The organism is Peptoniphilus sp. HCN-40583 (assembly GCF_037892835.1).
Lineage (GTDB): Bacteria > Bacillota > Clostridia > Tissierellales > Peptoniphilaceae > Aedoeadaptatus > Aedoeadaptatus rachelemmaiella.
Window position 1 is genome coordinate 1 of record NZ_JBBKBU010000009.1, and the last position, 57,527, is coordinate 57,527.

56 protein-coding genes (1 of these 56 running past the window's edge) are annotated in these 57,527 nt (G+C 49.2%); 4 read left to right on the forward strand and 52 right to left on the reverse strand.

Annotated features, from left to right (window positions below; genetic code table 11):
- Positions 1–26 precede the first annotated feature (26 nt).
- From rny to rpsB, 30 genes are all read right to left on the reverse strand, one after another.
- On the reverse strand, positions 27–1,571 hold the full coding sequence (gene rny, locus WKT05_RS04030) for a ribonuclease Y (protein ID WP_340412997.1): 1,545 nt from the start codon (positions 1,569–1,571) through the stop codon (positions 27–29).
- Between the two features lie 147 nt (positions 1,572–1,718).
- The gene (locus tag WKT05_RS04035; protein WP_340412998.1) at positions 1,719–2,384 is read right to left on the reverse strand and encodes an ATPase; all 666 of its coding nucleotides are present in this window, start codon (positions 2,382–2,384) and stop codon (positions 1,719–1,721) included.
- A complete protein-coding gene (locus WKT05_RS04040) occupies positions 2,381–2,620 on the reverse strand; it encodes a hypothetical protein (protein ID WP_215508508.1) in 240 nt (79 codons plus the stop codon). Before WKT05_RS04040 ends, WKT05_RS04035 begins: the two co-directional genes overlap by 4 nt.
- Position 2,621: 1 nt before the next feature.
- Positions 2,622–4,061, reverse strand: coding sequence for an AAA family ATPase (locus WKT05_RS04045; protein ID WP_340413000.1), 1,440 nt, complete (start codon positions 4,059–4,061; stop codon positions 2,622–2,624).
- Positions 4,058–5,038, reverse strand: coding sequence for a metallophosphoesterase family protein (locus tag WKT05_RS04050; RefSeq protein WP_340413002.1), 981 nt, complete (start codon positions 5,036–5,038; stop codon positions 4,058–4,060). The genes WKT05_RS04045 and WKT05_RS04050 overlap by 4 nt, the downstream gene beginning before the upstream one ends.
- Before the next feature lie 3 nt (positions 5,039–5,041).
- Complete coding sequence (gene recA, locus WKT05_RS04055) at positions 5,042–6,079, reverse strand: recombinase RecA (protein WP_215508511.1); 1,038 nt, start codon at positions 6,077–6,079, stop codon at positions 5,042–5,044.
- Entirely contained in the window at positions 6,066–7,322 is a 1,257-nt protein-coding gene (locus WKT05_RS04060; protein WP_340413003.1) for a competence/damage-inducible protein A, read from the reverse strand. Before WKT05_RS04060 ends, recA begins: the two co-directional genes overlap by 14 nt.
- An 8-nt stretch (positions 7,323–7,330) precedes the next feature.
- Positions 7,331–7,864, reverse strand: coding sequence for a CDP-diacylglycerol--glycerol-3-phosphate 3-phosphatidyltransferase (gene pgsA, locus WKT05_RS04065; protein WP_340413004.1), 534 nt, complete (start codon positions 7,862–7,864; stop codon positions 7,331–7,333).
- Positions 7,848–9,173 carry a 30S ribosomal protein S12 methylthiotransferase RimO gene (gene rimO, locus WKT05_RS04070; RefSeq protein ID WP_340413005.1) on the reverse strand — a complete coding sequence of 442 codons (1,326 nt, stop codon included), beginning with the start codon at positions 9,171–9,173 and terminating at the stop codon, positions 7,848–7,850. The genes pgsA and rimO overlap by 17 nt, the downstream gene beginning before the upstream one ends.
- Positions 9,170–11,419, reverse strand: coding sequence for a DNA translocase FtsK (locus WKT05_RS04075; protein WP_340413007.1), 2,250 nt, complete (start codon positions 11,417–11,419; stop codon positions 9,170–9,172). The genes rimO and WKT05_RS04075 overlap by 4 nt, the downstream gene beginning before the upstream one ends.
- Before the next feature lie 69 nt (positions 11,420–11,488).
- Positions 11,489–11,932, reverse strand: coding sequence for a dUTP diphosphatase (gene dut / locus WKT05_RS04080; RefSeq protein WP_340413008.1), 444 nt, complete (start codon positions 11,930–11,932; stop codon positions 11,489–11,491).
- Positions 11,933–11,976: 44 nt separating this feature from the next.
- Entirely contained in the window at positions 11,977–14,103 is a 2,127-nt protein-coding gene (locus tag WKT05_RS04085; protein ID WP_340413009.1) for a polyribonucleotide nucleotidyltransferase, read from the reverse strand.
- A 56-nt stretch (positions 14,104–14,159) separates the two neighbouring features.
- Positions 14,160–14,426: a 30S ribosomal protein S15 gene (rpsO, locus tag WKT05_RS04090; protein ID WP_108831746.1), complete on the reverse strand. Its 267-nt coding sequence runs from the start codon at positions 14,424–14,426 to the stop codon at positions 14,160–14,162.
- A gap of 98 nt (positions 14,427–14,524) precedes the next feature.
- Positions 14,525–15,463: a bifunctional riboflavin kinase/FAD synthetase gene (locus WKT05_RS04095; protein ID WP_340413010.1), complete on the reverse strand. Its 939-nt coding sequence runs from the start codon at positions 15,461–15,463 to the stop codon at positions 14,525–14,527.
- 7 nt (positions 15,464–15,470) lie between these two features.
- Positions 15,471–16,346, reverse strand: coding sequence for a tRNA pseudouridine(55) synthase TruB (gene truB / locus WKT05_RS04100; RefSeq protein WP_340413011.1), 876 nt, complete (start codon positions 16,344–16,346; stop codon positions 15,471–15,473).
- A gap of 2 nt (positions 16,347–16,348) precedes the next feature.
- Positions 16,349–17,329, reverse strand: a complete 981-nt coding sequence (locus WKT05_RS04105; RefSeq protein ID WP_340413012.1) for a DHH family phosphoesterase — start codon at positions 17,327–17,329, stop codon at positions 16,349–16,351.
- Positions 17,322–17,684: a 30S ribosome-binding factor RbfA gene (gene rbfA / locus WKT05_RS04110; protein ID WP_215508521.1), complete on the reverse strand. Its 363-nt coding sequence runs from the start codon at positions 17,682–17,684 to the stop codon at positions 17,322–17,324. The genes WKT05_RS04105 and rbfA overlap by 8 nt, the downstream gene beginning before the upstream one ends.
- A gap of 2 nt (positions 17,685–17,686) precedes the next feature.
- Positions 17,687–20,116, reverse strand: a complete 2,430-nt coding sequence (gene infB, locus WKT05_RS04115; protein WP_340413013.1) for a translation initiation factor IF-2 — start codon at positions 20,114–20,116, stop codon at positions 17,687–17,689.
- 26 nt (positions 20,117–20,142) lie between these two features.
- Entirely contained in the window at positions 20,143–20,412 is a 270-nt protein-coding gene (gene rnpM / locus WKT05_RS04120; protein WP_340413014.1) for an RNase P modulator RnpM, read from the reverse strand.
- Positions 20,413–20,433: 21 nt separating this feature from the next.
- Positions 20,434–21,720, reverse strand: coding sequence for a transcription termination factor NusA (gene nusA / locus WKT05_RS04125; protein ID WP_340413015.1), 1,287 nt, complete (start codon positions 21,718–21,720; stop codon positions 20,434–20,436).
- 17 nt (positions 21,721–21,737) lie between these two features.
- Positions 21,738–22,199: a ribosome maturation factor RimP gene (gene rimP / locus WKT05_RS04130; RefSeq protein WP_215508525.1), complete on the reverse strand. Its 462-nt coding sequence runs from the start codon at positions 22,197–22,199 to the stop codon at positions 21,738–21,740.
- Positions 22,200–22,272: 73 nt separating this feature from the next.
- The gene (locus tag WKT05_RS04135; protein ID WP_340413016.1) at positions 22,273–26,487 is read right to left on the reverse strand and encodes a PolC-type DNA polymerase III; all 4,215 of its coding nucleotides are present in this window, start codon (positions 26,485–26,487) and stop codon (positions 22,273–22,275) included.
- Entirely contained in the window at positions 26,484–27,542 is a 1,059-nt protein-coding gene (gene ispG, locus WKT05_RS04140; protein ID WP_340413017.1) for a flavodoxin-dependent (E)-4-hydroxy-3-methylbut-2-enyl-diphosphate synthase, read from the reverse strand. Before ispG ends, WKT05_RS04135 begins: the two co-directional genes overlap by 4 nt.
- Positions 27,543–27,550: 8 nt before the next feature.
- On the reverse strand, positions 27,551–28,549 hold the full coding sequence (gene rseP / locus WKT05_RS04145; RefSeq protein ID WP_340413018.1) for an RIP metalloprotease RseP: 999 nt from the start codon (positions 28,547–28,549) through the stop codon (positions 27,551–27,553).
- Positions 28,550–28,557: 8 nt separating this feature from the next.
- On the reverse strand, positions 28,558–29,328 hold the full coding sequence (locus WKT05_RS04150; RefSeq protein ID WP_340413019.1) for a phosphatidate cytidylyltransferase: 771 nt from the start codon (positions 29,326–29,328) through the stop codon (positions 28,558–28,560).
- A complete protein-coding gene (locus WKT05_RS04155; protein ID WP_340413020.1) occupies positions 29,329–30,042 on the reverse strand; it encodes an isoprenyl transferase in 714 nt (237 codons plus the stop codon).
- A 50-nt stretch (positions 30,043–30,092) separates the two neighbouring features.
- Complete coding sequence (gene frr, locus WKT05_RS04160; protein WP_215508531.1) at positions 30,093–30,653, reverse strand: ribosome recycling factor; 561 nt, start codon at positions 30,651–30,653, stop codon at positions 30,093–30,095.
- A gap of 12 nt (positions 30,654–30,665) precedes the next feature.
- Positions 30,666–31,373, reverse strand: coding sequence for a UMP kinase (pyrH, locus tag WKT05_RS04165; protein ID WP_340413021.1), 708 nt, complete (start codon positions 31,371–31,373; stop codon positions 30,666–30,668).
- A 13-nt stretch (positions 31,374–31,386) separates the two neighbouring features.
- Positions 31,387–32,031, reverse strand: a complete 645-nt coding sequence (gene tsf / locus WKT05_RS04170) for a translation elongation factor Ts (RefSeq protein ID WP_215508533.1) — start codon at positions 32,029–32,031, stop codon at positions 31,387–31,389.
- Between the two features lie 79 nt (positions 32,032–32,110).
- Positions 32,111–32,902, reverse strand: coding sequence for a 30S ribosomal protein S2 (gene rpsB / locus WKT05_RS04175; RefSeq protein ID WP_215508534.1), 792 nt, complete (start codon positions 32,900–32,902; stop codon positions 32,111–32,113).
- Positions 32,903–33,088: 186 nt separating this feature from the next.
- On the opposite strand from rpsB, the gene WKT05_RS04180 reads away from it, so the two are divergent.
- Positions 33,089–34,315 (forward strand): aminopeptidase, encoded by a 1,227-nt coding sequence (locus tag WKT05_RS04180; protein WP_340413022.1) that lies wholly within the window; start codon positions 33,089–33,091, stop codon positions 34,313–34,315.
- A 94-nt stretch (positions 34,316–34,409) separates the two neighbouring features.
- Here WKT05_RS04180 and rpmF read toward each other — a convergent pair whose 3' ends face one another.
- The 3 genes from rpmF to WKT05_RS04195 form a co-directional block, all read right to left on the reverse strand.
- Positions 34,410–34,598 (reverse strand): 50S ribosomal protein L32, encoded by a 189-nt coding sequence (gene rpmF, locus WKT05_RS04185; RefSeq protein ID WP_077075207.1) that lies wholly within the window; start codon positions 34,596–34,598, stop codon positions 34,410–34,412.
- Positions 34,599–34,615: 17 nt separating this feature from the next.
- Positions 34,616–35,125: a YceD family protein gene (locus WKT05_RS04190; RefSeq protein ID WP_340413024.1), complete on the reverse strand. Its 510-nt coding sequence runs from the start codon at positions 35,123–35,125 to the stop codon at positions 34,616–34,618.
- A 64-nt stretch (positions 35,126–35,189) separates the two neighbouring features.
- Positions 35,190–36,380: an acetate kinase gene (locus tag WKT05_RS04195; RefSeq protein WP_340413025.1), complete on the reverse strand. Its 1,191-nt coding sequence runs from the start codon at positions 36,378–36,380 to the stop codon at positions 35,190–35,192.
- A 92-nt stretch (positions 36,381–36,472) separates the two neighbouring features.
- Between WKT05_RS04195 and WKT05_RS04200 the strand changes: the two genes are divergently transcribed.
- Positions 36,473–37,591, forward strand: a complete 1,119-nt coding sequence (locus WKT05_RS04200; RefSeq protein ID WP_340413026.1) for a nucleotidyltransferase family protein — start codon at positions 36,473–36,475, stop codon at positions 37,589–37,591.
- Positions 37,592–37,621: 30 nt separating this feature from the next.
- Here the strand turns inward: WKT05_RS04200 and WKT05_RS04205 are convergent, their stop codons facing one another.
- The 6 genes from WKT05_RS04205 to WKT05_RS04230 are packed head-to-tail and all read right to left on the reverse strand — an operon-like array spanning position 37,622 to position 43,208.
- Positions 37,622–38,056, reverse strand: coding sequence for an ATPase (locus tag WKT05_RS04205; RefSeq protein WP_340413027.1), 435 nt, complete (start codon positions 38,054–38,056; stop codon positions 37,622–37,624).
- 3 nt (positions 38,057–38,059) lie between these two features.
- Positions 38,060–38,539, reverse strand: coding sequence for a pantetheine-phosphate adenylyltransferase (gene coaD / locus WKT05_RS04210; RefSeq protein ID WP_340413028.1), 480 nt, complete (start codon positions 38,537–38,539; stop codon positions 38,060–38,062).
- A 3-nt stretch (positions 38,540–38,542) separates the two neighbouring features.
- The gene (gene rsmD, locus WKT05_RS04215) at positions 38,543–39,097 is read right to left on the reverse strand and encodes a 16S rRNA (guanine(966)-N(2))-methyltransferase RsmD (protein ID WP_215508541.1); all 555 of its coding nucleotides are present in this window, start codon (positions 39,095–39,097) and stop codon (positions 38,543–38,545) included.
- Positions 39,098–39,142: 45 nt separating this feature from the next.
- Complete coding sequence (gene recG / locus WKT05_RS04220) at positions 39,143–41,173, reverse strand: ATP-dependent DNA helicase RecG (protein ID WP_340413029.1); 2,031 nt, start codon at positions 41,171–41,173, stop codon at positions 39,143–39,145.
- 37 nt (positions 41,174–41,210) lie between these two features.
- The gene (locus WKT05_RS04225) at positions 41,211–42,845 is read right to left on the reverse strand and encodes a DAK2 domain-containing protein (RefSeq protein WP_340413030.1); all 1,635 of its coding nucleotides are present in this window, start codon (positions 42,843–42,845) and stop codon (positions 41,211–41,213) included.
- Positions 42,846–42,854: 9 nt separating this feature from the next.
- Positions 42,855–43,208: an Asp23/Gls24 family envelope stress response protein gene (locus tag WKT05_RS04230; RefSeq protein ID WP_215508544.1), complete on the reverse strand. Its 354-nt coding sequence runs from the start codon at positions 43,206–43,208 to the stop codon at positions 42,855–42,857.
- A 140-nt stretch (positions 43,209–43,348) separates the two neighbouring features.
- Between WKT05_RS04230 and rpmB the strand changes: the two genes are divergently transcribed.
- On the forward strand, positions 43,349–43,540 hold the full coding sequence (gene rpmB / locus WKT05_RS04235; RefSeq protein WP_215508545.1) for a 50S ribosomal protein L28: 192 nt from the start codon (positions 43,349–43,351) through the stop codon (positions 43,538–43,540).
- Between the two features lie 56 nt (positions 43,541–43,596).
- The gene (locus tag WKT05_RS04240; protein ID WP_340413031.1) at positions 43,597–44,544 is read left to right on the forward strand and encodes an NAD(P)-dependent oxidoreductase; all 948 of its coding nucleotides are present in this window, start codon (positions 43,597–43,599) and stop codon (positions 44,542–44,544) included.
- Positions 44,545–44,595: 51 nt separating this feature from the next.
- Here WKT05_RS04240 and WKT05_RS04245 read toward each other — a convergent pair whose 3' ends face one another.
- The 13 genes in view from WKT05_RS04245 to rpoZ are tightly spaced (at most 36 nt apart) and all read right to left on the reverse strand, a layout consistent with a single transcriptional unit that may run on beyond the window.
- Entirely contained in the window at positions 44,596–45,231 is a 636-nt protein-coding gene (locus WKT05_RS04245) for a thiamine diphosphokinase (RefSeq protein WP_340413032.1), read from the reverse strand.
- Complete coding sequence (gene rpe, locus WKT05_RS04250; RefSeq protein WP_340413033.1) at positions 45,228–45,869, reverse strand: ribulose-phosphate 3-epimerase; 642 nt, start codon at positions 45,867–45,869, stop codon at positions 45,228–45,230. The genes WKT05_RS04245 and rpe overlap by 4 nt, the downstream gene beginning before the upstream one ends.
- Positions 45,860–46,744, reverse strand: coding sequence for a ribosome small subunit-dependent GTPase A (gene rsgA, locus WKT05_RS04255; protein ID WP_340413055.1), 885 nt, complete (start codon positions 46,742–46,744; stop codon positions 45,860–45,862). Before rsgA ends, rpe begins: the two co-directional genes overlap by 10 nt.
- On the reverse strand, positions 46,744–48,699 hold the full coding sequence (pknB, locus tag WKT05_RS04260) for a Stk1 family PASTA domain-containing Ser/Thr kinase (RefSeq protein WP_340413034.1): 1,956 nt from the start codon (positions 48,697–48,699) through the stop codon (positions 46,744–46,746). The genes rsgA and pknB overlap by 1 nt, the downstream gene beginning before the upstream one ends.
- A 4-nt stretch (positions 48,700–48,703) precedes the next feature.
- Positions 48,704–49,408, reverse strand: coding sequence for a PP2C family protein-serine/threonine phosphatase (locus WKT05_RS04265; protein ID WP_340413035.1), 705 nt, complete (start codon positions 49,406–49,408; stop codon positions 48,704–48,706).
- Positions 49,409–49,412: 4 nt separating this feature from the next.
- Positions 49,413–50,438, reverse strand: coding sequence for a 23S rRNA (adenine(2503)-C(2))-methyltransferase RlmN (gene rlmN, locus WKT05_RS04270; protein ID WP_340413036.1), 1,026 nt, complete (start codon positions 50,436–50,438; stop codon positions 49,413–49,415).
- Positions 50,438–51,691, reverse strand: a complete 1,254-nt coding sequence (gene rsmB, locus WKT05_RS04275) for a 16S rRNA (cytosine(967)-C(5))-methyltransferase RsmB (RefSeq protein WP_340413037.1) — start codon at positions 51,689–51,691, stop codon at positions 50,438–50,440. The genes rlmN and rsmB overlap by 1 nt, the downstream gene beginning before the upstream one ends.
- Positions 51,691–52,374 (reverse strand): zinc metallopeptidase, encoded by a 684-nt coding sequence (locus WKT05_RS04280; protein ID WP_340413038.1) that lies wholly within the window; start codon positions 52,372–52,374, stop codon positions 51,691–51,693. Before WKT05_RS04280 ends, rsmB begins: the two co-directional genes overlap by 1 nt.
- Positions 52,374–53,291: a methionyl-tRNA formyltransferase gene (fmt, locus tag WKT05_RS04285; RefSeq protein WP_340413039.1), complete on the reverse strand. Its 918-nt coding sequence runs from the start codon at positions 53,289–53,291 to the stop codon at positions 52,374–52,376. The genes WKT05_RS04280 and fmt overlap by 1 nt, the downstream gene beginning before the upstream one ends.
- On the reverse strand, positions 53,288–53,773 hold the full coding sequence (def, locus tag WKT05_RS04290; protein ID WP_340413040.1) for a peptide deformylase: 486 nt from the start codon (positions 53,771–53,773) through the stop codon (positions 53,288–53,290). The genes fmt and def overlap by 4 nt, the downstream gene beginning before the upstream one ends.
- A gap of 23 nt (positions 53,774–53,796) precedes the next feature.
- On the reverse strand, positions 53,797–56,091 hold the full coding sequence (gene priA, locus WKT05_RS04295) for a replication restart helicase PriA (RefSeq protein ID WP_340413041.1): 2,295 nt from the start codon (positions 56,089–56,091) through the stop codon (positions 53,797–53,799).
- 36 nt (positions 56,092–56,127) lie between these two features.
- Entirely contained in the window at positions 56,128–57,324 is a 1,197-nt protein-coding gene (gene coaBC / locus WKT05_RS04300) for a bifunctional phosphopantothenoylcysteine decarboxylase/phosphopantothenate--cysteine ligase CoaBC (protein ID WP_340413042.1), read from the reverse strand.
- A protein-coding gene (rpoZ, locus tag WKT05_RS04305; protein WP_340413043.1) for a DNA-directed RNA polymerase subunit omega crosses the window boundary here: on the reverse strand, positions 57,314–57,527 show its 3' portion. Its footprint extends 77 nt past the window's final position; the window shows 214 of its 291 coding nt (coding positions 78–291); its start codon lies off the right edge, out of view — the gene reads right to left on this strand; it ends in the stop codon at positions 57,314–57,316. The genes coaBC and rpoZ overlap by 11 nt, the downstream gene beginning before the upstream one ends.

Consider the following 57,527-nt stretch of genomic DNA (forward strand, 5'->3'; position numbering starts at 1 on the left):
AAAAACCCGCCCGTAGGCAGGTTTTTTTATTTGGCGTATTCGATGGCGCGGGTTTCGCGGATCACATTGACTTTGATCTGACCGGGGAAATCAAGCTGTGCTTCGATTTCGTTGGCGATGTTTCGAGCCGTGGTCACCATGTGGGCCTCGTCGATTTCCTTGGGTTTTACGATAATGCGCAATTCCCGACCGGCTTGTACGGCGTAGGATTTTTCGATGCCGTCGAAACCGGTGGCGATTTCTTCCAATTGTTCCAATCGTTTAATGTAGTTTTCGATGGTTTCACGTCGTGCACCGGGTCGAGCCGCACTAATGGCGTCGGCCGCCTGGACTAAGACGGATTCCAGAGAATCGAATTCCACGTCGCCGTGATGGGCTTCGATGCCGTTGATAACGGCTTCAGGCTCCTTGTAGCGCCGCGCAAGTTCCACACCTAATTCCACGTGGGGTCCTTCCACTTCGTGGTCGATGGATTTTCCTAAATCGTGGAGCAATCCGGCACGTCTCGCCAGTTTCGAATCGATACCGATTTCTTCGGCTAAGTAGCCGGCAATTTTCGATACTTCAACGGAGTGGCGCAGACAGTTTTGTCCAAAGCTGGTACGGAATTTCAAACGGCCCAAGTACTTCACCAGTTCAGGGTGAAGGCCGTGAACACCGGCTTCAAATGCCGCTTCCTCGCCGCTTTCCTTGATAATATCATCCACTTCCTGTCTCGCCTTTTCCACCGTGTCTTCGATGCGCGTCGGGTGGATTCTCCCGTCAAGAACGAGTTTTTCCAGCGTCAGGCGTGCAATTTCTCGGCGAATAGGATTAAAGGAAGAGACGACGACCGCTTCCGGCGTATCGTCGATGATTAAATCGACGCCGGTTAACGCTTCGATGGCGCGAATGTTTCGGCCTTCTCGACCGATAATGCGGCCTTTCATCTCGTCGTTGGGCAAGTTGACCACGGAGACCGTGGACTCGGCAACCTCGTCGGCGGCGATCCGTTGAATGGCGTGTACGATAACGTCTTGGGCGATCTTTTTGCTTTCGTCTTTGACGTAGCGTTCGTATTCACGAATCTTCACTGCCGATTCCTGTGTCAACTCATTTTCCAATTCGTTGAGAAGGATTTGCTTGGCTTCTTCTTTCGATAAGCCGGAGATCCGTTGAATTTCTTCGGACTTCTTGTCCACCAATTCGTCGATCAAATCTTCCTTCTCTTGAATACGTGCTTGTTGATCGAAAATTTGGCTTTCCTTTTTTTCCAAGGTAGCACTTTTCGATTGAAGCAGGTCTTCTTTAGAATTCAAACGATCTTCATAGCGCTGCAGTTCGATTTTTCGAGCATCACTTTCCTGTTGGACCGTATCCCGAAGCTTGTGAATTTCCTCTTTCGCTTGGAATAAAATATCGCGTTTATTGTTTTCGGCTTCACGTTCCGCATCAATAATGATATTCTTCGCTAGTTCTTCCGCATGGTTGAGCTTTCCTTCAGCCAATGATTTGCGTAAAAAATAACCAATAGCTACTCCGAGGATTCCAATTACCAATGCCACTATAAAGGGTACTAAATAGGCGGGCATATGGAACACCTCCTTATTTAATTTTCATGATTCAAATGGTATAAACCACTTGTTTATTATATCATAATTTGAATCTTTTGTTTTGCTGATTTATGTTTGCTACATTCTTTGCAGTAAAAAAGGACCGCAATAGGCAGTCCCTTTGTGTCATGACGACGCTTCGGCCTCGGCAATGAGCTCGACGACGTCGCTTATGCCGTTTCGTATGTCGACGCGAAAGGCCTTGTCGCAGATATTCGTCAGGTAATCGTTGTGGGTAACCATGATAATTTGTCTGGAAAATAGGCGGGAACATTCCTTCACGAATTCCCCCATGTTGAAAATGTAATCGTCGCTAATGTGCTTGCCCGGCTCGTCGAGAAAAAGGGGCCCGTCCATTTTCGGCCGGTGATTCTCCAAAAAGGCGATGCGAAGGGCCAGGCTTACAATATCCACCACGCCGCCGCCTCGGCTCATTTCCGGCTTTGTCTTTACCTTATAGTCGCCGTAATCAGATTCCACGAAAAACTCGGCGATGGGAAGCCCGCGCTTTTCTGACAGATCCACAATAAATCGGGAGCTGTTTTGCATAATGTAGGCGATGGATTGGGTGACGATGTCTTCGATTTGGTGTGTGGCCTGATTTCTCGAAAAGTCGGCAGCTTTTTGAAGGAGAAAGACTACACCGTTGAGCTTTTTTTCCTCCGCTTCCACTTCTTTGATTGCCAGTCGTTTTTTTTCAACCTGTTCGAGAATGGAATCGCGAATGCCCTCCCGTCGGCTGACTTCCTTTGAGAAGCGCTCAAAGCGTTGGCAGGCCTCTTCGTAGGTCATGCTTGTTCCTCGGGCAGAAGCTTTTCCGCCTCATCCAACAGGCGAAGGATTTCGGATTCCATGCGCTTAATTTCGTCTTCCAAAGTGTCTGGATCGAATCCAAGGGCCTTGATCTTTTCGTTTAATTCCTTTTCTTCACGCTCCAGCTCTTCCATTCGCCACTCGGCGCGCTTGCGCGTATCCTTGGCCTGTTCGTAGCGCTGATTTAATTCGCTGATCCGTTGTTCTAAATTCATCCTAATCCTCCAAACTATGTCTAATGGCGTGTAGGGCATCCCCGTCGATGGGTTGCTTACATAAGGGACAGGTGCCGGCTCCGGAAAGGCCGTTTAAATACGCGTCCATGGCCCGTTTATCTTTATCGATGAAACCTTCGATGTCGCCGGAAAGTTTTTCTTTTTCCGTATTGAGCCTTTTTTGTTCCGCTAAAAGGACTCGAAGGGATCGATCCTTTTCCAAGGATTCGGTCATTTCCGTACTCAATTTGTCCAGGGCGTCTAATTGCCTGAAGCGTGCCAGAAAAGCTTCGCCCATGTTTATCCGCCGGTTCAATTCAGAATAGGCAAGGGACAGCGCTCGGTAGTCGATAAGTTGATCGAATTTTTTTTGCAGATCCATGGCGCGAACGGCATCAACGCCCTTGGTCGAATCCAAAAGCTTTTCATTGATCTTGGCTGAGTTTCGAGCCGATGCAAGGGAATGGCACAGTGGGAGCATGGTGTCGTAAGTGCTTTTATAGGAAGCCATGTCGCGAATCTTCTCCTCGAGCAATCCCATATTTTCATAAGTACGCAAGACCGATGCCGCCTGTTGCCGGTTGGCAGCGTTATGCTTAAATAAATCCGAGAGCAGCCGCTCCCGGCCGTATTGATTTACCTTATTGTGCAGGGAATGAATGCTTTTCTCCAAAGCATCCAATACAGCGTAGCGATTTAAAATTTCTTCCGCCTCACGGCGTGCCTTTTGTATAGCGCAAAGGGTTTCGCTATACGCCTTTGCTAATTCCACTTTTTCGCGACGGTCAGACACAGCAAAAAGAATCTCGCTTACCTTGTCCCTCACGGCAATCTTATCGTCTAAGTCAGAAAAGGCATTGAGTGACTCTTCCGTCTCCTCTAAATCGCCTTGAAGCATCTCTCGTCGTATGGAAATCTGCTTCTTGTCCCGAAGGGTATCGCGCATGGTTTCGTCCAATAAATCGACACCCACCATACGCCCGATGGCCTGGGCCTTGTAGGCGTCGGTTTCCTGCAAGAGAAAGGGCCCGTCCAGTTGATCGGAAAAGTTCAAAGGCAAAGACTTTTTATCATCCAACATGACTTTTTTTATGCCGATGGCCTCTTCGATTTCCGCCGGCACATTTTTGCCGAAGCCCTCAAAGATCAATTCTTCTTCACCCGGTTGACGCAAAATGTATTGATTCTTCGACCGACTGCGCCGACGTTCCACTTCCACCTTGTTTTGGAAGCGAATGGTGACGGCGACTTCCGTTTCCCCTTCCCGAACAAACTCCACGCCGGAAGGATCGTTAAACATATTCCAGCGCAGGGCACGCATAATGGCAGTTTTTCCGCTGTCGGAGGGGCCTACAATGACATTGACGCCTTTAGAAAGAGAGAGCTCGGAGAAAACGTGGGATTGGAAATTCACGAGAATAATTTTTTCGATGGAATTCATACCGTGCTTCTCCTCTCCTGAACTTGGGCGATGCGCTTCATTGCCTCTTCTTTAATGGCGGGGTCCAATTTTTCGTTGGCGGATATGTCGGCCAAGAGGTCAAAAAAATTGATGCGATCGTAATTGCCCGAACGCTCGATGGATTCCTTAAACTCGGCCAGTTCCTGGCGCTTAAATTTGTGCATTTCGATTTCCGAGCGGTCCAATACTTCAGCACCCGGTAGGGCGGATTTCAGCTCCCTCACCTCGATACTCGCCCGGTCTTTTTCCACATCGATAAGAACAAACTTCGGCCGTCGCTTCAATTCGGTCATGGAATTGGAAATTCGCACCATGGCGCCGGGGTTAAGAAAGGCCTTGCCCTCCCTTTCCACCATGGGAAAGCCGTCGTGCAAGTGTCCGGACAGGGTGAGATCCGCCTTTGTGTGGATAATATCGTCGATGGTCGTGTGGGAAAACATGGCCTTTACTTCACCGGCCATTAAAAAGCCGTGCACCAAGTGAATGGCGTAGTCCGCATCGGGATCTTTTTCCTCGACGATATAAAGTTGTCGGTTTTCCTCCCGATCCAGGCCGTAAATATAGGGGGAGCCGCTTAATTGCACCGTGGTATGTTCGTCTTTTAAGAGAATTTTCCGGTGGTTAATCAAATGAATGATGCCCAAGGTGTCCAAGAGCCCCATCATGGTCCTGGGCAAGGTGACGGGGTTGTGGCCGTAAATATCGTGATTGCCGCTAATGGCGTAGATGGGCGCGGAGAATCCCTTTAAAATGGGAATTATCTCATTCATAACGGAAATAGATACGTCGGGACGATCGAATAAATCGCCGCCGTGTAGAATATAATCCACGGATTCTTCCCGTGCCACGGATTGAATTTCCTGTAATTTAGTTTTAACCGTATGGAAAAACGAATCCGTTCTTGATTTCGGATTCGTCCCTCGAATATGACTATCTGTGAAGTACAGGAATTTCAACGACTATTCCTCCTCGGAAGGTTCGCCGGCCCCACTTTCGTTGACCTGTTTGTTGCCTAAATTGTAGTGGATACGCACTTTTTCATCGATTTCAGCCAAAAGATCGCTATTTTCGCTGAGATAAGCCTTGGAATTTTCCCGACCTTGGCCGAGCTTTGCATCGCCATAGCTAAACCAGGAGCCGGATTTTTCCACAATGCCCGCTTCAACGGCGGCATCCAGGACGGAGCCCACTTTGGAAATGCCCGTGCCGTACATGATGTCGAATTCCGCTTTTTTAAAGGGAGGGGCCACTTTATTTTTTACCACTTTTACACGGACGCGATTACCGATAATGTCATCGCCTTTTTTCAGGCTGTCGATGCGGCGAATATCCATGCGAACGGTGGTAAAGAATTTAAGAGCCCGACCGCCGGTTGTGGTTTCCGGATTGCCGAACATGACGCCGATTTTTTCGCGCAATTGATTGATGAAAATAACGGAGGCTTTGGATTTGCTGATGGCGCCGGTTAATTTTCTGAGCCCTTGGCTCATGAGACGGGCCTGAAGCCCCATGTGGCTGTCCCCCATTTCACCTTCGATTTCGGCTTTGGGCACCAATGCCGCCACGGAGTCAACGACGATGAGATCCACGGCATTGCTTCGAACCAAGCTTTCTGTAATCTCAAGGGCCTGTTCTCCCGTATCCGGCTGGGAAATAATTAAGTTTTCCGTGTCGACGCCTAAATTTTTGCTGTACTGGGGATCCAGGGCATGTTCCGCATCGATAAAGGCCGCCGTGCCGCCGAGCTTTTGCGCTTCCGCGATCATGTGCAGCGCCAGGGTGGTCTTACCGGAAGATTCGGGACCGTAAATTTCAATGATACGGCCTCTGGGAATGCCGCCGATTCCCAGGGCGATGTCGAGACTTAAGGAGCCTGTGGGAATGGATTCGATGTTTAAATTGGCGTTTTCGCCCAGACGCATAATGGCGCCTTTGCCGTATTCTTTTTCAATTTTCGCGATGGCATCGTCCAATGCTTTTTTTCTACTCTCGTCCATTTTCCTCTCCTAACTCATGTAATAAAATCCGTGCCAAAATGTATTTCGAACTACGATATTGAATCGTGGTGCGATCGCCTTTGTACATGCGGCTTTCTTTTAACACTTCTTCGCCGTCTTTTCGAATGGAGTAAATAACCGTGCCCACTTCTTTTCCCGTGGCCGATTCCGGTCCGGCTTCCCCCGTGGTGGCCACACAGTAGCGGCTCTTTGTCTTTTCGTAGAGACCGCGACTCATCTCCGAAGCCACAGTTTCAGATACCACGGTATCTTTGGAAATGGTGGCGGGTTTCACGCCCAATAACTTTTCTTTTACCTCGTCGCTGTAGGTGATGTAGCTTTCGTGGAGCACATTGCTTGCGCCGGCGACGGAGGTTATCATGTGGGCCATATTGCCCCCGGTGACGGATTCGGCAAAGCTGATGGTCAAATTCTTTTTTGTAAGACAATCTACCAAGGTTTCAAAGACATCTCTTTCGCCGTCGCCGTAAATAAACTCGGCGAATAATTCCCGAAGGGCGCGAAGGGCTTCTGCGTATTCCTTCTCGATAATTTCGGCTTCCCCTTCATCTTCCGCATGGGCGATGACTTTTATTTCCACTTCGCCGGTCTTGGCGAAGGTGTTGATTTCCACATTTTCCGTTTCGATCTTCGCTTCGCGGAACATGGACTCACACTTGGATTCACCGATATTAACCAGGCGCAAACTGGTGATAAAGTTTTTACCATGCACCGGATTAAGGTAATTGGCGACAATGTCGTCGGCCATGGGCTCGAATTCTCGCGGGGGTCCGGGAAGCATAAAGAATTGCTTGCCCTCGTAGTCCAGCATGCATCCCGGAGCCGTGCCCTTGGCATTGGGAATAACGACGGCTCCTTCCGGAAATTCCGCCTGGCGCTTGTTGTTTTCCGTAATATTTTTAGAAAAGCTCATGGATACATTGCGAATATAGTCCCATTGCTTCTCATCGAATATCAAGGGCAAATCCAATGCGTGGGCCAGGGCCTGCTTCGTCATGTCATCCTGGGTCGGCCCGAGTCCGCCGCAAAGAAAGATAACATTGGATCTTTCAAGGGCCGTCTCGATGGCGTCGCGAATGGCCTCATACTTGTCCCTTACCGAGGCGTGATACTCCACATCGTAGCCGGCATCGGTGAGCTTTCGCGACAAATAGGGGCCATTGGTATTTAAAATGGATCCGATCAGTATTTCCGTTCCGATGGTAATAATTTCTGCTTTCATAGGTGCTCCTATATATTTTCTAAATCCAAGACACCCTTATTTTTCACCAAGTAGTCCACGCCGCTTAATACCGTGAGTAGGACAGCGACATAGAATAAAACGATGCCGATGGTCGCGGGAATGGGAGGCGAAAACAATAAGGCGATTAAAGATGCCAATTGCGTAATGGTTTTAATCTTACCGAAGGGGCTAGCCGCTATGGTGATATTATCCGATGCGGCCAAAATGCGAAAGCCCGTAATGGCCAATTCTCTGGCGACGATAATAATTACGCCCCATGCGGGAATGACTCCTTCTTCTACCAGCATAATAAAGGCGGAGATCGTAAGCACCTTATCGGCTAAGGGATCGAGAAATTTTCCGAAGGTGGTCACTAAATGATACTTCCGCGCCAAATGCCCGTCGAGAAAATCCGTAAAGGCTGCCACGCAAAAGACGAGGGAGGCCATGAGGCGCGTTGCCGGGGTATTTATTAAAAACAAGATGACGAAGACAGGCACAAGAAAGAGGCGCATAATCGTCAGTTTATTTGCAATGTTCAATATAATCACCACCTAAATCATATGCCGTCGACTCGGTAATTTCAACTTTTATAAAGTCGCCGACAGCTAAATTTTCATCTGTGTAAATCGAAACCATGCCGTCGATATCCGGCGCATCTAAATAGCTCCTACCGATGGCGCCTTCTTCGGTTATTTCTGTCACCAAAACTTCCAATGTGCGGCTCACTTGTTTTTCCATGAGGCGCTCCGATCGATCCATTTGCGCCGCCATAAAGGCATCTACGCGGGCTTCTTTTACATCATCGGCCACTTGATCCGCCATGGTGGCAGCCGGCGTGCCTTCCTCACGGGAATAGGCAAACGCCCCGGCACGCTCCAGAGGATAATCTTCTAAGAAATCAAGGACTTCATGAAAATCCTCGTCCGTCTCGCCGGGAAAGCCCAGTAAAAAGGTGGAGCGAATGGCTATGTCAGGCATGGCGCTTCGCAAACGGGTAATTAAGGACTCGATGGCGCGGCGATCGGTCTTTCGATTCATCCCTTTTAATACGGGATCCGCCACGTGCTGAATGGGAATGTCGATGTAGGGAAGGATTTTCGGATTATTCTTCATTTCATCGATGAGGGCGTCGTCGAAATGATCCGGGTAGGCGTAAAGGATTCGCACCCAACGCAGATCCTCGATATCCCTCAATGCCTTTAACAGATCCACCAAGGCGTATCTTCCGTAAAGGTCGATGCCGTAGTCTGTGGAGTTTTGGCCGATAAGAATGACCTCGCGAGTGCCTCTTTCAACTAAGTGGCGAATTTCATCTAATATATGCTCCATGGTGCGGCTGCGGTTGTTTCCCTTTAGAAAGGGAATGATGCAGTAGGCGCAGCGATTGTTGCAGCCTTCTGAAATTTTTACGTATTCGGTAACGGAGACTTCTTCCCTGCGGGCCTCTTCAATATAGTCATTTTCAAGGGAAGCGGCAAAAATCGGTTTTTCGTGATTTTCCGCCTGTTCAATGGCTTCATTGATGGAGCGAATATGCCCCGGTCCTAAGATGCCGTCCGCTTCCGGGATGGATTCTAATAGTTCATCGGGGTAGCGTTGCGCCAGACAGCCGGCGAGAAGCAAGGTTTCCAGTTTGCCCGATTCCTTTAGCTTGGCCAGATCCAGAATGGTGTCGATGGATTCTTCCTTTGCCGCATCAATAAAACCGCAAGTATTGACGACGATTACCTCGGCATCTGTCACCTGATCGGTAAACAGAAAACGAGATTCGTCTAAGACCCCGCGCATTTGTCCTGAATCGATGTCGTTTTTGGAACACCCTAAAGTAACGATGGACACTTTTTTCATATATTCTCCTGATTTTTCTTCATTTCTTCGATTTGTTCTTTTGTCATGAGCAGCTTCCGCGGCTTCGTACCCTCGTTTGGCCCGACAATGCCCATTTCTTCGATTTGGTCCACAATGCGTGCGGCCCTGGCATAGCCCACTTTTAATTTCCGCTGAATAAAGGAAATGGAAGCCTGTTCTTGAGTCAGTACGATATCGACGGCGTCATACAAGAGAGGATCCTCGTCGGTAACGGCCATTTGGACTTTCTTTTCCATGGTATCCAGGGCTTCTTCGTCGTATTCAGCAGCTTCCGTATGATTTTTTACGAATTCAAGCACATTTTCCACTTCTTGGTCTGAAACAAAGGCCCCTTGAAGGCGCTTCGGTTTCGGGAAGCTTGAAGGATAAAAGAGCATATCCCCTTTTCCTAAAAGTTTTTCCGCGCCGGACATATCTAAAATCGTGCGGGAATCGATGGAAGAGGACACAGAAAAAGCGATCCTCGAGGGAATGTTCGCCTTGATGGTTCCCGTAATGACGTCAACAGACGGGCGCTGGGTCGCGAGAATTAAATGGATTCCAGCCGCCCTGGCCATTTGCGCCAGTCGCGTAATATAGTCTTCCACTTCTTTTGCCGCCACCATCATTAAATCGCTTAACTCGTCGACGACGATGACGACTTTCGGCATGGTCTTTTCCCCTGCGGCCTTCATTTTTTCGTTGTAGCCGGATACGTCCCGTACCCCGGTTTCGGCAAACGCCTTGTAGCGTTTTTCCATTTCGTCCACGGCCCATGCCAAGGCAAAGGCCGCCTTCTTCGGATCCGTAACGACGGGAATCAAAAGATGGGGAATGCCGTTGTAAATCCCCAGTTCCACCACTTTCGGATCGATGAGAATTAAGCGCACATCTTCAGGTGCCGATTTGTACAAAATGCCCATTAAAATACTGTTAATACACACGGATTTCCCCGAACCCGTTGCGCCGGCGATTAAAAGGTGGGGCATTTTATCGATGGATGAAACGATGGCATTTCCGCTAATATCTTTACCTAATGTAAGGGGCACCGTGGAATCCAAGGCGTCGAAAACATTGCTTTCGATGATCTCGCGAAGATTGACGCTGTCTTTTTCCTTATTGGGCACTTCGATCCCAATGGCACTTTTCCCCGGAATCGGCGCTTCAATGCGGATGCCCGGACTCGCCAAGGACAGACTGAGATTATCGTGCAGGGAGACGATTTTTGAAATCTTCACGCCGGGAGAAGGCTCCAATTCGTAGGATGTAATGGTGGGGCCGCGGTTAATGGCGCGAACGCGACAATCCACGTTGAAATTATCCATGACTTCCTGGATAATTGCGGCATTTTTCCGAATGTCCTCGTCGCCGGCCACAGGTCCTGCACCGGGCTTTTTCAGTAATTTTATCGGCGGAAAATGATAGACCGATTCCTGAACTTCCGTCTGCATATCTTTCGCGAAGGCTTCTTTTTCCGTTTCATTCAGGGTTTCCGTGCGCTTCGGTTTTTCCTCGACGGCCGGTCGATAATCGCGGATTTCTACGGGCTCGGCTGCCTTTTGTTTCGGCGATTCAAATTCCTTAAAGGCCTCGGCGCCGGAGGAAATAACTTTCTTTGCTTTTTTGTTTTTCCCTGTCGGCTTCTTCTCTTCTTTCGGCTCGGCCTTTTCTTTTTCAATGCGCAGCTTTTCTCCGGCCTCTTTCTTCTCGCGGAAATACGCTGCCATTTTTTCTTTCATCATGGTGCGCCGCGCTTTCGACGGTAGGTGATAGATCGTAAAGAAGGTGATTAAAACCATGACCGTGATGCTTCCCACGGTACCCAGAAGACCGACAAATAAGCGGGCGAAGTTTTCACCTAAGAAGCCCGGATCCACATAAGGGCCCGTCAGGTTTAATCGCGCGTTCCAGCTTAAACTCGGGCGCGCGGGGTCGTAGGTAATTAAAATTGCCATGAGAAAAACGGTGATACCCAGGGCCAAAACTTTAAACTTCGTCTTTACGTCCCAGTCGGTGATGAAAAACAGGCCGATAACAAAAAGCAGGGCACAAAAAACAGGGCCGACTCTTCCGAATAAGACACCAATGACCGAAGAGGTGAGATCTCCGAATACGCCCATTTGCTCGCTATAAAGGCTCAACATGGAAAGAATGGCCAAAATGATGATGAAGCCCCCGATCATGTAAGCCTTTTGTTGGCTCTGAGCGACGGTCTTTTTTTTCGTGGTTTTTCTTTTTCTTGGCAAGGGAATCCTCATTTCATCAAATATATGTTCGGATTTATTATAACATAATTTACGTCCCTCTACCTAATTTTAACGGAGGCCCGTGTGGCCGAATCCACCTTCGCCTCGCTCAGTTTTCGAGAGTTCATCTAAGCTATCCACCTGAATCCAGTCGGCCACCTTGTAGGCCATAAAGACCATTTGGGCGATGCGGTCTCCGTCTTCGAGGGTTACCGATTCATCGGATAAATTCACAACGAGGATGCCCAGTTCCCCGCGGTAGTCGCTGTCGATGGTTCCGATGCCGTTGATTAATGTAATGCCTTTTTTCAGGGAAAGACCGCTTCTCGCCCGAACTTGCCCTTCGATGCCCTTTGGTATTTCAAAGTAAAGCCCCGTAGGGATCATGGCACGTTCCAAGGGCTTTAGGGTTTTCGGCGCATCTAAATTGGCGCGCAAGTCCATGCCGCAGGAACCTTCGGTTTTATAGGACGGAAGGGGATGATGGGATTTATTGATTACTTTGACCTTCATAGAATCTCCTTTTTATAAAAAAAACCGCCGAAGCGGTTTTCGTTTTATTTATTGTCTTTATCGTCGTACTTTTTTTCTTCGGAGTTTTGTTTCCGTTCCGGTTTCGGCAAAAGTGCTTTTCTGGAAAGGCCGATCTTCCCCCGCTCCAGATTCATAACTTTAACTTTCACCTTGTCTCCTTCTTTCAGGACATCATCCACTTTGGCGATGCGCTTGTGGTCGATGTTTGAAATGTGGAGCAGACCTTCGCGGCCCCAGAGGATTTCAACAAAGGCGCCGAAGTCCACAACTTTCGTAACCGTGCCTTCGAAGATTTCGCCCACTTCCAATTCGTGAACGATGTCTTCGATTATTTTCTTCGCCACGAGGGCGCCGTCGTCGTTGGCAATAATGGATACGCGACCGTCGTCTTCGATTTCGATTTGTGCGCCGGTTTGTTCCGTAATCTTGTGAATGACTTTGCCGCCGCTACCGATGACTTCACCGATTTTATCGGGATCGATTTGAAGCCCGGTAATCTTCGGTGCATAGGGAGAAAGTTCTGCTCTCGGCGCTTCAATGGTGCCCTTCATGTGGGCCAAGAGTTCCATGCGGGCGTCGTGCGCTTGTTTCAGTGCATGGGAGAGGATTTCTCTGGATACGCCGTCGATTTTAATGTCCATTTGAAGGGCGGTAATGCCTTCGGAGGTGCCGGCGACTTTAAAGTCCATGTCGCCGTAGTGGTCTTCCAGGCCTTGAATATCCGTTAAAATTACGGGATCGGCTCCGTTGTCGATAAGACCCATGGCAATACCGGCCACAGGTGCGTGAATGGGCACACCGGCGTCCATTAATGCCAAGGTGGATCCGCAAATACTTGCTTGCGAGGAAGAACCGTTGGATTCCAAAATTTCATTGACCACGCGAATGTAGTAGGGGAATTCATCTTCCGTGGGGAGCACGGGAATTAAGGCCCTCTCAGCTAAGTTTCCGTGGCCGATTTCGCGGCGACCCGGGCTTCTCGGCGGGCGCGTTTCACCGACAGAATACGAGGGGAAATTGTAGTGATGGACGTAGCGCTTCGTGTATTCCGGATCCAAACCGTCGATGATTTGCCCTTCCGTTAAAGCCGCCAAGGTGACGGATGTGAGGGCCTGGGTTTGACCGCGGGTAAAGAGGGCGCTGCCGTGGACGCGAGGCAAAAGACTGACTTCCGAAGAGAGGGGGCGAATTTCAGTGAAGCTTCTGCCGTCACTTCGTTTTCTGTCGACGAGAATTTGTTTTCTGAAGATTTCTTGGGTGAAGTCTTCAAAAATCGTATTGACCTGAACCTCTCTGTAATCTTCTTTTTCTTCCAAATCGGCGATAAGGGCGTCTTTGATCTTCGAAAGTGCGTGGCCTTGTTCCGTTTTATCGGCGATCCAAAGGGCTTCTGCCACTTTGTCGTAGACCGCATCATAAATGGCTTTCTTGTAGTCTTCGTCGATGATGAGGCGTTCGTATTCCATGTTTTCTTTGCCCACTTCGTCGACAATGGAGTCGATAAAGGCGACTAATTTTTTAATTTCTTCATGGGCATAGAAGATGGCATCAAGTACGTCGCTTTCTTCCAGTAAATCCACTTCCGCTTCCACCATCATAATGGCATCGGCGGTACCGGAAACGGCGAGATTTAAGCGGGAACGCTTTTGATCCTCCACCGAAGGATTCAGGACCAATTCACCGTCGATGTGGCCTACCCGCACGGATCCCGTGGGGCCTTGGAAGGGAATGTCCGAAATGGACAGGGCGACGGAAGAGCCGATCATAGCTAAGATATCCGTGGGATAGTCGGAATCGTAACTGAGTACGGTAGCCGTTACTTGAATGCTGTGATGGTAATCCGACGGAAAAAGAGGGCGAATGGGCCGGTCGATGAGTCGACTGGTTAAAATGGCGTTGGTGCCGGGGCGACCTTCTCTTTTGTTAAAGCCGCCGGGGATTTTACCCGAGGAATAATATTTTTCTTCGTAATCGCAGCTTAAGGGAAGAAAATCCGCCCCTTCGCGAGCCTTTGTCGATGCCGTGGCCGTTACGAGAACGACGCTTTCGCCTTGTCTTACCCAACAGGCACCGTTGGCCTGCTTGGCGACCTTCCCGATCTCTATATGAAGAGGCTCGTTATTTAACATTGTCGTATATGTTTTATACATGTCACTCTCTTTTCTCTATAAAGAAAGAGCGGTCGCCCGCTCTTTAAAATACTGTCTTAACCTCTGATTTCCAAGCGTTCGATAAGGGATCTGTAACGTTCCACATCCTTGTTCTTTAAATAGCGGAGAAGGTTCCGTCTCTTACCGACCATTTTCAAAAGACCTCTACGAGAGTGGTGGTCTTTTTTATGTTCTTTTAAGTGTTCGTTCAGCGTATTAATGGTGTAGGTTAAAATTGCTACTTGAACTTCGGGAGAACCGGTGTCTCCTTCTTCTCTTTGATACGCTTTGATGATTTCTTGTTTCTTTTCTTTTGATAACATAATTTCCTCCTAATTTAAATTCGGTTTGACCAAGTAAGCGTCGAGGATCGACAAACTGAGCCAAACTAACAATACCTTGTTATTTTACCATTAACCGGTTACTTTGTAAATTCTTCTTGATGAATTTGTTCTTCCATGAACTTCAGATCCCGGTCCATGCGCGCTTTTAATTCTTCCACGCTGTCAAAGGCAATCTCCGGTCGGATGAAATCCAAAAGAGCGACGTCCATGATTTTTCCGTAGAGACTCTCGCCTTTGTAGTCGTAAAGATAAGTTTCCACTTTTATCCCCTGCTCCGCAAAGGTGGGATTGGTGCCGATGTTGGTGGCGCCGTAGTAAAATTCCCCTTCGACGGTGACGCCGGTAAGATAAACGCCGTATTTCGGCACGACATAGTTGGCGTTGTAAAGAATATTTGCCGTGGGAATACCGATGGTGCGACCCAGTTGCTTTCCGGGGACCACTTTGCCTCGAATGGTAAATGGCCGCGTCAAAAGGGCTTCGGCGAGCTTAACATCCCCTTCTTTTACGGCGGATCGAATGCGCGTACTGGATACGGCCTCTCCGTCGTAGGTGACGGCTTTTTTTACAGCCAGATCCAGATTATGGGCCTTGCAAAGCGCATCCAGGGTATTCACATCACCGGAGGCCTTAAAGCCGAAGCGGTAATCGTAGCCGACCACCACGCCCTTGGCCTTCAAGTGACCGACTAAAAAATCGACGACGAAGGCTTCCGGACTCAGCCGCATGATGCGCTCGTTAAATTCAATTTCATAAATTACATCGATGCCCATTTCACGAAGAATGTCGTGTTTTTGTGAACGCGAGGTTAAAAGTTCTTGGGAAATGCCGTCAGTCATGTTTTTTGTGTGGGTCTTAAACATTAAAACGGAAGAGAGGCAATTTAATTTCTTTGCCATCGCTACGACTTCCTTGATTAATGTTTGGTGACCGCTGTGCAATCCATCGAAATTACCCAGGGCAATGGTCGCCTCACGGGAAATTTCAGAATCTAAATCGACTTGAATAACCTCCATAAACACCTCAAACTAAAACTTTTTTCATGCAAACATTCGTCGTGCCATCTTCTTCTTTCACGACGCCCAAGCCGATAAACACATCCCCGGCGTAAATGCGGTAAAGGGGAGCTTTATCCACGGGAAATGAAATTCGCGAAGACATTCCGTTGGTCATGGGCTTTAGCCGCTTTTTCGGCAAATGAATCGGCGGAAGATGGTCGAGAAGCCGGTCCATGGGAAGCAACAGGCTCTTTCGTTCATTGAGGCTCATAGCCTCCAACGCCTCGATGGTATAGGCGCTTTCGACGGTGGCGTTTCCCACTGACACTCGGCGAAGATCCGACATCGTTAAAAAACACTTTGCCGCCACACCGATATCGTCTAAAAGGGTGCGGATATACGTGCCGGAGGAGACTTCGGCCAGAAGGCTGATCTCTTCGTCGTCTTGTTCTAAGCAAGCAAGCTTCGTCACCGTGATGGGTCGCATTTCTCTCGGTACGCAAATGCCTTTGCGGGCGTACTCGTAAAGCTTTTTCCCCTTGTACTTCAGAGCCGAGTGCATAGGCGGCAGCTGCAGCTGCTCTCCCATAAAGCCTTGAAGTACATTGTCGAAATTCTCGGGAATCGGCGATTCGCTCTCGGCATAGATCACGCCCGTCGTATCTGCCGTGTCTGTGCGTATGCCCCTCACCGCCCGTGCGACATAGGCTTTTTTATCGTCGGAAATATACTCCGCCACCTTTGTCGCCTTTCCGATGCATATAGGCAAAAGGCCCGTAGCCATGGGATCTAAGGTCCCCGTGTGTCCGACTTGCTTTGTCTCAAACAATCGGCGCATTTTCTGTACGACGTCGTGGGAAGTCCAATCGGCGGGTTTATCCACTAATAAAATGCCATTCATCGTTATTGATTTTCTATTTCTTCCCGCACCAAGGATTCTACCTTTGCCAGAACATTTTCCAGCGAATCCCTTTGCGATGCACCGGAAGCGCGGATGTGGCCGCCGCCGCCGAAGACGGAGGCAAATTCCGTGCAGTCCAAATAACTTTTTGAGCGGAAAGACAGCTTCACTTCCTCGGCCTTTTCCTTCAGGAAAATGGCCATTTCGACGCCGTCGATGTTACGCGCCTTTTCCACAATGCCCTCAGTCGCATCCTTCGGCGCGCCGGTAACATTTGTATCTTCCAGGCGGCAAATCGCGATGGAGACTTTCCCGTCCGCCATAAATTTCAGATTGGAGAGAACACGAGCGTGAAGGGCCAGTTTTTCCTTCGACATCGACTGATACACTGATCGCACCATGATGTTGTGATCGCAGCCGGCATCGTAGAGAGCGGCTATAATGCGGTGAGTGTCTCCGGTGACGCTGTCGTATTGAAAGCTCCCCGTATCCGTGGACATGGCCGTGTAAAGCCCCGTGGCCATAGCCGGTGTGAGCTGGATATCCATGGCCTCAAAGATCCGAAAAAGCACTTCTCCCGTGGAGGTGGCTTTCGGCGAGACATAGTTTAAATCGGCGTAATGATCGTTGCTCATGTGGTGATCGATATTCACCGTGTAGGCCGCTTTTTTAAAGAGCGCTTCGCCTTCGGGTCCGAAGCGATGAACGTCGGAGGAATCTAAGGCGATTATAAGAGGTAGGGGCTCGTGAATGTCGTCGATGGCTACACGGGCTTTCGTGGAGGGCAAGAAGGTGAAATCTGCCGGCACATCGTCGTTGGAGATGTAGATCACCTTTTTATCCATACCCTTTAAACAGCCCCACATGGCTTCTAAGCTGCCCAGATTGTCGCCGTCGGGGCTTTTGTGGGAAAGGATGCCGACGACGTTTGCATCTTCAATTTTTTTCTTTAATTGATCGGCGAATACCTTGATCTCACTCACCGCGATGCTCCGATTCCATAACCTTATTAATGGTTTCTTCCAAGGCCATGCCCTTTTCGATGCTTTCGTCAAGCTCCAAAATCAATTCCGGCATGGCTCTTAATTTCAATCGGCTGCCTAATTCCTTCTTCATGAAGCCTTTGGCACTTTCAAGGCCCTCCATGGCATCTTTTTTCGCCTCATCGTCGCCGAAAATGGAGATGCCCACGGTGGCGAAGGAAAGATCCCGCGTCACGGAGACGAAGGAGACGCTGGTCAAGGGAGGGATCCGAGGATCTTTCAATTTATTTTGAATGATGTCGGAGAGTTCCCTCTTCACTTCTTCTGAAATACGGTGAACTCGTTTATCCTTCATAATTAAATTTCCTTCTTAATTTCTTTTTCGATATAGCATTCCAACAAGTCGTTGACTTGAATGTCGTTGAAGTTTTCAACCATAAGGCCGCCTTCGTAGCCTTGGGCGATTTCCTTGGCGTCATCTTGGAAGCGCTTCAAAGAGGAGATGGGGCCTTCGTGAATAATGACGTCGTCGCGCAAGACTTTGACAAATGCTTTTCGTGCAATTTTTCCCTTGAGGACGTAAATACCGGCGACGATGTCGTTGGAAGGAAGCTTGAAGGTTTCTCTTACTTCGCAGCGTCCCAAGACTTCTTCGGTAATTTCCGGCGTCATCATGCCGCTAATGGCATTTTTCACGTCGTTTAAAATATCGTAAATGACGCGGTAGGTGCGCACATCCACTTCTTCTTGCTTGGCCAGCTCGATGGCATTAATGTTCGGGCGAACATTGAAGCCGATGACCAAGGCGTTGGATGCGGAAGCCAGGTTAATGTCACTTTCATTAATCCCGCCGGTACCCGAGTGAATGATGTTGACTTGTACTTCGTCTACTTCTTCGTTGTCGTTTAATTTCAACAAAGATTGAGTCAGGGCTTCAACCGTACCCTTTACATCCGCCTTCACAACCAAGTTCAGATCCTTAAGCTCCCCTTCTTTAATCTTGTCAAAGAGGTTGTTCAAAGAGACTTTGTTCTTAGACGCCAGTTTTTCTTCTCTTTCGTGTGCGATGTTTCGCGCTGCGATTTCTCGTGCGGTCTTTTCGCCTTGAACGGCATAGACTGTATCCCCTGCATTGGGAACGCCGTCGAGACCTAATACCACAACCGGAGTCGCAGGGCCTGCCGTCTTCAAGCGTTTCTTCTTGTCGTCGGTCATGGCGCGAATGTGTCCGTAGCAGGTGCCGCTGACGATGTAGCTGTCGCCGGTTAAAGTACCTTTTTGCACGAGGATCGTGGCCATGGGGCCTTTGCCCTTGTCGAGGCGGGCTTCCACAATGGTGCCGATGGCTAAGCGATCGGGATTGGCCTTCAGCTCAAGCACTTCTGCCACGAGAAGCACCATGTCTAATAGCTCGGGAATCCCTTCCTTCGTCTTGGCGGATACTTCCACCATGATGGTGTCGCCGCCCCAATCTTCGCAGACCAAGCCTTCTTCGGTGAGCTCTTGGCGCACGCGGTCGGGATTGGCGCCATCGCGGTCGATCTTATTAATGGCGACGATAATTGGTACGCCTGCAGCCTTTGCGTGGTGAATGGCTTCCCTCGTTTGAGGCATGACGCCGTCATCTGCAGCGACCACGAGGATGGCGATGTCCGTAATGGAAGCCCCTCTGGAGCGCATGGCCGTGAAGGCTTCGTGGCCCGGCGTATCCAAAAAAGTAATGAGCTTACCGTTTGCGGATACTTGGTAAGCACCGATGTGTTGCGTAATGCCGCCGGCTTCCGACGCCGTAACATGGCTCTTTTTAATGACGTCCAAAATCGAGGTCTTTCCGTGGTCGACGTGGCCCATAACCGTAACAACCGGCGGTCTTTCAACCAGGCTTTCCTCGGGATCTTCCTGATCCAAATTGTAGATTTCTTCGATGTTCGAATCCGATTCGGAAATAAATTCGATTTCGATGGCGAGTTCGTCGGCTAAAATTTCAATGACATCCCGATCGATGGATTCGTTTTGTGTCGCCATAACACCTAAACCGATTAACTTCGTTATAACTTGTGCCAAGCTGATGCCGACTGTGTCAGCAAATTCCTTCACCGTTAACGGTGCCTTGATCTTGATAGCCCCGTCCCCCTTTACATCTTCCTTTGCCATACGCTCTTTACGCTTCTGACTTCTCGACTTTTTCTTCGGCGCTTTCGGCTTCTCAAAATCTTGATTACGTGCGCCGCTTTGTTCGTTATTACGCGATTTTTTTGCTTCTTTTTGCTTTTTCTTCTTACTTTTCTTTTTATCCGAATGTTTTCCGCCCGTTCCGTCCATGAATTGTTTTTCTTCGTGAACGTCGGTAACAGGCGCACTCTTCGCAGGCTCTTTGCGTGTGGACGCCGGCATATCATTCGCTTTTTCTTGTGCCGCTTTCTTATGAGATTTCGGTGCCTTGCGCTTTACTTCGGCTTTTTCCGGTTTCTTTTCTACTTTCTGCGGCTTCTTTTCACTCTTTACAGGCGCAGCTTCTTTTTCAGACGACGCCTCCGCTTTTTTCTTTTTCTCCGGTCGTTCTTCTCTTTCGGGCTCTTTCTTTTCCGCTTTTTCTTCGCCGGGCTGTTGTGCACTTTGCGCATTTTGCGCCTTACGGATAAAGCTTAAAAGATCCTTCTGCTGCTCTTCAGTTAAAGTACTCATGTGACTTTTCACGTTTATATTTGCCTGCGCCAGAATTTCCATTAAATCCTTGCTGGCCATGCCAAATTCTTTAGCAACCGTATAAACTCTCTTGTTGGACATGAGAACACCTCCTTAGTATAAGGGGTCTATAGATCTGAAAGTGATTGACGGAGCGATTCTATTGCCTCTTCGGACAAGTCTTTACCCAATGCCTTGGCAATGGCCTTTGATTTAATCGCCTTATTTAAACACTTTATATCTTTACAAACATAAGCGCCTCTGCCGTTTGCTTTTCCTGTTTCATCTATAAAAACCTCTTGTTCTTTATTTTTTACGATTCTTGTGAGCTCGTTTTTCGGCTTCGATTCAAAACACCCGACGCATTTGCGCAAGGGAACTTTCTTCTGCTTGTTCATTGATGAATCCTCTTACTCATCCTACTCCACATCTTCCGCTTCAACCTCGCTGTCATCGGATGCCTCTTCCGGTGCCTTTTGCGCATCTTGGAACAATTCCGATAAATCCATGCCCGTTAAACCGCCGATACTGGCAAAATTATCTGCCTCATGGGCTACGGGTTTTTCGTCGGCCGTTTCATCGTTAATAACCGACTCTTCCGCTACCGAGGTCTGAGTGTTTTCAAAATATGTTTTAAAATCTTCCGCATCCATACCCAGGGAATCCAAGTATTCTTCGAATTGGGTTTCGGATTTTATATCGATTTTCCAATTGGTTAACTTCGCCGCTAATCGCGCGTTTTGGCCTTCTTTACCGATGGCCAGGGACAGTTGATAATCCGGTACCACGACCATGGCTGATTTTTCGCGCTGATTAATGAAGACCTCGACAACTTTTGACGGGCTCAGCGCATTGCCGATAAATGCCGCAATGTCCGATTCCCAAATGACGATATCGATTTTTTCATCGTGCAATTCGTCGACGATGGTCTTGACGCGGCTGCCTTTAAAGCCGACGCAGGCGCCCAAGGGATCCACCTCATCGTCCTTACTGAACACGGCGATCTTCGTGCGGCTTCCCGCTTCTCTCGCGATGGAGAAAATTTCTACGATGCCGTCGTGAATTTCAGGCACTTCCAGCTCAAAGAGGCGTCGTACCAAATTCGGATGGCTTCTAGAGAGCACGATTTGCGGCCCTTTCGGCTGCTTGTTGACTTCCAAGACAAGCATTTTGTAGCGATCGCCTTGGCGGTAGGTTTCTCCTTGAATTTGCTCCGATACGGGCAAAATCGCTTCGGTCTTTCCTAAATCCACGAAGACATTGCCTTTGGTGACTCTTTGTACGTCGCAGGTAATGATTTCATTTTCCCTATCGGCGTAGTCGTCGTAAATGACTTCTCGCTCGGCGTCTTTAATTCGCTGAATCACGACTTGTCTCGCCGTTTGTGCGGCAATTCGACCGAATTTTTCCGGATCGATTTTTTCGTAGTAAACATCGCCGATTTCAAGCCTTGGATTTTCTAATCGGGCATCTTCTACGGCAATTTCCGTGTTTTCGTCAAAAACTTCATCGACCACTTCTTTTTCGGCAGCCAGGGAAATTTCTCCCGTGTCGCGATTAATTTCAACAATCACATTTTGCGATGTGCCGAAATTCTTCTTGTAGCTGGACATCAGTGCCGTTTCCAATGCTTCGATAATGACTTCTTCCGGAATGCCTTTTTCGCTTTCTAATTGCTTCAGAGCTAAAATAAACTCTTCATTCATTGTTTTTTCTTTGCCTCCTAAAATTCAATGACCTGTCGCATTAATGAGATGGAGTTTGAATCAAAGGTGACAATTGTTCCATCTTCTGTGCGGATAGCCACGGTGTCATCGCCGTAATCCGCTAAAATACCTACATATTCTTTTTGGTCGTTTACTTTTTTGTACAGGTGAACCTCGACCTTTTTCCCCATATTCCTGCGGTAATCATCTTTCGTTCGAATGGGCCGATCCAATCCCGGAGATTGAACCTCCAGGGTGTACTTCCCTTCGAATAAATCCTTGTCGTCGATCATGTCTCCTACAGCCCGGGATATATCGGCACAGTCGTCGATTTGCACCCCGTCGGGATGATACACCGTGATTATGATGCGCGACGGATTTTTATTGGTGATGTCGACTTCCACCACTTCATACTCTCGTTCGGTGGCCGCTTTTTCCGCCGCCTCCGATACAATCGCGCGTACCTGAGAATGTTTCAAGAACTCACCTCCCATAAAAAACTAGAGTGGTGGACCCACTCTAGTTCTACTCGTCTATCTTTTCTTTAGTATATCACATTTTGCCACTATCGCCAATAAGATCCAGCAGGCTTAACTGGTTATCTTTCGGGATTCCGTCGAGGGCGCCGTGGGCCTTTAGGGTTTCCACGACGGTTTTCGACGCGCCGCTTCGTTTAACCATGTCTTCTACGGAAAGAAAGGCTTGTTCGTTCATGGCCTTGTAGATTTCTTTGGCCACCGTGTGCCCGATTCCCTGAAGGGAGCTAATGGGCAAAAGCACCTTGCCTTCGTAGACGGAAAATTTCGAGTAGTGGGATGCGCCTAAATGGATGGGCTCGAATTCAAAGCCTCGCGCCATCATTTCCAGTACAACTTTTAAAATGGGAATTTCCGATAATTCCGCTTTTGTCGCCTCGTCATTTCCCTCGATCCATTCCACACGCTTCTTGACGGCATCAAAGCCTTGGACCAAAATATCGCCGTTTAGATCCGAAAGCTTTGTGGTGAAGTAAGCAGCGTAAAAGGCCAGAGGGTAGTGGACCTTGTACCAAGCAATGCGCAGACTGGTCATGACGTAGGCCACGGCGTGGGCGCGGGGAAACATGTACTTGATCTTTTCGCAACTTTCAAAGTACCAACTCGGTACATCCAAGGTCTTCAACACGTCCATGTATTTTTCCGGAAGGCCCCGTCCTTTACGCACGGCCTCCATAGTATCGAAGGCCACTTTATTTTCGGCTCCGGCTACGATCAAGTAGTTCATAATATCTTCCCGCGTACTGATGACTTCGGAAATCGTCGCCTTGTTGGAGTGAACCAGGTCCTGTGCATTGCCCGTCCATACGTCGGTGCCGTGGGAAAGGCCTGAAATATTTACGAGCTCGCCGAAGGTAGAGGGCTTCGTATCCATAAGCATGCGCACGACAAAATCTGTGCCGAACTCGGGAATCCCCAAAGTGCCTGTAGACGACGAGAAAACGGACTCGTCGACCTTTAAAGCGTCGGCGGATGTAAACAGACTCATAACGTCGGGATCGTCCATGGGAATGTCTTCCATGGCTACGCCGGTTAAATCTTCCAACATACGAAGAATCGTAGGCGCATCGTGGCCGAGAATGTCAAGTTTTAAAATATTTTCACTAATGGAGTGGTAGTCGAAGTGCGTGGTGATGACATTCTTCTTCTTTTCATCCGCCGGGTACTGAATGGGGGTGAAGTGATGAATGTCCTCATCCTTCGGCACCACCATAATGCCGCCGGGGTGTTGGCCGCTTGTGCGCTTGACTCCTTCGATGCCCTTGGCCAGACGCAGGATCTCCACGGGATTTTTTTGAATATTATTTTCTTCGGTAAACTTTTTGACCAGCCCGAAGGCGGTCTTTTCCGCCAAGGTGCCGATGGTGCCGGCGCGGAAAACAAAGCCTTCGCCAAAGTAATCTTCGATAAATTTGTGGGCGGTAGGCTGGTATTCCCCTGCGAAGTTTAAGTCGATGTCGGGCTCTTTATCGCCGTAAAAACCCAAAAAGACTTCGAATGGAATTTTATGACCTTCGCGAATCAATGGCTCGCCGCAGACCGGACAGTTTTTCTTTGGTAAATCGAATCCGGTGCTCACTTTCCCGTCGTCGATAAATTCGCTGTGCTTGCATTTGCCGCAGACATAATGGGGCATGAGGGGATTGACTTCCGTAATGCCCGTCATGGTGGCGACAAAGGAAGAGCCTACAGAGCCCCGTGAGCCGACGTAATAGCCGTCGGCGTTGGATTTTTGCACAAGCTGCTGGGCGATCTTGTACATGACGGCATAGCCGTTTCCGATAATACTTTCCAGCTCCGTGTTCAGACGATCTTCTACAATTTTCGGTAGGGGATCGCCGTAGATTTCCCGCGCCCGATTAAAGGCATCGGCCTTGAGATCCACATCGGCATTTTTAATTTTCGGCGGGTATTTTCCCGAAGGAATGGGAGGAAATACCTCGATGGCTTCTGCAATCATCTTGGGATTGTCGATGACAATGGCCTCGGCATCGTCGCCTAAAAAAGAGAAGGCGTTAAGCATCTCTTCGGTGGTCATAAAATAGGCCTTACCATTTGTAAAGGGGCGGCCACGGAATTTCGAATATTCCAAAATTTCCAAGAACTCGGCATCTTCAGCATTCATATAACGAACGTCCGACGAGGCGACGACGGGAATGTCCAAGCTTTTGGCTAATTCCATTAGATCGCGGATCATGGCTTGTCCGTCTTCTTCGCTTCGCAACAGGCCGTCGGCAAAGGCCCGCTCGTAGCGCGCAACGGGCGCCACTTCAATGTAATCCAAGGTCGATGCGATGTGCTTTAATTCCTCATGGGAGGCGCCGCGCAGGTAGGCATCGATTAATTCACCCTCTTCTCCCCCGGATCCGAGAATAAAGTCCTCTTTCGATTTCATAATTTCCGACTTCAGCATTCGTGCCGTTCTGAAGAAATGATCCATATGGGAGGCGGAAATTAAATGGTACATGGCCATAAGACCTTGTAGGTTTTTCGGGAAAATCGTGAGCTTGGTCGGGAAGGTTTTTTCCGGCGACTCGGGCTTTAATCGGTTCAAATCTTGAGGCTTCTCCACGCCGACTTTTGCCGCCAAAGCCTGAAGCTGAATAAACAATTCCGCCGTGGCCTCTGCGTCGTTCACGGCGCGGTGTGCACCTTGCAGATTAATGCCGAAGCGCTTTGCCAAGGTACCTAATTTATAATTTTTAACTTGAATATCCAAAGACCTGGCCAAAAGCAGCGTGTCGATGGTGGCATAAGGCACCTTCCCCTTTCGTCTGAACTCGATAAATCTGGAGTCGAAGGAAGCATTGTGTGCCACTAAAATGCTGTCGCCGATAAATGCTTCAAAGCGCGGCAGCACCACATCGATGGGATCGGCGTCTGCCACCATGTCGTTTGTAATATGGGTCAACTCCACGACCCGCGGCGGAATCGGTTGCATGGGGTTGACGAAGGTGGAAAAGCGATCCACGATGCGGCCGTCTTGAATTTTCACGGCCCCGATCTCAGTCACTTCGTCGAAACGTGGCGAAAAGCCGGTGGTCTCCAAGTCGAAGACCACATAGCTACTTCCGTATTGAGCCTCGCCGGGATTTTTAAAGATGCACTCTTCGTCGTCGACCACATCGGCATCCACGCCGTAGAGAATGCGAATGTCGTGTTTTTTTGCCGCACTCATGGCATCGGGATAGCCTTGTACCACATTGTCGTCGGTAATGGCAATGGCCTCGTGACCCCAGGCCTTGGCCTGCTTCGCAAACTCGTCGATGGTATTGGTGCCGTCCATATTGCTCATTTTTGTGTGAACGTGCAGTTCGATCCGCTTTCTTTCGCTTCGATCTTCCCGCTTTTGTGCGGACGATGGCTTCATGTTTCGCCCCATAATGCTTTCTGTGCGATCGAAGCTGTCGAAATCATACTTCCCGTGGATGCAGACGGTCTTTCCCTTGGAGAAGGTGCGAGCAAAAGCTTCGGCTTCCTGATTTTTAACAAAGGCCTTTACCTTCGTGCTGTCCGTTCCGTCGTAAACGGAGAGGATAAAGAGGGTTTTGTCGTTTTTTACAGGTCGTTCGTCGAAGTCAAAAACCGATCCCATAATGGTTACCATCTCGCCGACGCGGCATTGTGCCAGAGGCGTCGGCGCTTCAAATTTATTTTTTCCGTAATGGTAGACCTCGTCGCCCTTATCCCTGTCTTTTACAGGAGGGCTTTCGATTTTTATATCGTCGCAAAAGACGGATTCCTCGCTTTCGATCATCTCCTCTAAAACCTTAAATTCACATTCCCCCGCTGCACATTCGCATTCCAGAAAGTAGTGTGTGCCGGTAAACTCCTCCAATCGATTTTCGATTTCCATGGACTGAAGGGTTTTTTCCACCGTGGCATTGGGGACTTTTAGGGTGATGCGGCTTTCATTCATCGAAAAACATGCCCTCTCCAGCCAGGCTTCCGACGAAATAATCGAAGTCTTCAGAAAATGAAAGATCTCATCTTCAGAATACTCTTTCATCTCCCGCTTCTTCTCTAAGTAGTGCACTTCGATGGATAAGGTTGGATAACACGCCGTAAGAAGCGATTCAAATGACTCACGCCAATCTCCTGCTTCACAATCCATCACCAAGGCCATACCGGACTTATCCCGCTGATAGACCACTTTTTTTACGGGCAGGGATTTTTCTAAAATAAAATCCATCAGGTTACGCTCTGATGGATGGTTGTTTTGTTCGATCACCGATGATCCCTTTCTATTAACTCGATTAAAGCATCTAAGAGTTTCGACTCTTCGACGGTTTTGACGATTTCGCCTTTTTTGAAGATCACGCCGCGGCCGTTGCCGCCGGTAATGCCGTAATCCGCTTCTCGTGCCTCGCCGGGGCCGTTGACGCGGCAACCCATAATGGCGATTTTTCCTTCAAAGTTTAAAGACTTAAAGCGGTCTTCAGCGGATTCAACCAAATGAATCAGATCGATTTCCGTGCGGCCGCAGGTGGGACAGGCGACGATGTCGATGCCTTCCTGCCTTAAGCCCAGGCTTTGAAGGATGGCCTTGGCGCAGTACACTTCATCGACGGGATCCCCTGTTAAGGAGACGCGCATGGTATCGCCAATGCCTTCTTCAAGTAAGGTGCCCATGCCTACCGAGGATTTGACGATGCCGTTCATGCCGGCGCCGGCTTCGGTAATGCCAAGATGAAGTGGATAGTCGCTGACGCGGGAAAATTCCCGATAGCTTTCGATGGACTGACGCACGTCCGATGATTTTAAGGAGACCTTAATGGCGTCGAAACCGAATTTTTCCAGTGTGGCGATTTCATCGAGGGCCGATTCCACGATGGACTTCGGATTCACGCCCCTGTATTTTTCAATAAAAGCAGGCTTCACGGAACCGGAATTGACGCCGATACGAATGGAGACGTTCCGCGCCTTTGCCGCTTCCGCCACTTCTTTTACCTTCCATGCCTCGCCGATGTTTCCCGGATTGATGCGCAGGCCGTGGACGCCGTGTTCCAAGGCATAAAGGGCCAAGCGATGGTCGAATTGAATGTCGGCAATAACCGGAATGGAAATAGCGGGAATGATTCGGTCCAAAGCCTCGGCATCTTCCGAATCGTTGACCGCCACGCGAATAATGTCGCAACCGGCTTTTTCCAATCGATGAATTTGATCGATGGTGGAAATTGCGTCCTTTGTTTTCGTATTGGTCATGGACTGAATGCTTACCGGAGCGCCGCCGCCGATTAATACGTCGCCGACAGCAATCTGTCTCGTATGTTTAGACAAGTTCATCGTCCTTTCTAGTGGATAAATCGTGCAATATCGCCGAAAATCGTCACGTAAATCATAAGGGCAAAAAGCAAAACGAAGCTCGCCACGGAAAGGCCTTGCTCGATTCGTTCATTTAAGGGCTTGCCGATGATTCCCTCGATCAAAAGGAACACGAGTTTTCCGCCGTCGAGAGCCGGAATGGGAAGCAGGTTCATAAAGCCCAGGTTCGCCGAAATATAAGCCGTAATAAAAAGAAGGGAGGCAAAACCGTATTTCGCCGAATCGCCGATGACTTTCACCACGCCGACGGGACCGGACAAATTATCGATGCTCAGGCTTCCCGTAAATAATTTACCCAAAACATCGAAGATCGTTACGATGACCTTCCCCGTCATTTTAAATCCGTCGCCAATGGCCTTTGCCGGATGCTTTTCGCTGGTAGGCTGAATGCCAACAATGGAGCGGCCGTCTTTTTCCACGGGCTTTACGGAAAAAGAGAGGTCTTTTCCTTGGCGATGAATGGTGATGGTTACGGGCTTTTTAGAAGCGGCCACGGTCTTTGAAAAATGATCCCAGTCTTCGATGGGCTTTCCGTCAATGGAGCGAATCTCATCCCCTTTTTGAATTCCGGCTGTAGCCGCCGGAGAGTCGGGAAGCACCTTGTCGACGGTTCGCGTGGGATAGCCGGTAATTAAGAGAAAAAGGGAAAAGGCGACGATGGCCAAGACAAAATTCATGCCGGCGCCGCTTACAATAACTGCCGCGCGCTTTAGAAGGCTTGCGTTATTAAACGACCGAGGGTCATCCGATGCCGACTCCTCCCCTTCCATGGCCACATAGCCGCCGATGGGCAGGGCCCGCAGGCTGTATTGTGTTTCTTCTGTCTCTTTTTTATAAATTAAAGGTCCCATGCCGATAGCGTACTCATTGACGCGAATGCCCACGGCCTTTGCAACGGCAAAATGACCGAATTCGTGTATGGCGATAATCAGTACAAAGACAAATAGTGAACCGAAAAGGGTCGTCATATAACCTCCTAAAGTGCGAAGTGGTACAAAATATAAACCATGGGAATGATTAATAGCATGCTGTCGAAGCGATCCATGAATCCACCATGGCCCGGTAAAAAGTTCCCGAAGTCTTTGATCCCCGTGGCGCGTTTGATTTTCGATGCAAATAAATCGCCGAGCTGTGACGTTACCGAAGCCAGTCCGATAAACAGACCGTGAAGGTAAGTAACCGGAATGTCGACAACCATACAGTAGATTAGTCCGCAGATCAGTGCGCCGATAACGCCGCCCAATGCTCCTTCCACGGTTTTATTCGGACTGATGGAAGGACAAAGTTTGTGTTTCCCAAAAGCCATTCCCGTCAAATAGGCGAAGGTGTCCGTGGCAATGGCTATGACAAAGACTAAGTAAAGGTAATTTGTCTTATCCAATGACATGAGTGGAAACAAAAAGGTGGGCACATAGATCAGAATTAAGGCTGAAATCCCCATGTCTTCGATGGTAAATTGATCTTCTTTTAAATAATAGAGAATGAGAAAAAATAAGGGAATGGTGAAGGCGACAAACCAAGGCCAACCGCGCTCAAAGACCACAAAGTGAAAGGCACAGGCCAAGTGAATGTAGTGTTCGGGAATTTCCTTCCCCTTGTGTTTAAAAGCGCCGATTAATTCGTGGCACAGCACCAATGAAAAAAACAGCACGGCAAAGTGCAGCACACGTCCGCCGAAAAAGAGAATCGTCCCTAAGAGGGCGAGCAGCACCAAACCCGTCATCGTTCGTTTTAACAGATTACTCAATTATACGCCTCCAAATCGCCGGTCCCTGGTCTGATAATCGTCGATGGCGGTCTTTAATGTGTCCTCCGTGAAATCCGGCCACAAAATGTCCGAGAACCAAAATTCCGCGTAGGCCATTTGCCAAAGCATAAAATTGCTGACCCGAAGTTCGCCGCTGGGGCGAATCAATAAATCCAAAGGCGGTTGATTTTTCGTGTAAAGTTCCCTTTCGAATGCTTCTTTATTGATGGCTTCAACGGCGATTTCGCCGTCTTTCGCCTTTTGCGCCAATGCCTTTGCGGCGCGAAGGATTTCATCTTGACCGCCGTAATTTAAGCCGATATTTAATGTCAGCGCCTTATTGGATTCGGTGCGCCGTACGGCACCTAAGACCATGGCCTGCGTCTTTTCTCCCAAAGCCGAGGTGTCTCCCATAATATTAAGCTTCACGCCATTTTCGTCCAATTCGTCGATGTATTGATCGATGAAGGTGCGCAAAAGAAACATTAAGTTGGATACTTCCTGCTCCGGTCGCTTCCAGTTTTCAGTGGAAAAGGCGTAGAGGGAAAGGTAGGGAATATTTAATTTGTAGCAGGCCCTCACCACTTCTAATACCCGCTTTACGCCCTCTTTATGACCGTAGGTTCGGGGCAAATTACGTTTTTTGGCCCAACGGCCGTTGCCGTCCATGATGATGCCCAGGTGTTTGGGCATGGCTTTTTTATCAGAATCCATAATTTCTCCTAAAAAGAAAGAACCCCCGCAGGGGCCCTATTCAGTTGTATTTAAATTTCAAGTAATTCGTCTTCCTTAGCTTTCGCAATGGCGTCGATAGTTTTGACCGCATCGTCGATGACCTTTTGAATTTCTTCTTCATAATTTTTTTGGTCATCTTCGGAAATTTCCTTGTTCTTTTCCGCTTTCTTAATTAAATCAATGGCTTCGCGACGAATGTTACGAATGGCAACTTTCGATTGTTCGGCATCTTTTCCTACGACTTTAATCATGTCCTTGCGTCGCTCTTCCGTCAAAGCGGGAATTGCCAGGCGAATCAATTTACCGTCGTTGGAGGGATTTAATCCAAGATCCGACTTTAAGATTTCCTTTTCAATGGCGGGAATCAACGAAGCGTCCCACGGTTGAATGGTCAACAGACGCGCTTCCGGCGCCGTAATGCCGGCAACTTGATTTAAAGGCGTTTGTTGGCCGTAGGCTTCCACGGTAATCCGGTCTAAAAGAGAGGGATTGGCGCGGCCGGCACGAATGGATGCCAATTCTTCTTTTAAGCGATCGGCAGTCTTTTGCGTTTTGCTTTGAACTTCTTTTTTAATTTCGCTAAAATCCATACAAAATCCTCCTTATTCCACACGGGTCCCTAAATCCTTGCCCATGGCCGCATCGTAGAGATTGCTCGATTCATCGATGCCAAAGACAAGCAAGGGAATTTCATTATCCATGCATAGAGAAGTGGCTGTCGAATCCATAATTTTTAAATTCTTGCTTAAAATATCGAAATAAGACAAATTGTCGAATTTCACGGCGTCTTCGAAGAGGTTGGGATCGGAATCGTAAATGCCGTCGACGCCTTTTTTCGCCAGCAGAATCACTTCGGCGTCGATTTCCGCTGCGCGAAGGGCTGCCGTGGTGTCCGTGGAAAAATAGGGATTGCCGATGCCGCCGGAGAAAATGACCACACGGCCTTTTTCCAAGTGGCGAATGGCGCGGCGACGAATGTAGGGCTCTGCCACCTGCTTCATTTCGATGGCCGTCATGACGCGAGTCACCACGTCCATTTGCTCAAGGGCATCTTGAAGGGCCAATGCATTCATCACCGTGCCCAGCATGCCCATGTAATCGGATGTAGCACGGTCCATGTCCTTGCTGTCGCGACCACGCCAGAAATTGCCGCCGCCGACGACGATGCAGGTTTCCACACCGGCTTCGGAGATGCGTTTAATTTCCGAGGCGAAGAGCCTGACTACGGAAGAATCGATACCGATTCCTTTTTCTCCCGCCATGGCTTCCCCACTGAGTTTTAAGACGATTCTCTTATATTTAGGTTCCATGGTCCGGTTCCGATTATTGCATTTGCTTTGCGACTTCTTCTGCAAAGTCTTCGGAGCGTTTTTCCATGCCTTCGCCGACTTCATAGCGGCAGAAGCGACGGATGCTGATCTTTTCGCCGATTTTTGCAATCAGTTCGGTTAATAATTCGTTAACGGTTTTGTCGCCGTCTTTAATGAAGGGTTGATCCAAAAGGACGATTTCTTTGTAGAATTTTTCCAAACGGCCTTCGACCATTTTTTCTACAATGTGTTCCGGTTTACCTTCATTTAACGCTTGTTCCTTTAATACGGCACGTTCGTGTTCCAATTCAGCTTGGGGCACTTCGTCGCGGGTAACGTATTTCGGATTGACGGCGGCAACTTGCATGGCCATGTCGCGTACGAATTCTCTGAAGTCTTCGTTTTTAGCGACAAAATCGGTTTCGGAGTTGACTTCGATGAGTACGCCGATGCGGTTGTTGTGGATGTAGCTTTCGACAATCCCTTCAGCGGCGATGCGATCGCTCTTCTTGGCGACCTTGCTTAAGCCTTGTTCTCTGAGGATGTCGGCGGCGCGATCGATGTCACCGTTGGATTCCTTTAATGCCTTTTTGCAGTCCATCATGCCTGCGCCGGATTTGTCTCTTAATTCTTTTACCATTTTTGCAGAAATTTCCATTTTACAGTCCCCTTTCAGATACGAGTTGCACTCTCAAAAAAATAAGAGTTCTAATGGCTCAGAACTCTTATAATTTACCTTATTCTTGTTCTTTTGTATCAGCCGCACTATCCGTGATTTGATTTTCAGTTTCTTCAGATGCTTCAGGCGCTTCCGCAACTTCAGCTTCTTCTTCAGCGTGGTCTTGAGCCCCTTGTTTACCTTCGAGAACGGCATTGGCCATGGTTTCCGTAATTAATTTTACGGCACGAATGGCGTCGTCGTTGCCGGGGATGGGGAAATCCAATTCATCGGGATCGCAGTTGGTGTCGAGAATACCGACGATGGGAATACCGAGCTTTTGAGCTTCTTTAACGGCGATATTTTCTTTCTTCGGATCGACGACATACATGACATCGGGCAGACCGTTCATGTCTTTAATGCCGCCTAAGAATTTTTCAAGACGTTCTCTTTCGTGACGAAGGCCGATAACTTCCTTCTTGGGAAGAACGTCGAAGCGTCCGTCTGTTTCCATTTCTTCTAAATCTTTCAGACGGGCAATTCTTTTCTTTATGGTTTGATAGTTGGTGAGAAGACCGCCTAACCAACGTTGGTTAATGTAGAATTCTCCGCAACGCTTTGCTTCTTTTTCGATGGCATCTTGCGCTTGCTTTTTGGTACCGACAAATAATACTTGTCCGCCGTTTTGAGCGGTTTCACGAACGAAATCGTAGGCTTCTTCGATTTTGCCCACGGTTTTTTGTAAATCGATAATGTAAATACCGTTACGTTCGGTGAAGATGTATTTCTTCATCTTCGGGTTCCATCTTCTGGTTTGGTGACCAAAGTGTACGCCGGCTTCAAGCAGGCTCTTCATAGATACTACAGACATATTACCTCCAAATGTTTTTTCCTCCACAGCCCGTATGAGCAAGGCGACCCTTAGGCAACGGCCAAGTTCTGAGGCTGTGTGCGTATTTGTACCGATATATTATAACATGGCCATCAAGGCCTTGCAAGAATCCTTTCCTCTTTTTCGCCGCCGGATTGTGGTATACTTTCAGAAAAAGGAGGAACTATGAATTTCAACGAACAACTAAATGCTTATGCTGAATTATTAATAAAAACAGGCCTTGCATTGCAAAAGGGACAAGATCTAGTGATCCGAAGCCCCATCGAGGGAAGGGACTTGGTCGTCGCCTGTACCGAAGCGGCCTACGCCCAAGGCGCTAACGATGTGCGCGTCATTTGGTCCGACGACGACCTCACTCTTTTAAAATACCAACACGCGCCCGATGATGTATTGAACACGGTACATGATTTTGATACGGCCTTGTACCGCCATTATATTACCAGCGGCGCCGCCTTTTTGTCCTTCACGGGATCGGATCCCGATTTATTAAAACAAATCGATCCCCACAAGCTTCAAGCAGCTTCTATGAGCCGTTCAAAAGCCATGCGCTTTTATTCCGAAGCCATTATGAAGGATGAAAATCCCTGGACGGTGGCCGGCATCGCCACCAAGGCATGGGCGAAGAAAGTGTATCCCGATGCCGACACAGAAAATGCCGTAAAAAATTTGTGGCAGGCGATTTTCGACATGTCCCGCGTCTCTGAAACAACCATCGCCGATTGGAAAGAACACACGACGACGGTGGACGGACAGGCCAAAAAGCTCACCGAGGCCGCGTACCGCTCCCTTCACTACAAAAACAGCTTGGGAACGGATTTAACGATCACGCTACCCGAAGGCCATATTTGGGCCGGCGGCGGCTCCACCCTGCCCGACGGTCGCTACTTTGTGGCAAATATTCCTACGGAAGAAGTCTTTACCCTTCCCCACCGCATGGGAGTCGACGGCATCGTCTACGCCTCCATGCCCCTGGCTTACAACGGCAATGTCATCGATCACTTCTGGTTGCGATTTAAAGACGGACAGGTCGTGGATTTCGATGCCGAAAAAGGAAAAGATGTGCTGGCACGGTTGTTGGACACCGATGAAGGGGCTCGCCACTTAGGTGAGGTGGCCCTCGTTCCCTACGACTCGCCTATTTCCAATCGCAACCAATTGTTTTTCAACACCCTTTACGACGAAAACGCCTCCTGCCACTTGGCTCTTGGCAAGGCCTATCCCACCAATTTAAAGGGCGGCGGCGATTTAGATCGTGAGGCTCTTTTAGAGCGAGGCGCCAACGACAGTTTGATCCATGTTGACTTCATGGTAGGTACGTCGGATCTTTCGATTACGGCGACGACATTAGAAGGAGATGAAGTGCCCATATTTGTAGACGGCAATTGGGCATAAAAAGGACGCCGTAAGGTGACCAAAACAAAACCCCCGGCTTAACCGGGGGCTTTTAAATACAAGAAAAGCTTCCGAAAAATCGGAAGCTTTTTTCTTATACTTCTTCAGAAGTTGCGATAACTTCTTTACCATCGTAGTAACCACAGCTCGGGCAAATACGGTGGGGCAACTTCGCTTCGTGGCAATTGGGGCACTCAGCGACAGTCGTTTTATTCAGACGATAAGAAGATGCACGTCTCTTGTTTTTACGTTGTTTCGAAGTTTTACTCTTAGGTACTGCCATGTCTACACCTCCCTATCTTATGCTTTTTCATCGAATAGATTTTTCAAGGATTCAAAGGGGCTGATGCCTTCCGATTCACAATGGTGATCGGGATGTTCGTTTAAATCCTCACCACAGACCGGGCAAAGTCCCTTGCAATCATCATCACACAAAACCTTGATCGGCACGGATGTTATCACTTGCGAGAATACTATTTCCGCCAAAGGGAATTCATCCAGTGTACTGACGAGCAGAACATTTCCGTCGTCGTCCTCTTCCCCATTTGTGGTAACGACCACGCGGGATTCACTGTCGATGGTTTCTTCCACCGTCTTCAAACAGCGATCACAGGGGGTTTTAATGTCGTAGGTTACGCGAACATCGACTTCCAAATCGCCGTCGACTTTGTAAATGTCCATATCGTAGTCAACGGGATCCACGAAATCGAGACCATCCAAATCAAGCGGACTGTCTTCTTTCATCAGCTGACCCTCGACGTGTTTGTGGATGTCACTTCCTTGTAAAAAATCAGTAAATTCTCTACGCAAAGGTATCACCTCTAAAACTGCTGCAAGCTATTATATGACAAGAAATGGTCTCCTGTCAAGGAAATTAAACGAGTTTAGCCGTTTCCATGGCGATTTTCAATTCTTCGTTGGTGGGAATAACCAAAACGGGAATGGAGGAATCGTCGCTTGAGACGACGGCTTCTTTGCCGCGCATGTTGTTTTTATCGTGATCGAGCTTAATGCCTAAGGAAGACAAGCCGTCGATAACCCGTTCTCTCGTGGAAATGGAGTTTTCGCCGACGCCGGCCGTAAAGATGATGCCGTCGCAGTGATCCATTTCGGTTAAATAAGCGCCGATGAATTTGCGGACGCGGTTTTCGAAAATATCCAGTGCCAATTGTGCGCGATCGTTGCCCTTTTCAGCTGCTTCTTCCAAGTCTCTGAAGTCGCTGGAGACGCCACTGATGCCTAAGACACCGCTCTTTTTGTTCATTACATTGGACATTTCGTCGGTGGAGAGGTTTTCTTTGTCCATAATAAAGGGAACGATGGCCGGATCCATGTCGCCGGTACGGGTACCCATGGCCAAGCCTTCCAAGGGGGTGAAGCCCATGGTGGTGTCGTAGCATTTACCGCCGACGACGGCGCTGATGCTGGAGCCATTACCTAAGTGGCAGGTAATTAAGTTGACTTCATCGAGCTTTTTACCGAGCATTTCAGCGGCACGTCCTGTAATGTATTGGTGGCTGGTGCCGTGGAAGCCGTAGCGACGAACTTTGTATTTTTCGTAGTATTCGTAGGGAAGGGCATAAATGTAGTTTAATGCCGGAATGGTTTGGTGGAAAGCCGTGTCGAATACTGCGACCATGGGGATGTCGCCCATGATTTCTTTGCAGGCTTCGATACCGATAATGTTCGGCGGATTGTGCAGCGGTGCGATTTCTACATTGTCGTTAATGGCTTTCATGACCTTTTCGTCGATGATCACCGATTCGGCAAATGCTTCGCCGCCGTGGACGACGCGGTGGCCGACGGCATCGATTTCGTCTAAGCTCTTAACGGCGCCGTATTCGGCGTGTTTGAGAGAATCTAAGACGATTTTAAGGGCTGCCTTGTGATCGGAGAGCATTTCTTCGATGACGATTTCATCTTTGCCGGCTGCTTCGTATTTTACGCGGCCGCCTTCAATGCCGATTCGTTCCGCTAAGCCTTTTGCGAGAACCTTCTTATCTTCCATATCGATTAACTGGTATTTCAAAGAAGAGCTGCCACAGTTAATGACTAAAATTTTCATGTGTTTCCTCCTTAAGCATTTTCATTTTGACCGCAGTTATTATATCATATAATCGTTCTCTATCGAAGAAAAGTGAAGAAAAGGATTGAATCATGCCCTATGCACTTATCGTGGCGGAGACCAACCCCCTCCATTACGGCCATACTTATTTAATACAGCAGGCCAAAGAAAGCGGCTATGGCGTCGTGGTTTTAATGAGCGCCTCGTTTACGCAGAGGGGCCTGCCTGTGGTGACCGACAAATTTACCCGAGCCCGCGACCTTGTGGAAAACGGCGCCGATGTGGTAATCACTCACCCGGTGCAGTCGGCCACTTCCGGCGGCGAGTATTTTTCCTACGGGGCCATGGCCGTGGCGAGTAAGCTGCCCCTTGTGGACGCCGTGTTTTGCGGCACGGAGTTCGGCGACGAGACCACCTTTCACGCCATTTACGACTACGAAAAAACCGAACAATTTCATTCCCGGCTTAGGGCTTTCATGGAGAGCGGCGCATCCTACGCCGCAGCGTACAAGCAGGCCTTGGAAGTGGAAAAAACCTCTTGGGGACAGGTGTTTCAATCCAATGCCCTATTGGCCTACGGCTATTATAAAAGTTTGAAGCAGTTGGCACCGCAGGTTCCCCTCGTCATGGTGAAGCGCGCCTGCGATAAGGACCGTATACGCACCGCATCGGCCATTCGCGCCATGAGCGATGTAAGGGAGATGACAAAATTCTGTGCCGGATCCCCGCCTCAGTACAGGGAAACGGAGTTGGCGGACGCTTTATACCGATTTTATCGGGGCCTGTGGCTTTTAACTCCCATGGATCTTTCGGCCATGGCCGGCTACGAAGTAGGATTAGACAAGCGCATACTAGCTTGTATGCGAAAGGCCGCGACTTTTCGCGAATTTACGGAGCTGGTGAAGACTCGTCGCTATTCCCGCTGGCGCATCGCTCGCCTTCTGCTCCACGCTTCTCTCGCCATGGATCAAAAATCCATCGAGGATGCCATGGCCAGGCAACAGACCTTTCAGGTTTTGGCCTTTTCGGAGGCGGGCAAAAACTACCTTCGAGCGGCAAAAAAATCCTCCGTTACTCTTCTTTCCAATTTCAAACAAGTGAAAAAGTCTACCCTCGATGATCAAAAGTTTTTGGCCTATGAGGAAAAGGCCACGGATCTATGGAGCTTTTTGACCGCCGGGAAAATGGGGCGGGACTTTCGGGGCTTTTAAGCAAAGAAAAAACGGCGCGAGGCCGTTTTTTTAAAGCTCTTTTCTGTTTTCGTTAATGGTTTTAATCATGTTGGACAAGTGAACTTGGGTGTTTTCCAACATGCTGTCCACGTAGTCGCGAGCCGAAAGACGAATTTGATCCGATTCCAGTTCGGCGCGGTTCATGATTTCTCTGGCTTGTTCTTGAGCGGCGAGGGTAATTTCGTCTTCATTTACAAGCTTTTGTGCTTCCACATGGGCCGCCTGAATGATTTGTTTTGCCTGCATATTGGCTTCGTTGACTATTTCATCCTTGCGATCGCGAATGCTTTGGGCTTCGGCTAAATCTTGAGGAAATTGAGATTCGATTTGGTTTAAAAGTTCATTGACTTCTTCCTTATCGACCATCACTTTTCCCGTCAACGGGATGGTGGAACTCACTTCCAATAAATCTTTCAAATCTTCGATGTAACGCATAACTTCCATAAGCTACCTTCCTCTCACTTTCCTCTTCATTGCTTCTCCTACCACTTCCGGCACAAAAAGCGACGTGTCTCCATTAAACAAAGCCACTTCCCTGGCGAGGGAAGAGCTGATAAACAAATGCTCCTGCGTCGTCAACAGAAAGACGGTCTCCAAATTGGTTCCGTAATTTTTGTTGGCCATGGCGACGGTGTATTCGTTTTCGAAATCCGAATTGGACCTTAAACCCCGAACCACAGTAGAAATGTTTCTCTTTTTCGCATAATCCACCAGGAGTCCTTCGAAGTGATCCACTTCGATGTCCGTCTCCCCGTTAAGCGTCTCTCGCAACAGCGCCAGCCGCTCGTCTACGGTGAAGAAGCCCGGCTTTTTCTTATTATCCAATACGGCGACGACGACCTCTCCGAAAATGGCTTTTGCCCGTCGGATAATATCCAAGTGGCCGTAGGTGACCGGGTCGAAACTTCCGGCGTAAATGACTTTCAAATCCTAATCACAACTTTCATAAATCCAAATTTTTTTCTTACCATAGGTCTTTTCCCGCACCAAAGCCAAATGCTCGTAGTGGGAAAAAGTATATTCCTTCGGCGCCTCAAATACCAGGCGACCGCCTGAAGACAGTAGCCGATGCGCACCGATGGTTTGGGCTGCGCGGTCGTAAAAATCACGATTCGCATAGGGAGGATCGACGTATATGTAGTCGAATGCCATCTCTTCATTCACGGCAAGTTCGAGGCAGTGCTCGAATGATCCTTCCACTACCCTGCTCTTGTCATTATACCCTGTTATCTTTATATTTTCACGGGTAATTCGAATACTTTCTCGATGATTATCGCAAAACCACGCCGATGTTGCGCCGCGACTTAAAAACTCGATGCCCATATGACCGGTTCCGGAAAATAAATCCAAGACTGAAACCCCGCTAAAGGGGCCGTAGAGGAGATTAAACACATTTTCCTTAATACGATCTTCCGTGGGCCGAATGCGATCGCCTTTCGGCGTCTTTAATCGTTGTCCTTTTTTCTCTCCCGCAATGACGCGCATGGCCACTTCCCTTCAAATTTTAGCATAATCTCTTTCCTATAACAATTATATCCCTTGGGTTCGCGCCTCGTAGGCCTCCACCGCCTTTAAAAGATCCGGTTCTTCCTCTGCATTGAGGTGTCCGCCCTGTAAGATGGCATCGGCCTCCACTTTGGCGTAGCGCATAATGTCCATGTTCTCGAACAGATCGCCGACGCGAAATTCCACGGTGCCGGATTGCCGTGTGCCGAAAAAATCGCCGCCGCCACGAAGCTTCATGTCTTCTTCGGCGATGTAGAAGCCGTCGCCTGAGCGTTCCATAATGCGGAGCCGCTCGTCGGCCTTCAGGCTGTCGTTGGCACTGTGCAAAATGCAGTAAGCCGCCTGATCCCCGCGGCCCACGCGGCCCCGAAGCTGATGCAGTGTGGCGAGGCCGAAGCGATCGGCGTCGTAGACAAAGAGCAAATTGGCGTTAACCACATTGACGCCTACTTCGATCACCGTGGTGGAGATTAAAATCTGCACTTCATTTTTTTGGAAGGCTTCCATGACCCTGTTCTTTTCCTCGGAGGAAAGGGCGCCGTGCATCAGTCCAACGGCATACTTTTTAAAGCGATCCTCGGAAAAATACTTATAGATCGCCTCCGCCGCGTGCAGAGGGAAATCCGGGTTTTCTTCGATGAGCGGGCAGACCACGTAAATCTGTTGTCCGCTTTTTAAAAAGCGCTCCATAAAATCGTAGGCGTTTTTTAAACCCGATTCATTAATCACCGTGGTCTGTACGGCTTTTCGCCCCTTCGGCATGGTTCGAATCGAGGAGATCTTCGTATTCCCGTACATGACAATGCCGAGGCTTCTGGGAATGGGCGTCGCCGTCATAATCAGACGGTCGCTTTTCGACTGCTTCTCTTGCAGGGCTTCTCGCTGCATGACGCCGAAGCGGTGTTGTTCATCGGTGATGGTGAGGCCGATGCGGTCGCTTTTCAAATCTTCGTTAAACAAGGCGTGGGTGCCGATAATCACGTCGCAGATTCCGCTTTCGAAGTTTTCGCGAATGGTTTTTTTCTTGCTTTCCTTGGTGCTCCCCGTCAAAAGCTCTACCCGCACGCCGAGAGGCATGAACAAATCGAAGGCCTCTTCGTAGTGTTGCCTGGCGAGAATTTCCGTCGGCGCCATAAAAAGGGCCTGATGGCCGGAGGCCACACAAGTGGCTATGGCGAGAAAGGCGATGACGGTTTTACCGCTTCCTACATCGCCCTGCACCAATCGCTCCATGCGGCTCGATGAAGCCATGTCCTTGCGGATATCGTCCCAAGCCTCTTTTTGCCCTTCCGTAAGCTCAAAAGGAAGATTCGATAAAATCACTTCCGCCAAATCGGTTTTTGCCATGGAAAAGCCCGCTTCGCTCCTGCTTTGGTGGAAGCGTCCTAATGCCAATTGAAAACAGAGAAATTCCGAAAAGATCAAAGACTGCAGCGCCACTTTCGCATCCTTTAACTCTTTCGGTCCGTGAAGCACCTGAAGGGCTTCCGTCTCCGTCATAAGACCGTAGCGCTTCCGCAAGTACTCAGGCACCACCGACGGCAGGGCCACCTCTTTTAGAGCCTCTTGAATAAATTTTGCCGTGGCCTTTTGCCCCACGCCGCCTAATATGGGATAGATGGGAGTGATGGCCAGCGCTTCTTTTCGCTTCGTCTCATCGAAAAATTTCGGTGTGGTAAAGGACAGGCGATCTTTGAAAAACTTTGGTTTTCCGAAAATATAGTAATCCCCTCCAAGGCGCAAACTCTTGTCCAAATAGGGCATATTGAAGAAGGTCATTTCCCCTTCCCGGGCCCCGTCGGTAATCACGAAGGTCTGCATGTTCAAGCCCTTTTTTAAATAGCGGCGAGGCTTTTTCTCCACGAGACGAACGTAATAGGTGGCGGGCTTGTCGAAATCCGGATGGGCAAAATCCCGCATCTCACTGCCGTCTTCGTAGCGAATCGGCAGCGTGTACAGGAGATCTTCCACCGTAAATAGGGAGGCTTTATTTAATTTTTCCGCAATTTTCTTGCCGATTCCTTTGATCTCTAAAATACTCGCATGTGGTTCCATAGGGCCTCCAATGAAAAAGCAGGCCTGCGCCTGCTTCTCACTCGACTGAAATTAAATAATAATAAATTGGCTGCTCACCGCGCATGATCTCGATGTCCATGTCGGGGAAAGCCTCTTCCAAGCGTTCCTCCAAGGCTTCAACGTCCTCGCCACTTACGTCTTCTCCGGCGTAGAGAGAGACGAAGGCGGCGTCCTCATCCACCATTTTTTTGATCATTTCGATGGTGGTGTCGTTCACGGATTCGCCCTTTGCCAAGATTTTTTTACCGGAAAGGCCGATGTAGTCGCCCTTTTTAATGGCGATGCCGTCCATCTCCGTATCTCGTACGGCATAAGTGACTTGGCCGGTGGTTAAATCGTCTACGGCTTCCATCATGGTTTCGACATTTTCCTCTACGCCTTTGTCCGGCATAAAGTGGATGCAGGCATTGATTCCTTCCGGAATGGAGCGCGTCTTTAAAACGGTAACTTCTTTCTCGGATATATCCGCCGCCGCTTCCGCAGCAAGGAAAATATTGCTGTTGTTGGGAAGCACGAAAATGTGTTCCGCATTGACACGGTCGATGCCGGCCAAAATGTCTTCTGTCGAAGGATTCATCGTTTGTCCGCCGGTGACCAAATAGTCCACGCCGACTTGTCGGAAAATTTCCTCGATGCCTTTGCCGGCACAAATGGAGACAAAGCCGTAGGGCTTCATTTCTTCAGGTGCCTTCGCGTTGGAGGCTTCCACTTCATAATCGGTAAACAGTCGCTCGGAATGTTGCAGGCGCATATTATCGACTTTAATGTCTTTTAAAAAGCCGTAGTTCAGCGCGCTTTGAATGGCGAGACCGGGATCGTTGGTGTGAACGTGAACCTTAATCATGCTGTCGTCGCCGACGACGATGAGGCTGTCGCCACGGGGAATTAAGTCCGCTTTCAAATCATCGACGTGATTGGATTTGGTGTTCACGATAAATTCCGTGCAGTAGCCGAATTTAATGTCGTCGGTGGAAATTTCTTTCCGTTCGATCTTTTCCTTGCCTTGCGGGGATCCCTCTTCCGTGGTACCTAAGACAGCTTCGCCTTTTAAGGCTTTCAGCGCCCCTTCCATAATGGTCACCAGGCCTTGGCCCCCGGCATCGACGACGCCGGCTTCTTTTAAGACGGGAAGAAGATTCGGCGTGTTGGCCAAGGATTCCTTTGCCTTCTCCAAGACGGCCTCGCCGAATAAAATTAAATCGCTGTATTTCTTCGCGTATTTCACGGCGAAATCGGCACTTTCGCGACCCACTGTAAGGATGGTGCCTTCCGTGGGCTTCATGACGGCGAGATACGTCATTTCAGAAGCGCTTTTCATGGCTGCGGCAAGGACGGGCACAGTGAGGACGTCGTGGCCCTTCAGGCCTTCGGCAAATCCCCTGAAGAGCTGGGAAAGAATAACCCCGCTGTTGCCCCGAGCACCCATCAGTGCACCGCGGCTCATTTCAGCGGCTAAGGAGCCCAGTTCCTTGGCGTCGGATTCGGTCACTTGCTTCACGGCACTTTTAATGGTCTTCGACATATTGGTGCCCGTGTCCCCGTCGGGTACGGGGAAGACATTGAGATCGTTGACGTGTTCTTTATTTATTTCTAAAAAATTCGAAGCACTGATCAGTGCTTCCTTAAATTCTGTAATCGTAATCTGATCCATACCCTACCTCTAGTTCATTCGTATACCTTCGACCAAAACCTCGATTTGATCGACTTCTAATCCCGTCATCGACTCGATATTAAATTGAACGGTGTCAATAATATTTTGTCCCACGGTAGAAATGCGAATGCCGTATTCGATGATGACGTGCAATTGAATGTGTACCCGTTCGTTTTCAGTGTACACTTCGATTCCTCTGGTTAAGTTTTCAAATTTAAGCAATTGGAAAATTCCGTCCGTGGCATTTTTGCTGGCCATGCCCACGACGCCGTAGCTTTCCATGGCGGAAACGCCCGCAATGGTGGCGATGACTTGATTATCTATGGTAATATTGCCCTTTTCGTTTGGGATCGTAATTTGCATGATTCGTCTCCTTTCCGCTATTGGGAATTACCGTCATTATATCACATAAGCCTCCCGGAAAAAACCGAAGCCTAATTGCATTTTATTTTTCTCTGTGGTAAAATAATTCGAGTTGAAAAAATGTCGGAGGAGGTGTAAGTATGGCAAAAAGATGTGAAATCTGCGGAAAAGAAAAAAAATTCGGTAACTCCATTTCCTTCTCCCATAAAAGAGGAAATAGATCTTGGTCCCCGAACCTTCAACGCGTCCGCGCCGTTGTTAACGGATCGAAGAAAAGAATTTACGTATGTACGCGTTGCCTGAGATCCGGCAAGGTTGAACGCGCCCTTTAATTACGAGTCGATTCTTAGGAATCGGCTTTTTTTATCGCTTTTTTTAGGAGGTAACTATGAAGCTTTTTATTTCCAGTCGTGTGCCTGATGAAATTATCCAGCGCTTAGGCGCCATCGATTATAGCTACAACGACAGCAATGTCCCTATGACAAAAGAAGAAATTATCGCGGCCCTTCAGGCAAAAGATGCTCTTATCTGTCCCCTGTCCGATAAAATCGATCGAGAAGTCATCGACGGCGCAAAGGATCTAAAACTGATTTTAAATTACGGCGCCGGCTTCGACAACATCGACATCGCCTATGCACGTGAAAAAGGCATCGTCGTCTGCAACGCACCGGCCCCCTCCTCCGCCGTCTCCACCGCCGAATTGGCCTTTGCTTTAATGCTGGCACAGGCGAGACAATTGATTCGCGGCGAAAAGGACTTAAGAGATGGCGGCTTCCGCGGATGGCGCCCCACCTATTTCCTCGGCCAACAATTAAAAGGCAAGACTTTGGGTATTTTCGGCATGGGAAATATCGGACAAAACTTGGCGAAGCGCGCGCTGGCTTTCGATATGAAGGTTATTTACAATTCGAGAACCCGTAAAGAAGCCATTGAAGAATTAGGCGCTACCTACGTTTCTTTCGACGAACTTTTGAAAGAATCGGATTTCATCAGCCTCCACTCCGCTTTTGTTCCCGAACTGAAACACAAATTCGACGCCAATGCCTTTAAGGCAATGAAAAACACCGCCACCTTCATTAACGCCGCCCGCGGTCCCTTAATCGACGAACAGGCCTTGGCCGATGCGTTAAAAGACGGAACCATCGCCGGTGCCGCCCTGGATGTCTATGAATTCGAACCGAAGGTCACGAAAGATCTTTTGCATCTCGACAATGTGACCTTGGCACCTCACCTGGGCAATGCCACCGTGGAGGCTCGTCTGGAAATGGGCAATGCCTGCGTCGATAACTTAGAAGATTTTATCGCCGACAGAAAGCCGAGAAACCAAGTCAATTAAGTGCAACAAAAAAAGCCCTTCGGGGCCTTTTTTATTGACAAGATGGGCTATCTATCCATCCTTTGAATGAATGATAAGCATTTTACCTTCATGTAGTGTCACTTCACCCGCGTCCTTCAGCAATTCATTGCTGACGCCGCGGGTTTTTTTTCTGTAAAGCGTTAAATGATCCACCTCATACTTAAAGCCATCCGTTGTAATCTCGATGGAATCGGTAACGGGAACGAAGCTCACGTAGTGAAAGCCGAGCTGCTCCACGTGATATCGGCCCGGGCCGACGAGGCGCAGGCGATTGTTTTCGTCGATCAAGCTGATCGTCGCCTTCTCATCCACATAGGCTTCAAGAGAAAAAATCGTCGCCACGCTGTGATCCCAGCGGCTGCCTGTGGCGCCTAAAATATGGATTTCCTCAGGATCAAAGGCCAGCATCCGTGTCATGGCCATTTCCGTATCCGTCTCGTCTTTCATGGGCGGAAGTATTTCAATGGGCACCTGTTTTTCTTTCAGTTCCGCCAAGCGATGGGAGCTGTCGAAGTCGCCGATAACCAGCTTTAATTTTTCCGGCACGTGGGCCAAAGCGTCGTAGCCGCTGTCGGCGCAGATAATGCCGTCGGCCCAACGGATCTCCCGATCCAATAATTCCTTCGACGGGCGCCGCCCGCCGGTAATAATTAAGCCCCGCTTCATAGGCGTTTTAATGCATTAATGGCGACGCGGGGATCTTCGTGTTTAAAAATATAAGATCCCGCCACCAAACTGTCGCAGCCCGCTTCCACCATGGCGGCACCGGTGGTTTCGTTGATTCCGCCGTCGACCATGATTTCCAAATCCTCGCGATGGGTCATGGTCCTTAACTGCTTCGCCTTTTCAATGGTGGACGAAATGAAAGACTGTCCCCCGAAGCCGGGATTGACACTCATGAGTAGTACGAGGTCCACGTCTTCGAGAAGGTAGCGAATGGATTCGGGGTTTTGAGACGGGTTTAAGCTCACCCCTGCCTTGATTCCCGCTTCTTTGATGCGGTGGACCAGTCGGTGAGCGTGAATGGTGGCATCGGTGTGGAAGGTAATACGATCGGCTCCGGCGGCGATGTAATCGTCGACGGAATCGTCCGGCTTTTCGATCATTAAGTGCACGTCGAAGGGAATGGAGGTAAAGGGGCGAATGGCCTTGATGACCGGCGGACCGAAGGTTAAATTCGGTACATATTTTCCGTCCATGACATCGATGTGAATGTAATCCACTTTTTCCCCGTCTAAAAATGTGATGGCTTCACCTAATTTTGAAAAGTCTGCCGATAAAATCGACGGTGCCACTAACGCCATTTTCCATTCTCCTTTTCTACTAATTCGTCGTAAAAGCGCAAATAATTTTCAAAGCGGCTGGCTACGATGTCGCCCCTTTCATAGGCAGCACGCACGGCGCAACCCGGCTCTTTCACGTGGCGACAATCCTGGAACTTACAAGACTGAATAAAGGGCGCAAATTCCCTGAAATGTGCGTCTAAATCTGCGGAAGCGATGGAGTCGATTTCAATACTGGAAAATCCAGGTGTATCGAATAAATACATCCCCTTCTCTCCCGTAAAGATTTCCGTGTGCCGCGTCGTGTGCTTGCCCCGATTGGTCTTTTCGCTTACCGTGCCCGTTTCGAGATCCAAGTTCAGTACGCGATTTAAAAAGGTGGTCTTTCCCGATCCGGACACGCCGCTTAATACGGTGGTCTTTTCAAAAAGCATGGCTTCCAACTTCGTCACCGATTCGTTGTCCTTCTCCGAGAGATGCATGACATGGTAGCCGCTGGCTTCATAAAGGCTTCGGAGTGCCTCCGCCTTTTCGGGATCCAAGTCCCATTTAGAAACCACAGGGACGATGCGCACGTTTTGTTGTTCGTAATAAGCCAGCATTTTATCCACCAAGTACAAATTGTATTTCGGGTTTGCCGTGGGAATAAAGAGCAAAATTTGATCCACATTGGCGACCGGCGGACGGAGCAAGCTGTTTTTTCTCGGCAAAATTTCTTCTACGGAATTGAGCCTATCCCCTTCGTCAATTAAAAGCTCCACGTAATCGCCCACGACAGGCTTTCGTTTTTGATGACGAAAAATGCCTCGGGCCCGTGTTTCATACACTTCGCCGTTTTCGGCGGTGACGTAGTAAAAACCGCCCAACAGTTTCGTGATTCTGCCTTTTTTATTCATCAAAAGTTCACCGATTTAACCACGGAGCCATCGACGCGTATATAAGCTTTATCGCCGGAGCGCCCTTGAACCGGATAGGATACCGAGGAGCCGCCGACCACTTCTTCGTGGTTCACCACGCGTTCGCTGCCACCGGACTCTACCACCACTTCGATTTCGTGGGTGTCTCCGTCGTCCGGAATGCGGTAGGAGAGATTTTTGTGGCTTACCGACGATCCTTCGTCGCTGTCGCCGCCGGAGCCATGTTTGCTCACGATAATATCTACCGTTGAATTTTGTTTAATTTGATTTCCGCTATTGTATTGTTGCCAAACGACTTCGCCGGGTCCCACGGAAAGATCTTCTCTCTCTTCCACATTGCCCAGTTTCAGTCCTTGTTCTCTCAATAGGGCTTTGGCTTTCTCAACGGAAACACCCTTTAAATTGGGGACGACGGTCGTCTTATCGTCTTGTCCTTTACTCATGGTCACGTGGACACTTTCGCCTTTGGCAAGCTTTTCGTCGGATTTCGGTTTTTGGCTGATGATGCGATCTGCCGGTACGCTGTCGCTGTATTCCGTCTTGTCTACGACGAGATTGAGCCCCGCCGTCTTCAGCGTAGCCTGGGCCTCGGAGATGGTCATGTTCTCAAGATCGGGAACCTTTACTTTTTCCTCTTCTTTGGCGATGACGACGGAGAATTGATCGCCGCGCCGCAAGACTTCCCCTTCGTCCACCGATTGAGATAAGATCGTGCCGGGTTTGATGCCCTCATCCGATTCTTTCTCGTCTATTTCCAGTTTCAAATCATTTGAAGCGGCGAAGTCTTTCGCTTCGGAAACATCTTTACCGATTAAATCGATCATTTCCACCGCTTCACCTTTTTGACCGTCAAGAAGCATATTTTTTATCTTCGATCCGCCGAAGGCCAGGCCGAAGAGGAGTAAAAGGGCCAGCAGGACCCCGCCTATGGTTGCCAGTGGATTGCTTTTCTTTTTGGGCTTTTTCACCGGGATGGGCCGCGTATTTCTCTTTGCGCGCTCCGCCGTATCCGTGTGTGTCGTCGGCTCAACCGGGGCTCTGTTTCCGGTATTGGGAATCACTACAGTGGTTCTCGTATCCGTTTGTGTCCGGTCGCCGTAAACTTTGCCCAGCAAAATCGCCTTTACATCTTCAATAATCAAACTGACGTTGTCGTAGCGATCCGAAGGCTTTTTCTCCGTCATGTGTTTAAACACCCGGTCCACTTCCGGACTCACTCTGGGATTTCGCTCCGATGGCATGGGAATGTCGTTTTGTACGTGCATTAATGCCACGGTAATGGGATTTTCCGAATCAAAGGGCACGTCGCCGGTGAGCATTTCAAAGAGCACGATGCCCATGGAGTAGATGTCGCTCCTGGCATCGACTTTTTGCCCCCGCGCCTGTTCCGGCGAGAAGTAATGGACGCTGCCCATGACCGCATTGGTCACGGTGACCGTGGCATTTCCCGCCATGCGGGCGATACCGAAGTCTGTCACCTTCACCCGATTGTCTCGGGTCACCATGATGTTTTGGGATTTAATGTCTCGATGGATAATATTTTTATTGTGGGCGATTTTTAAAGCCTCGGCGATTTGAATCAGGTAATTCAACGCCTGGTTTTGGCTCAACATGCCCTCTTCTTTAATTAATTCCTTTAATGTCTTTCCATCGATGTATTCCATGACGATGTAATAGACGTCTTCATCGGCCACCGTCTCCATGCCCACATCATAAATACTCACAATATTCGGGTGAGAAATACTGGCGGCAGCCAAGGATTCTCGGCGGAATTTGCGGATGAAGTTGTCGTCTTCGTTGTATTCGCTCTTTAAGACTTTAATGGCAACGATTCTGTCCAGCCTGCGGTCGTGAGCCTTGTAAACATCGCCCATGCCGCCGCTTCCGATTCGTTTCAGGCATTCATACCTGTCAGCTAAAATCATACCTTGCATACCTTCACCTACTCTTATCTAGCACAATGACGGTAATATTGTCTTTTCCGCCACCATCCAGGGCCTTTTCAACCAGCGTCTTCGCATAATCGCCCGTTTGTGTTTCTAATACTTTTTGAATGTCCGCCCGCTCCACGACGTCGGAAAGGCCGTCGGAGCAGAGGATGATAAATTTTAAATCCGTATCCAAACTCCGAATTTGAAAATCTATGCCTTGCGTGGTGCCCAATGCCTTTGTCAGAACGTTTTTCTTCGGATGAACCCGGGCCTCTTCTTCGGAAATGTCGCCGATGTCTAAAAGGTAATTGACGAAACTGTCGTCTTTCGAGATTTGAAAGAGATCGTCGTCGTAACCGTAGATTCTGGAATCGCCGATGTTAATGTAATAGAGTTTGCCCTTCAGAAGGTAAATCAAACTTAAAGTCGTTCCCATGCCACGGTATTTTAAATGGGCTGCCGATTGATTGAAGATCTCTTGGTTCACATCGTGAACGCCTTTATTTAAAAGATCCAAAAGCTCCCGCTCGTTTTCGACGGAAACGGAAAGCACCTCTTTTAATCGATTGACGGCCAAGGCGCTGGCTTTTTCACCTGCCGCGTGGCCGCCCATGCCGTCAGCCAAGATGGCGAAGCGCTTTTTCGGATCCACATAGTAACTGTCTTCGTTGTTTTCCCTGCCACCGATGTGGGTGTAAGCAGAAATTATCATAGTATCACCTTGTCTTTATGGCCTCAGAACCCGCTTTTAATTGTCCACAGCTGGCCTGAATATCACTGCCTAATTCTCTACGTATTGTACATGATACGCCGCTTTGAGACAACTCTCGATGAAACCTGAGAATGTGCTCCCTCGACGGTTTTTTCTCGGAAAAATGGGCCGTGTCGTTAAGTGGAATTAAGTTCACATGGCACAATAGGCCCTTTGTCAGTGCTTTCATTTCCCGAATGTTTCTCGGTTGATCGTTTTTCCCCTGAATCAATGTGTATTCCAAGGTGATCCGCTGCTTCGTCTCGTCGCAGTAATCCCTAAGGGCCGGGAAAAGTTCGCTTAAATGGTGACGGTTGGCGATAGGCATGAGCGCCTCTCTCGCCGATTGATCCGTTTCGTGAAGGCTTACGGCTAAATTAATGGGCAAGCCTTCTTTCGCCAATCGGCGAATGCCGTCGACGAGGCCGCAAGTAGATATGGTCATGGAGCGATAGCTCATGTTTTTTCCCTTAGGATCGTGGAGAAGCTTCAAAAACCTAAGCACATTGTCGTAGTTATCCAAGGGCTCCCCGCTTCCCATGAGGATGATGTTTCCCACAGAAACCTCTTCGTTTTCTTCCACGGCATAGATCTGAGAAAGCATCTCGTAGGGCGTGAGATCACGAATCCGACCCTTAAGTGTGGACACACAAAAGCTACATCCCATGCGGCAACCGACTTGTGTCGATACGCACAGGCTGTGGCCGTAATGGTATTTCATTAAGACCCCTTCGACGATCTCCCCGTCTTCCAATTCGTAAAGGTATTTCTTGGTCTCGTCCAGCTTCGATGCCAGCCGCTTTACGATTTTTGCGCCGCGAAGGGGGGCAGGAAGAGCCTGTTTCAGAGAATCGGGCACATTCGAAAGTTCCTCCAAGGCCTTACGCTGACCGTGAATTCCTTCGAAGAGTTGGGTTGCACGAAAACTTTTTTCACCGAAGGTGGTTACATAGGCTTTTAATTCCTCCGGCGTCATTTCCATCCAATGCATTAGGCATCCTTTCTTACGATACAGGCCATGGTAAACCCGTCGGTACCGTGGCGATGGGGCCAGTAGCGCATTCCTTTTTCCTTTAATCGGCACTCGGGATGATCCGTCAAAAACGAATGAAGAACGCCTTCATTTTCTTCCACGGTGACGCTGCAGGTGCTGTAGACTAATTCGCCGCCGTCATTTAACGCGCCGTAGGCATTTTCCAGCAGGCGTCTTTGCACCCGGGCCAGTTGCAACACATCTTCCCCTCCGACGCGGTATTTGATCTCGGGCTTTCTCCGGATCAGGCCAAGGCCCGTACAGGGAGCGTCCACCAAAATGCGGTCGTATTTTTTCTTCGGCAAGGGCATTTTGCCGTCCCGCACCGCCGTGGCGATGTTCTTATAGCCTAAGCGGCGGATGTTTTCTTCCATTCGCATCAACCGTTCCGGGGAGGAATCAAAGGCGTCCACATGGGAAAAAAACTCCGCCATTTGAAAGCTCTTGCCGCCGGGAGCGGCACATAGATCCATGGCTTCCGCGTCCTTATCCGGCGTAAATAAGCCGACCACCTCTTGAGACGCCGCATCCTGAACGTAGAATCTGCCTTCTTTATAAGCAGAGGTTTCAAAAAGCCCTCGCGGTTTTTTTACCACCGCCGCAGGAAAAGACTTCATCGCGTCACAGTGAAAGCCCGCTTCTTCAAGTTCTGCCATAAGGGAGGCAAGATCTACGGAGACGGGACGAAGTGTTAAAGGCGCCGGTTCGAAGGTAGATTTTAAAAAATCCTCCGTCTCGTCCTTTAAAAGTTGTTGAAAATAAACAACCCACTCCTTCGGAAAGCTGTAGGTGACGGATAAGCGAGTCACTTCATCTTCGCCGCGAATGTGGAAGGCATCCTCCTTTTGGCGGATCACCTGTCTCAAGACGCCGTTCACCAGTCCGGCTGCGCCCACATTTGAAATGACCTTTGCCATTTTGACGGTTTCACTTACCACGGCGTGATTCGGCACGCGATCCAAAAAGTGCATTTGGTAAAGGGCCATGCGCAGAAGCTGTCTTATGTTTTGATCGAGATTTTCAGGCTTTTTCACGAACCGATCGATGACATGGTCCAGAAAAAGTTTGTTTTGTACCGTGCCGTAAACAATGGTCTCCGCCAGGTTTCGATCCACATCTTTCAAGCCTTTGGGATCGAAGGCCTCTTGAATAAAGGCGCCGGCCTCCACTTTTTCCAAAGTGGTCAATGCGAGAAAACGAGGATTTCTCATTAGTCCCGTCTCCTTCCCAAGGACATGAAACGGAGCAAGGTGCCGATGGCCGTAAGGAGGCTCGCCACATAGGTGAGAGCCGCCGCGGAAAGAATGCGCTCTACCCCTACCATTTCCTCGCCGGATAAGACGCCGTCGGCTAAGATGGCCTTGGCACGGTGACTGGCGTCGTATTCCACAGGCAAGGTCAATAATTGAAACAAGACGGTAATGGCGAAAAGGGCGATGCCTAATTTGATCAACGGCTCAAAGGCAAAGAGGCCGATAAAGATCAAGAAAAAGGACAGATTGGATCCCAAGTTCGCCGCCGGCACGATGGCATTTCTGAATTTAAGAGGCGCATAGGCTTCGTGGTGCTGAATGGCGTGGCCGCATTCGTGGGCGGCAATGCCTAAGGCCGCAATGGATGTGGAGTCATAGACGGGATCCGAGAGGCGCAAGACTTTATGAGAGGGATCGTAATGATCGGTTAAACTTCCCCTCACGCGGTCCACGCGCACGTCGTAAATGCCGTGGCTCTTCAAAATCATTTCCGCCACGGAGCGGCCCGTAAGGCCTTCTTGATTGGACACGCGGCTGTATTTGTCGAAATTTGTCTTGATTTTCGATTGGGCGTAAAGGGCCAAGAGAAAGCCGGGAAGAATGTAAATGAGATAGTCTAAATTGTAGTACATGCCGTACATTAGATTTCTCCCTCCTCATCTAAGTGGGCGCCGGCCAAGTAGGAACCGATGGCCATGCGCTTTTTACCGGGCCGTTGGATTTCCTTTAAGAGGACGGTGCCGTCTTTGGTTCCGATCCAAAGCTTCTTTTTCGTGGCCTTGTACCTGCCCGTTGCCACTACCTCCTCGCTTACTTCACCGTCGTAAACCTTCAGGCGTTCGTCGCGGAAGAGGAAGTGGGCACCGGGCTCCGGCGAAAAGGCACGAATCTTTCTTACAAATTCCTCTGCCGTCAATTCTTCGGCGCTTAAGGCCAAAAGTTCGTCGTCGATTTTTGCCGCATAGGTGGCCGCATCGTGATCCTGTTCCGTAAACGTGACTTCGCCTTTTTCAAGATCGGACACAAATGCACGGATTAAATCCGCACCGAAACCCGCCAATTCGTCGTGAATGATTCCGAAATTTTTATCGCCGATGGGAGTTTTCTTCACATCATAGACAGCGCCGCTGTCAAGCCCGGCTTCCACTTTCATAAGGCTCACGCCCGTTTCTTCATCGCCGTTTAAAATGGCCCATTGCATGGGCGCCGCGCCCCGATATTTCGGGAGCAGAGAGCTGTGGACGTTGACGATGTACTTTTTCGGCAAAGCCAGAACATCTTCCGATAAAATCTGTCCGTAGGCCACCACGACAAACAGATCCGCATCCTGTGCCCTTAATTTTTCAAGGGCTTCTTCCGTTTTGCAACTATGGGGCTGAAAAACTTCGATGCCCAAAGCTTCGGCGCGGGTTTTTACCGGCGTAGGCAAAAGCTTTTTTCCACGCCCTTTTTTCTTGTCTTCTCGGGTGACGACCAAGGTCACGTCGCAAATGTCGTTTAAGGCATTGAGAGTGGGCACGGCAAAATCCGGTGTCCCGAAAAATACGGCCTTCATCATTCCTTTTCCTCGCCTTCTCGTGCAGGATCCACATTGTACATTTCATCGGCTAAATCCGTATAGAGGATGCCGTTTAAATGATCCATTTCGTGTTGGATAATTCGGGCGAGAAAATCTTCCGCCTCCAGGGTTTTCTCTTCCCCTTCAATGTCGGTGTAATTGATTTTGATCTTTTCATAACGTTTCACCCTGCCCATGCGCTCCGGCACGCTTAAACAGCCTTCCAGAGCTTCTGAAGAGCCTTCTTCCGACACCCGTTCGGGATTGATGAGCACCATCTTCGTTCCTTCGTAATCATCCAAAACGATGAGCTGTTTTAATTTGCCGATTTGCACGGCGGCCAGGCCCACGCCCTGAGCCTCGTACATGGTTTCGTACATATCGTCGACGAGGCGGCGTAAATCTTCGTCGATGGTTTCAACTTTTCGTGATTTTTTGCGTAATATGGGATCCCCGTCGATGCGAATTTGTAATTTAGCCATTCTTCACTTCCTTTTCTGTTAATCTATCCATCTATTTCTAAACTTATGGTAATCTCTTTTTCCCCTTGCGTACGGTAGTAATACATCAATACCCGTTTTAATGCCTTTAATAGAGGCCGAAACTCCTTTGGCCAGACTTTTGCCAAAATCGACACATGTCTTTTATTTTTAATCTTCGGCTGCTCCACGGGATTGGCCACAAGCATGTCGAATTGCTCGTGTTTGTTGATAGCCTCCAGGGTTTTTTTCCAGTTCATGGCCACCTGATCCACATCCCCCGTGCCGCGAATGTGGAGCTTCACCAAATGGACATAGGGCGGATACAAAAAGCGCTTGCGCTCTTCCATTTCCCGATGGAAAAAAGGCTCGTAGCTTCGCTCTTTAGCATATTGGATGCTGTAATTTTCGGGATTATAGGTTTGGATTACGGCGCGGCCCTTGTGCTTGCCTCGTCCGGCTCTGCCCGCCACTTGAGTGAGGAGCTGATAGGTTTTTTCCTGGGCCTTGTAATCGGAGACGAAGAGGGATAAATCCGCCGCCACCACGCCGACAAAGACCACATTCTCAAAATCAAAGCCCTTGGCGAGCATTTGCGTTCCCACGAGAATGTCCACCTTTTTTTCGTTCATGGCTGCGTAGACTTTTTCATAATTTCCCTTTTGTGCCATGGTATCTTTGTCCATGCGATAAACTCGAGCCTCGGGGAATTTGTTTTTTATCCAGGACTCTACCTGTTCCGTGCCGATGCCGAACTGTTTTAAATACTCGCTGCCGCAGACGGGACAGGTTTTCGGCATGGGCTTGGTTCTGCCGCAGTAGTGGCAGTGGAGGCGGTGGGTTCTTCTGTGGTAGACCATGGAAATATCGCAGGCATCGCATTCGATGACGTGGCCGCAGCTTCTGCAGCTTACGAATTGACTGTAGCCCCGGCGGTTAATGAAGAGAATGGCCTGCTTTTTTGCTTTTAATGCTTCTTCAAGGCCTTCCACCATGCGCTCGGATAGGATTTCAATATTGCCCTTAAAGAGCTCTTCCCGCATGTCCACGATCTCCACAGGCGATGCTTCCGTCTTTCTCGGATCCCCCACCAGTCGGTGAAGCTCCACATCTTCTCCGCAGCGAGCGTAGGTAATCACCGAAGGGGTCGCCGAGCCGTAGATGACCTTGCCTCCTTCAAAGCGCACCCGCATTTCTGCCACGTCCCGCACATTGTAGCGCAGGCCCTCACGGTAATCGTAGCTTTCTTCCTGTTCCTCGTCGATAAAAATATAGCCCAGCTCAGGCACGGGAGAAAATACCGCCGAACGCGCGCCGACGACGATGCGCCCGGGCTCTTCTTTCAGCCGAATCCACGCCGCGGCCTTCTCCCCTTCCGAGCGACGGGAGTGGAGGATGTCCACCTTCCCGGGAAAGCGCGCCGACAGGCGATGGACCATTTGCGTGGCCAGGCCGATTTCCGGAACGATGATCAATGACGACTTTCCCTCGTCCATGGCGTGCTGTGCCAATTGCATATAAACTTCCGTCTTGCCGCTTCCCGTCTTGCCGTAAAGAAGATGAACGGGCCGCTTCGATGAAGCGATTGTCTCAATGGATGCGATCTGATCTTCCCGCAATGGCGGCGCCTCGTCGGGAGGAATGTCCTTAGGGTCCACCGGGGCGATGGCGCCGTATTTTATTAAGTTGTCCACGGGACTTGATGAGAGGCCGGTTCGTTTTAAAATCTCGCCCTTTGAAAGCGGGCGGTTTTTCAGCAAATCGAAAACCACGGCCTGCTTCTCGGTCATGGGGCCGTCGTAATCTTCACAGGCCACGTATTTTTCAACAACTCTTTTTTTCACGGGCTGTGTGCCGCGAAAACGAATGGCGACTTTTCTCGCCTCAATTAGTCGGTCTAATGATTCCGCCGGAATTTTTTCCGTCAATAGGGCTTCTTCTCCCTGAAAAACAGTCGCCGTTTCCTCGTCATCCGTCAATTTGACCGCCACTTCTTCCACGCCGCCTAAGACGTATTTCGGAAGAAGAGGCTGAAAGGCCTGCACATAGGATGTGACGAAGATCTCCCGCATTTTCATGCCCAGGGCAATGACGGATGGTGTTAATATGGGCCGCCTGTCCAGCACTTGAATGACGGATTTCAGCTCCTTGCCTTCGTCCTTGCCCATTCTTAAAACCACCGCCGTCTCCGGCTTATTCCCGCGACCGAAGGGAACGATGACGCGCTTGCCGACAATGGATGCATCCTCGCCCTCGTAAGCATAGGAATAAAGTTGATCGATTTGCGGCAAGGCTTTGTCTACATACACATCTACAATCATAATGGCTCCCTATAATACAAAAAAAGCTAGAATGTTCTAGCTTTTCAGGTCTTTCTCTACCCGGTCCAATATGGCGGCGGCCAAATCACTTTTATCCATCATGGGCAACTCTTCGTCGCTGCCGTCGGCGGAAAAAATATGCACGTGGTTCGTGTCGCTGCCAAAACCGGCCTTGGCCTCGGTAATATTATTGGCCACGATAAAATTAAAGTTCTTCTCTTCCAATTTCTTTTTCGCGTAAGTCGACATATTGTGGCTTTCAGCCGCAAAGCCTACGATGACCCGATCCCCCTTTATGGCGCCGAAGTGTTTGGCGATGTCGGGGTTCGGCGAAAAATCCACGGCCATAAGGCCGCCTTCTCGCTTCTTGATCTTTTCCGCGGCGTAGGTTTTTGGCTTGTAATCGCTGGGCGCCGCCGATTTAATCAACACGTCGGTGGCGTCAAACTTCGCTTCCACGGCTTTAAACATATCGTCGGTGGATTCCACGGGAATAAAGTCCACGCCCTTGGGCACTTTTAATTGGCTCGGACCCGAAATCAAATGCACCGTCGCGCCTCGTGCCGCCGCCTCCGTGGCGATGGCATAGCCCATTTTCCCCGTACTGTGATTGCTAATAAAGCGTACCGGATCCATCCGTTCCTTGGTGGGACCGGCGGTGACGGTAATATCGACGCCCAGTAAGGATTTCTCTGTGAGGGCCATAAGGATGTAATCCACAATGTCTTCCGGCTCCGCCATTTTTCCCTCGCCTACATCTTGGCAGGCCAAGAGCCCTTCCGCCGTGGGAAGAATCTCATATTGTTTGCGGCTTTTCAAAACCTTCAGCGCTTCTTGTGTGGCCTCGGCGCGGAGCATTTGCGTGTTCATGGCCGGTGCGATTAGAATGGGCGCTTTCGTGGCCAATGCCACGGTGGTAAGCATGTTGTCGGCCAAACCGTAGGCCAATTTGGCGATGGTATTGGCCGTGGCAGGTGCAATGACCATGACATCGGCCCACTTGGCCAGGGCAATGTGTTCCACATCCATATTGTTCAATTGATCGAACATGTCGACGTGAACGACCTGATTGCTCATGGTTTGAAATGTTAGCGGCGTGACAAATTTTGTGGCACCTTCTGTCATCACCACTTTCACTTCCATGCCGAGTTTTTTTAATCGGCTCACGATGGCCGGCGCCTTGTACGCGGCAATGCCGCCGGTGACGCCGAGAAGAACGTGCTTATTCTTCATCCGCCGTTTCCTCCCCTTCGGCCATGGCGAGCTCTCTGCGAAGGGCTTCTTCGCGGCGCTCTTTTTCCGCCATGATTTCGTCGAAACGTTCCTTGCTGGTGAATTTTACGGCGCCTTGATTAATTTCTTCCAGAGAAATGGACACGGGGTTTTCCAAATCCGTATCGATTAGGGTTTCTTCACCGTCCACCAGTTCCCTGGCT

Bases quoted from the DNA above. Each gene is read 5' to 3' on its own strand.
- rny (WP_340412997.1), bottom strand. From the start codon at position 1,571: ATGCCCGCCTATTTAGTACCCTTTATAGTGGCATTGGTAATTGGAATC.
- WKT05_RS04035 (WP_340412998.1), bottom strand. From the start codon at position 2,384: ATGACCTACGAAGAGGCCTGCCAACGCTTTGAGCGCTTCTCAAAGGAA.
- WKT05_RS04040 (WP_215508508.1), bottom strand. From the start codon at position 2,620: ATGAATTTAGAACAACGGATCAGCGAATTAAATCAGCGCTACGAACAG.
- WKT05_RS04045 (WP_340413000.1), bottom strand. From the start codon at position 4,061: ATGAATTCCATCGAAAAAATTATTCTCGTGAATTTCCAATCCCACGTT.
- recA (WP_215508511.1), bottom strand. From the start codon at position 6,079: ATGGACGAGAGTAGAAAAAAAGCATTGGACGATGCCATCGCGAAAATT.
- WKT05_RS04060 (WP_340413003.1), bottom strand. From the start codon at position 7,322: ATGAAAGCAGAAATTATTACCATCGGAACGGAAATACTGATCGGATCC.
- rimO (WP_340413005.1), bottom strand. From the start codon at position 9,173: ATGAAAAAAGTGTCCATCGTTACTTTAGGGTGTTCCAAAAACGACATC.
- dut (WP_340413008.1), bottom strand. From the start codon at position 11,932: ATGAAGGTCAAAGTAATCAATAAATCCCATCATCCCCTTCCGTCCTAT.
- WKT05_RS04085 (WP_340413009.1), bottom strand. From the start codon at position 14,103: ATGTATAAAACATATACGACAATGTTAAATAACGAGCCTCTTCATATA.
- rpsO (WP_108831746.1), bottom strand. From the start codon at position 14,426: ATGTTATCAAAAGAAAAGAAACAAGAAATCATCAAAGCGTATCAAAGA.
- WKT05_RS04095 (WP_340413010.1), bottom strand. From the start codon at position 15,463: ATGGAGGTTATTCAAGTCGATTTAGATTCTGAAATTTCCCGTGAGGCG.
- truB (WP_340413011.1), bottom strand. From the start codon at position 16,346: ATGAATGGCATTTTATTAGTGGATAAACCCGCCGATTGGACTTCCCAC.
- rbfA (WP_215508521.1), bottom strand. From the start codon at position 17,684: ATGAAGGATAAACGAGTTCACCGTATTTCAGAAGAAGTGAAGAGGGAA.
- infB (WP_340413013.1), bottom strand. From the start codon at position 20,116: ATGTCCAACAAGAGAGTTTATACGGTTGCTAAAGAATTTGGCATGGCC.
- rnpM (WP_340413014.1), bottom strand. From the start codon at position 20,412: ATGAACAAGCAGAAGAAAGTTCCCTTGCGCAAATGCGTCGGGTGTTTT.
- nusA (WP_340413015.1), bottom strand. From the start codon at position 21,720: ATGAATGAAGAGTTTATTTTAGCTCTGAAGCAATTAGAAAGCGAAAAA.
- ispG (WP_340413017.1), bottom strand. From the start codon at position 27,542: ATGAACTTGTCTAAACATACGAGACAGATTGCTGTCGGCGACGTATTA.
- rseP (WP_340413018.1), bottom strand. From the start codon at position 28,549: ATGACGACCCTTTTCGGTTCACTATTTGTCTTTGTACTGATTATCGCC.
- WKT05_RS04155 (WP_340413020.1), bottom strand. From the start codon at position 30,042: ATGGATTCTGATAAAAAAGCCATGCCCAAACACCTGGGCATCATCATG.
- frr (WP_215508531.1), bottom strand. From the start codon at position 30,653: ATGGATTTTAGCGAAATTAAAAAAGAAGTTCAAAGCAAAACGCAAAAG.
- pyrH (WP_340413021.1), bottom strand. From the start codon at position 31,373: ATGGAACCTAAATATAAGAGAATCGTCTTAAAACTCAGTGGGGAAGCC.
- tsf (WP_215508533.1), bottom strand. From the start codon at position 32,031: ATGGAAATTTCTGCAAAAATGGTAAAAGAATTAAGAGACAAATCCGGC.
- rpsB (WP_215508534.1), bottom strand. From the start codon at position 32,902: ATGTCTGTAGTATCTATGAAGAGCCTGCTTGAAGCCGGCGTACACTTT.
- WKT05_RS04180 (WP_340413022.1), top strand. From the start codon at position 33,089: ATGAATTTCAACGAACAACTAAATGCTTATGCTGAATTATTAATAAAA.
- rpmF (WP_077075207.1), bottom strand. From the start codon at position 34,598: ATGGCAGTACCTAAGAGTAAAACTTCGAAACAACGTAAAAACAAGAGA.
- WKT05_RS04195 (WP_340413025.1), bottom strand. From the start codon at position 36,380: ATGAAAATTTTAGTCATTAACTGTGGCAGCTCTTCTTTGAAATACCAG.
- WKT05_RS04200 (WP_340413026.1), top strand. From the start codon at position 36,473: ATGCCCTATGCACTTATCGTGGCGGAGACCAACCCCCTCCATTACGGC.
- WKT05_RS04205 (WP_340413027.1), bottom strand. From the start codon at position 38,056: ATGGAAGTTATGCGTTACATCGAAGATTTGAAAGATTTATTGGAAGTG.
- rsmD (WP_215508541.1), bottom strand. From the start codon at position 39,097: ATGCGCGTCATTGCGGGAGAGAAAAAAGGACAACGATTAAAGACGCCG.
- recG (WP_340413029.1), bottom strand. From the start codon at position 41,173: ATGGAACCACATGCGAGTATTTTAGAGATCAAAGGAATCGGCAAGAAA.
- WKT05_RS04225 (WP_340413030.1), bottom strand. From the start codon at position 42,845: ATGGATCAGATTACGATTACAGAATTTAAGGAAGCACTGATCAGTGCT.
- WKT05_RS04230 (WP_215508544.1), bottom strand. From the start codon at position 43,208: ATGCAAATTACGATCCCAAACGAAAAGGGCAATATTACCATAGATAAT.
- rpmB (WP_215508545.1), top strand. From the start codon at position 43,349: ATGGCAAAAAGATGTGAAATCTGCGGAAAAGAAAAAAAATTCGGTAAC.
- WKT05_RS04240 (WP_340413031.1), top strand. From the start codon at position 43,597: ATGAAGCTTTTTATTTCCAGTCGTGTGCCTGATGAAATTATCCAGCGC.
- WKT05_RS04245 (WP_340413032.1), bottom strand. From the start codon at position 45,231: ATGAAGCGGGGCTTAATTATTACCGGCGGGCGGCGCCCGTCGAAGGAA.
- rpe (WP_340413033.1), bottom strand. From the start codon at position 45,869: ATGGCGTTAGTGGCACCGTCGATTTTATCGGCAGACTTTTCAAAATTA.
- rsgA (WP_340413055.1), bottom strand. From the start codon at position 46,744: ATGAATAAAAAAGGCAGAATCACGAAACTGTTGGGCGGTTTTTACTAC.
- pknB (WP_340413034.1), bottom strand. From the start codon at position 48,699: ATGCAAGGTATGATTTTAGCTGACAGGTATGAATGCCTGAAACGAATC.
- WKT05_RS04265 (WP_340413035.1), bottom strand. From the start codon at position 49,408: ATGATAATTTCTGCTTACACCCACATCGGTGGCAGGGAAAACAACGAA.
- rlmN (WP_340413036.1), bottom strand. From the start codon at position 50,438: ATGCATTGGATGGAAATGACGCCGGAGGAATTAAAAGCCTATGTAACC.
- rsmB (WP_340413037.1), bottom strand. From the start codon at position 51,691: ATGAGAAATCCTCGTTTTCTCGCATTGACCACTTTGGAAAAAGTGGAG.
- WKT05_RS04280 (WP_340413038.1), bottom strand. From the start codon at position 52,374: ATGTACGGCATGTACTACAATTTAGACTATCTCATTTACATTCTTCCC.
- fmt (WP_340413039.1), bottom strand. From the start codon at position 53,291: ATGATGAAGGCCGTATTTTTCGGGACACCGGATTTTGCCGTGCCCACT.
- def (WP_340413040.1), bottom strand. From the start codon at position 53,773: ATGGCTAAATTACAAATTCGCATCGACGGGGATCCCATATTACGCAAA.
- priA (WP_340413041.1), bottom strand. From the start codon at position 56,091: ATGATTGTAGATGTGTATGTAGACAAAGCCTTGCCGCAAATCGATCAA.
- coaBC (WP_340413042.1), bottom strand. From the start codon at position 57,324: ATGAAGAATAAGCACGTTCTTCTCGGCGTCACCGGCGGCATTGCCGCG.